This window comes from Pseudomonas sp. MIACH (assembly GCF_001269925.1).
GTDB lineage: Bacteria > Pseudomonadota > Gammaproteobacteria > Pseudomonadales > Pseudomonadaceae > Aquipseudomonas.
In genome coordinates, this window is sequence record NZ_LHVO01000058.1 from 172,357 (window position 1) to 230,027 (window position 57,671).

At 62.2% G+C, this 57,671-nt stretch carries 50 protein-coding genes and 1 pseudogene (2 of these 51 only partly in view); 18 read left to right on the forward strand and 33 right to left on the reverse strand.

Going from position 1 to position 57,671, the window contains the following annotated elements; genetic code table 11:
* The 3 genes from AD670_RS25130 to AD670_RS25140 all read left to right on the forward strand — a co-directional run.
* Window positions 1-264 carry the 3' portion of a LysR family transcriptional regulator gene (locus AD670_RS25130; RefSeq protein ID WP_053138695.1) on the forward strand. 600 nt of this gene lie to the left of the window's left edge, so only the last 264 of its 864 coding nucleotides appear in the window; the start codon falls outside the window, past its left edge; its stop codon occupies window positions 262-264.
* Between the two features lie 76 nt (window positions 265-340).
* On the forward strand, window positions 341-1,018 hold the full coding sequence (locus tag AD670_RS25135; protein ID WP_053138698.1) for a sterol desaturase family protein: 678 nt from the start codon (window positions 341-343) through the stop codon (window positions 1,016-1,018).
* Complete coding sequence (locus AD670_RS25140; RefSeq protein WP_053138702.1) at window positions 1,015-2,112, forward strand: SMP-30/gluconolactonase/LRE family protein; 1,098 nt, start codon at window positions 1,015-1,017, stop codon at window positions 2,110-2,112. Before AD670_RS25135 ends, AD670_RS25140 begins: the two co-directional genes overlap by 4 nt.
* A gap of 60 nt (window positions 2,113-2,172) precedes the next feature.
* On the opposite strand, the gene AD670_RS25145 is transcribed toward AD670_RS25140, so the two are convergent.
* The 6 genes from AD670_RS25145 to AD670_RS25170 form a co-directional block, all read right to left on the reverse strand.
* The gene (locus AD670_RS25145; protein WP_053138704.1) at window positions 2,173-3,684 is read right to left on the reverse strand and encodes a hypothetical protein; all 1,512 of its coding nucleotides are present in this window, start codon (window positions 3,682-3,684) and stop codon (window positions 2,173-2,175) included.
* 148 nt (window positions 3,685-3,832) lie between these two features.
* Entirely contained in the window at window positions 3,833-4,189 is a 357-nt protein-coding gene (locus AD670_RS25150; RefSeq protein ID WP_053138706.1) for a hypothetical protein, read from the reverse strand.
* 2 nt (window positions 4,190-4,191) lie between these two features.
* Window positions 4,192-5,187: a hypothetical protein gene (locus tag AD670_RS25155; RefSeq protein ID WP_053138708.1), complete on the reverse strand. Its 996-nt coding sequence runs from the start codon at window positions 5,185-5,187 to the stop codon at window positions 4,192-4,194.
* Window positions 5,188-5,324: 137 nt separating this feature from the next.
* Complete coding sequence (locus AD670_RS25160) at window positions 5,325-6,416, reverse strand: lipocalin-like domain-containing protein (protein ID WP_053138710.1); 1,092 nt, start codon at window positions 6,414-6,416, stop codon at window positions 5,325-5,327.
* Window positions 6,417-6,492: 76 nt separating this feature from the next.
* Window positions 6,493-8,955 (reverse strand): FtsX-like permease family protein, encoded by a 2,463-nt coding sequence (locus AD670_RS25165; protein ID WP_053138713.1) that lies wholly within the window; start codon window positions 8,953-8,955, stop codon window positions 6,493-6,495.
* On the reverse strand, window positions 8,952-9,611 hold the full coding sequence (locus tag AD670_RS25170) for an ABC transporter ATP-binding protein (RefSeq protein ID WP_053138716.1): 660 nt from the start codon (window positions 9,609-9,611) through the stop codon (window positions 8,952-8,954). Before AD670_RS25170 ends, AD670_RS25165 begins: the two co-directional genes overlap by 4 nt.
* A gap of 277 nt (window positions 9,612-9,888) precedes the next feature.
* Between AD670_RS25170 and AD670_RS25175 the strand changes: the two genes are divergently transcribed.
* From AD670_RS25175 to AD670_RS25185, 3 genes are all read left to right on the forward strand, one after another.
* Window positions 9,889-10,560, forward strand: a complete 672-nt coding sequence (locus AD670_RS25175) for a histidine phosphatase family protein (RefSeq protein ID WP_256243944.1) — start codon at window positions 9,889-9,891, stop codon at window positions 10,558-10,560.
* Between the two features lie 187 nt (window positions 10,561-10,747).
* The gene (arnT, locus tag AD670_RS25180) at window positions 10,748-12,403 is read left to right on the forward strand and encodes a lipid IV(A) 4-amino-4-deoxy-L-arabinosyltransferase (protein ID WP_053138722.1); all 1,656 of its coding nucleotides are present in this window, start codon (window positions 10,748-10,750) and stop codon (window positions 12,401-12,403) included.
* On the forward strand, window positions 12,403-13,923 hold the full coding sequence (locus AD670_RS25185) for a glycosyltransferase family 39 protein (RefSeq protein WP_053138725.1): 1,521 nt from the start codon (window positions 12,403-12,405) through the stop codon (window positions 13,921-13,923). The genes arnT and AD670_RS25185 overlap by 1 nt, the downstream gene beginning before the upstream one ends.
* A gap of 25 nt (window positions 13,924-13,948) precedes the next feature.
* Here the strand turns inward: AD670_RS25185 and AD670_RS25190 are convergent, their stop codons facing one another.
* Window positions 13,949-20,212, reverse strand: coding sequence for a non-ribosomal peptide synthetase (locus AD670_RS25190; protein ID WP_053138728.1), 6,264 nt, complete (start codon window positions 20,210-20,212; stop codon window positions 13,949-13,951).
* A gap of 491 nt (window positions 20,213-20,703) precedes the next feature.
* On the opposite strand from AD670_RS25190, the gene AD670_RS25195 reads away from it, so the two are divergent.
* Window positions 20,704-21,498 (forward strand): helix-turn-helix transcriptional regulator, encoded by a 795-nt coding sequence (locus AD670_RS25195; RefSeq protein WP_053138731.1) that lies wholly within the window; start codon window positions 20,704-20,706, stop codon window positions 21,496-21,498.
* Window positions 21,498-22,919 carry an AdeC/AdeK/OprM family multidrug efflux complex outer membrane factor gene (gene adeC, locus AD670_RS25200; RefSeq protein ID WP_053138883.1) on the forward strand — a complete coding sequence of 474 codons (1,422 nt, stop codon included), beginning with the start codon at window positions 21,498-21,500 and terminating at the stop codon, window positions 22,917-22,919. Before AD670_RS25195 ends, adeC begins: the two co-directional genes overlap by 1 nt.
* Window positions 22,920-23,266: 347 nt before the next feature.
* Here adeC and AD670_RS25205 read toward each other — a convergent pair whose 3' ends face one another.
* A complete protein-coding gene (locus AD670_RS25205) occupies window positions 23,267-24,199 on the reverse strand; it encodes a pyridoxamine 5'-phosphate oxidase family protein (protein WP_053138734.1) in 933 nt (310 codons plus the stop codon).
* A gap of 89 nt (window positions 24,200-24,288) precedes the next feature.
* The gene (locus AD670_RS25210; protein WP_053138884.1) at window positions 24,289-25,161 is read right to left on the reverse strand and encodes a LysR family transcriptional regulator; all 873 of its coding nucleotides are present in this window, start codon (window positions 25,159-25,161) and stop codon (window positions 24,289-24,291) included.
* Between the two features lie 135 nt (window positions 25,162-25,296).
* Here AD670_RS25210 and AD670_RS25215 point away from each other — a divergent pair, with 135 nt between their 5' ends.
* Window positions 25,297-26,070 (forward strand): glucose 1-dehydrogenase, encoded by a 774-nt coding sequence (locus tag AD670_RS25215; RefSeq protein WP_053138737.1) that lies wholly within the window; start codon window positions 25,297-25,299, stop codon window positions 26,068-26,070.
* Window positions 26,071-26,084: 14 nt separating this feature from the next.
* A complete protein-coding gene (locus tag AD670_RS25220) occupies window positions 26,085-27,137 on the forward strand; it encodes an L-idonate 5-dehydrogenase (protein ID WP_053138740.1) in 1,053 nt (350 codons plus the stop codon).
* Between the two features lie 3 nt (window positions 27,138-27,140).
* On the opposite strand, the gene AD670_RS25225 is transcribed toward AD670_RS25220, so the two are convergent.
* Genes AD670_RS25225 through AD670_RS31215 form a run of 4 tightly spaced genes read right to left on the reverse strand, consistent with a single transcriptional unit; the run spans window position 27,141 to window position 30,843 of the window.
* Entirely contained in the window at window positions 27,141-28,394 is a 1,254-nt protein-coding gene (locus AD670_RS25225) for an ATP-grasp domain-containing protein (RefSeq protein ID WP_053138743.1), read from the reverse strand.
* Window positions 28,391-29,272, reverse strand: coding sequence for an EamA family transporter (locus AD670_RS25230; protein ID WP_256243950.1), 882 nt, complete (start codon window positions 29,270-29,272; stop codon window positions 28,391-28,393). The genes AD670_RS25225 and AD670_RS25230 overlap by 4 nt, the downstream gene beginning before the upstream one ends.
* Window positions 29,273-29,330: 58 nt before the next feature.
* Window positions 29,331-29,897, reverse strand: coding sequence for a phosphoribosyltransferase family protein (locus tag AD670_RS25235; RefSeq protein WP_053138749.1), 567 nt, complete (start codon window positions 29,895-29,897; stop codon window positions 29,331-29,333).
* A complete protein-coding gene (locus tag AD670_RS31215) occupies window positions 29,884-30,843 on the reverse strand; it encodes a cysteine synthase family protein (protein ID WP_082341046.1) in 960 nt (319 codons plus the stop codon). The genes AD670_RS25235 and AD670_RS31215 overlap by 14 nt, the downstream gene beginning before the upstream one ends.
* 253 nt (window positions 30,844-31,096) lie before the next feature.
* Between AD670_RS31215 and AD670_RS31545 the strand changes: the two are divergent.
* Window positions 31,097-31,192: pseudogene (locus tag AD670_RS31545) on the forward strand (hypothetical protein); the annotation flags it as partial.
* Window positions 31,193-31,195: 3 nt separating this feature from the next.
* Here the strand turns inward: AD670_RS31545 and fetB are convergent.
* Both fetB and AD670_RS25245 read right to left on the reverse strand, forming a co-directional pair.
* Window positions 31,196-31,990, reverse strand: coding sequence for an iron export ABC transporter permease subunit FetB (fetB, locus tag AD670_RS25240; RefSeq protein WP_053138752.1), 795 nt, complete (start codon window positions 31,988-31,990; stop codon window positions 31,196-31,198).
* Window positions 31,987-32,664: an ATP-binding cassette domain-containing protein gene (locus tag AD670_RS25245; RefSeq protein WP_053138755.1), complete on the reverse strand. Its 678-nt coding sequence runs from the start codon at window positions 32,662-32,664 to the stop codon at window positions 31,987-31,989. The genes fetB and AD670_RS25245 overlap by 4 nt, the downstream gene beginning before the upstream one ends.
* Before the next feature lie 62 nt (window positions 32,665-32,726).
* On the opposite strand from AD670_RS25245, the gene AD670_RS31550 reads away from it, so the two are divergent.
* Complete coding sequence (locus tag AD670_RS31550; RefSeq protein ID WP_156338306.1) at window positions 32,727-32,870, forward strand: hypothetical protein; 144 nt, start codon at window positions 32,727-32,729, stop codon at window positions 32,868-32,870.
* A gap of 683 nt (window positions 32,871-33,553) precedes the next feature.
* Window positions 33,554-34,762, forward strand: a complete 1,209-nt coding sequence (locus AD670_RS25250) for a DUF1835 domain-containing protein (RefSeq protein WP_053138758.1) — start codon at window positions 33,554-33,556, stop codon at window positions 34,760-34,762.
* A gap of 54 nt (window positions 34,763-34,816) precedes the next feature.
* On the opposite strand, the gene AD670_RS25255 is transcribed toward AD670_RS25250, so the two are convergent.
* From AD670_RS25255 to nac, 12 genes are all read right to left on the reverse strand, one after another.
* Complete coding sequence (locus AD670_RS25255) at window positions 34,817-35,650, reverse strand: ABC transporter substrate-binding protein (RefSeq protein ID WP_053138760.1); 834 nt, start codon at window positions 35,648-35,650, stop codon at window positions 34,817-34,819.
* Window positions 35,651-35,709: 59 nt separating this feature from the next.
* On the reverse strand, window positions 35,710-36,438 hold the full coding sequence (locus AD670_RS25260; protein WP_169899070.1) for an amino acid ABC transporter ATP-binding protein: 729 nt from the start codon (window positions 36,436-36,438) through the stop codon (window positions 35,710-35,712).
* 23 nt (window positions 36,439-36,461) lie between these two features.
* Window positions 36,462-37,205, reverse strand: a complete 744-nt coding sequence (locus tag AD670_RS25265) for an amino acid ABC transporter permease (RefSeq protein WP_053138766.1) — start codon at window positions 37,203-37,205, stop codon at window positions 36,462-36,464.
* 6 nt (window positions 37,206-37,211) lie between these two features.
* Window positions 37,212-37,913 (reverse strand): amino acid ABC transporter permease, encoded by a 702-nt coding sequence (locus tag AD670_RS25270; RefSeq protein ID WP_053138769.1) that lies wholly within the window; start codon window positions 37,911-37,913, stop codon window positions 37,212-37,214.
* Window positions 37,914-38,022: 109 nt separating this feature from the next.
* On the reverse strand, window positions 38,023-38,775 hold the full coding sequence (locus AD670_RS25275; protein WP_053138772.1) for an SDR family oxidoreductase: 753 nt from the start codon (window positions 38,773-38,775) through the stop codon (window positions 38,023-38,025).
* A 93-nt stretch (window positions 38,776-38,868) separates the two neighbouring features.
* Window positions 38,869-39,642 (reverse strand): LamB/YcsF family protein, encoded by a 774-nt coding sequence (locus AD670_RS25280; RefSeq protein WP_053138774.1) that lies wholly within the window; start codon window positions 39,640-39,642, stop codon window positions 38,869-38,871.
* Window positions 39,639-40,031: an acetyl-CoA carboxylase gene (locus tag AD670_RS25285; protein WP_053138777.1), complete on the reverse strand. Its 393-nt coding sequence runs from the start codon at window positions 40,029-40,031 to the stop codon at window positions 39,639-39,641. Before AD670_RS25285 ends, AD670_RS25280 begins: the two co-directional genes overlap by 4 nt.
* A complete protein-coding gene (locus AD670_RS25290; protein WP_053138781.1) occupies window positions 40,028-41,002 on the reverse strand; it encodes a biotin-dependent carboxyltransferase family protein in 975 nt (324 codons plus the stop codon). Before AD670_RS25290 ends, AD670_RS25285 begins: the two co-directional genes overlap by 4 nt.
* Window positions 40,999-41,655: a 5-oxoprolinase subunit PxpB gene (gene pxpB, locus AD670_RS25295; protein ID WP_053138784.1), complete on the reverse strand. Its 657-nt coding sequence runs from the start codon at window positions 41,653-41,655 to the stop codon at window positions 40,999-41,001. The genes AD670_RS25290 and pxpB overlap by 4 nt, the downstream gene beginning before the upstream one ends.
* Window positions 41,652-43,004: an acetyl-CoA carboxylase biotin carboxylase subunit gene (gene accC, locus AD670_RS25300; protein ID WP_053138787.1), complete on the reverse strand. Its 1,353-nt coding sequence runs from the start codon at window positions 43,002-43,004 to the stop codon at window positions 41,652-41,654. Before accC ends, pxpB begins: the two co-directional genes overlap by 4 nt.
* 33 nt (window positions 43,005-43,037) lie before the next feature.
* Entirely contained in the window at window positions 43,038-43,451 is a 414-nt protein-coding gene (locus tag AD670_RS25305) for an acetyl-CoA carboxylase biotin carboxyl carrier protein subunit (protein ID WP_053138790.1), read from the reverse strand.
* 114 nt (window positions 43,452-43,565) lie between these two features.
* Window positions 43,566-44,471, reverse strand: coding sequence for a nitrogen assimilation transcriptional regulator NAC (gene nac / locus AD670_RS25310; RefSeq protein WP_053138887.1), 906 nt, complete (start codon window positions 44,469-44,471; stop codon window positions 43,566-43,568).
* A gap of 379 nt (window positions 44,472-44,850) precedes the next feature.
* On the opposite strand from nac, the gene AD670_RS25315 reads away from it, so the two are divergent.
* From AD670_RS25315 to AD670_RS25330, 4 genes are all read left to right on the forward strand, one after another.
* Entirely contained in the window at window positions 44,851-46,059 is a 1,209-nt protein-coding gene (locus AD670_RS25315; protein ID WP_053138793.1) for an aspartate transaminase, read from the forward strand.
* A gap of 9 nt (window positions 46,060-46,068) precedes the next feature.
* Entirely contained in the window at window positions 46,069-47,619 is a 1,551-nt protein-coding gene (locus AD670_RS25320; protein WP_053138795.1) for an MFS transporter, read from the forward strand.
* A 62-nt stretch (window positions 47,620-47,681) separates the two neighbouring features.
* The gene (locus AD670_RS25325; RefSeq protein ID WP_053138798.1) at window positions 47,682-49,013 is read left to right on the forward strand and encodes an OprD family porin; all 1,332 of its coding nucleotides are present in this window, start codon (window positions 47,682-47,684) and stop codon (window positions 49,011-49,013) included.
* Window positions 49,014-49,258: 245 nt separating this feature from the next.
* On the forward strand, window positions 49,259-50,089 hold the full coding sequence (locus AD670_RS25330) for a 5'-nucleotidase, lipoprotein e(P4) family (RefSeq protein ID WP_053138801.1): 831 nt from the start codon (window positions 49,259-49,261) through the stop codon (window positions 50,087-50,089).
* Window positions 50,090-50,096: 7 nt separating this feature from the next.
* Here AD670_RS25330 and AD670_RS25335 read toward each other — a convergent pair whose 3' ends face one another.
* From AD670_RS25335 to gabT, 6 genes are all read right to left on the reverse strand, one after another.
* Window positions 50,097-51,437, reverse strand: coding sequence for an OprD family porin (locus AD670_RS25335; protein ID WP_371263197.1), 1,341 nt, complete (start codon window positions 51,435-51,437; stop codon window positions 50,097-50,099).
* A gap of 69 nt (window positions 51,438-51,506) precedes the next feature.
* A complete protein-coding gene (locus tag AD670_RS25340; protein WP_053138807.1) occupies window positions 51,507-52,712 on the reverse strand; it encodes a DUF1624 domain-containing protein in 1,206 nt (401 codons plus the stop codon).
* A 28-nt stretch (window positions 52,713-52,740) separates the two neighbouring features.
* Window positions 52,741-53,511 carry a DUF4198 domain-containing protein gene (locus AD670_RS25345; RefSeq protein WP_256243947.1) on the reverse strand — a complete coding sequence of 257 codons (771 nt, stop codon included), beginning with the start codon at window positions 53,509-53,511 and terminating at the stop codon, window positions 52,741-52,743.
* A gap of 851 nt (window positions 53,512-54,362) precedes the next feature.
* Window positions 54,363-54,851 carry an Lrp/AsnC family transcriptional regulator gene (locus AD670_RS25355; protein WP_010449292.1) on the reverse strand — a complete coding sequence of 163 codons (489 nt, stop codon included), beginning with the start codon at window positions 54,849-54,851 and terminating at the stop codon, window positions 54,363-54,365.
* Between the two features lie 45 nt (window positions 54,852-54,896).
* Complete coding sequence (locus AD670_RS25360; protein WP_053138816.1) at window positions 54,897-55,541, reverse strand: 2-haloalkanoic acid dehalogenase; 645 nt, start codon at window positions 55,539-55,541, stop codon at window positions 54,897-54,899.
* Window positions 55,542-55,589: 48 nt separating this feature from the next.
* A complete protein-coding gene (gene gabT, locus AD670_RS25365) occupies window positions 55,590-56,882 on the reverse strand; it encodes a 4-aminobutyrate--2-oxoglutarate transaminase (protein ID WP_053138819.1) in 1,293 nt (430 codons plus the stop codon).
* A 193-nt stretch (window positions 56,883-57,075) separates the two neighbouring features.
* Between gabT and AD670_RS25370 the strand changes: the two genes are divergently transcribed.
* Window positions 57,076-57,671: the 5' portion of a glyoxylate/hydroxypyruvate reductase A gene (locus tag AD670_RS25370; protein WP_053138821.1), read on the forward strand. It continues 331 nt past the right edge of the window; 596 of the gene's 927 nt are visible here — the first part of the coding sequence; the start codon lies at window positions 57,076-57,078; the stop codon falls past the right edge of the window.

Consider the following 57,671-nt stretch of genomic DNA (forward strand, 5'->3'; position numbering starts at 1 on the left):
GTGAGTTTCAATCTGGGGCCGCTGGCGTTGCAGTACATTCTGGAGAACGGCGGCGCCGGGTATTTCCGCACGCGGGTGGTACAGAGCTACCTGGACAGCGGCGTAATGCAGCGCGTGCCCAAGGCCCCGGAGTTCAGCTTCCCGACGTTCCTGGTGTACTCGCGGGCGCGGGATTCGGCGGTGCTGCAACAGGCCCTGGCGTTGCTGCGCGAGGTGGTCAAGGCCGAAAGTGACTGGTCGCAACGCTGGGATCCGTTGATGTGAAACGCGCGGTTGACTAGCACAATCGCGAAGGCCGGCTAAGCTCAGTCACCACCCAAAAAGACTATGAGCCCCGACCATGCCCCACGCTACCGAGGCTTTTCGCGAGCGCTATCGCGCCACCGTCTCCCCGCGCTACAACCCCTGGCTCCATGCAGGTTTTGTGCTGGGTTACGGCATCGTCTGCATCACCCTGGCGTGGTCCTGTACCGCGCAGATCACTGTGCTGCAATGGCTGACCGTGCCGTTGACCCTGGTGTTCTTCAACCTCTGTATCTACCTCGTGCACCGCCACCTCGGCCACCACAAACACGCCTTGGCGCGCTTGTTCTATGCGCGCCACACCGGCGATCACCACAGCTTCTTCACCCCCGGCCACATGACCTACGACAGCCCACGGGACTGGCGCGTGATTCTCTTCCCGGCGTGGCTGATCGTGCTGCACAGCCTGGTCATCACCCTGCCCGCCTGGTGGTTGCTCCAGCAGATAAGCCCCAATGTCGCCGGTCTGTTCGCCGGGTGCATGATCCTCGGCTACCTGCTCTACGAGGTGTTCCACGCCTGCGAGCATTTGCCGGCCAACCACGCGGTGGCGCGCCTGCCGTGGATTCGCCAGATGCACCAACTGCATGCCCTGCATCACCGCCGCGAACTGATGCAGGAGCGCAATTTCAATATCGTCCTCCCGCTGATGGATTACCTGTTCGGCACCTTGCACTGGGAACCGAACCCCAACGACAACCAGGAATCGTCATGAGTACCCGTCGAAAAAAAATCCGTCATCTGCTGTTTGTGCTGCTGCTGGCGGTGATCGCTTTTCTGCTGCTGATGCCGACCAAGGTGCAACCGGTGAACTGGGCCCCGCCCACGGCACCTTCGATGAAGGAAGGGCCTTTTGCCGAAAACCAGCGGCTCAAGGGTGTGCAGAAAATCGGTGCCCAGGACATCGCCGGGCCAGAGGCCTTGCTGTTGGATGCCCAGGGTCTTCTGATCAGCGGGCTGCATGACGGGCGCATCATCCGCACTTCGCCCGACAGCCCTACCCTGGAAGTGCTGGCCAACACCGGAGGGCGACCACTGGGCATGGCGCTGCACCCGGACGGGCGCTTGATCATTGCCGACGGGGTCAAGGGCTTGCTCGCGTTGGATCCCCAGCGCCAACTCACCGTCCTGAGCACCGCCGCCAACGGCGTGGCCTTTGGCTTTACCAATGACGTGACAGTGGATGCCAGCGGACGCTATGCGTACTTCAGCGATGCCTCCAGCCGTTGGCGCTATGGCCAGGATGGCGAGGCGGTGATCGAGCACGGCGGCGATGGTCGCCTGCTGCGTTATGACTTGCGCAACGGCAGCACCGAGGTGCTGCTGGACCAACTGCAATTCGCCAACGGCGTGGCACTCGGCCCGGATGAAAACTACGTGCTGGTCAATGAGACCGGCGCCTATCGCATCAGCCGTTACTGGCTCAAGGGCGAGCGAGCGGGCAAACACGACCTGTTTATCGACAACCTGCCCGGCCTGCCGGACAACCTCAGTTTCAACGGCCAGGACCGCTTCTGGGTGGCGCTGTACTCACCACGCAACCCGCTGCTGGACAGCTTTGCCGGCTACCCATTACTGCGCAAGGTGATGGTGCGCGCACTGATGGTGGTGCCCAAGCCCATCGAGCGCAAAGCCTTTGTGCTGGGGCTGGATACCGAGGGCAAGGTCATCGCTAATTTGCAGGATGGCAGCGCGGGCAATTACTCGCCCATCACCACGGCCCGGGAGTATGGCGACTGGCTGTACCTGGGATCGCTGAAGAATACGAGCATGGCGCGCTTGCCGTTGAAGCTGGCGTTGGCGCAATAACGCAAAAAGGGCATACAGGCGCCTGGCCTGTATGCCCTGGGTACTACGGATCACTCATGTTCAGCTCTTGGTGCTGCTCAGCAAGGTCTGCTTGCACAGGTGACCGAAGCTGACGAACTCGGTGTTGTCACCACCGACGCCGATGCCCGGGTACTCCAGTACTTCCATGCGCCACACGCCGTAATTGAAGTCGGTACGCCAGGTGTTGTTGTAGCCCTGGGAGTAATCGACAAAGGTGGTCTGGAAATCACCGGAGCAGGTGCCTACGTTGATCGTGCCCGCCGCTTGGCCCGCACTGTCGGTCGCGGCCGAATACGCCTTGTAGACGATCTTGCCGGTGGCCGGGTCGATGTGCTGGTCGAGATAGACAATCGGGTGCAACCCCACCAGCGGTGCACCGGTGCTGTCCGACAGCCCCATGGTCCAGCTCAGGTTCCGATAGGCCTGGGTGGTCATGTAGCCGTAGCCCACGTTGGAAGCCGAGTACGGGATGCGCAACACGTTCGCCTCGCCCTTCACATCCGGGCTGTTGACCCGAGGGTTGGAACCAAACGACAGGTTGTACTTGCCCGTGGCGCTCCACGGCTCATTCGGGTGCTGGTTGGGCCGCACACGCACCTTGACCACGCCGCCGATACCCGGACTCGGGACCGAGGTCGACACGACGTTGGCGCCCACGGTGACCCACTGGGTACCGTCGAAACGCTCGAGGATCCACTTGTTGCGCGTGCTGCCACTGGACGTATCCGCCGTCAGCGCAATCCCGACACTCTGGCCACGGACTGCGGTGAAATCGAAATAATCGACGTCATCCAGGCTGTCGGCATTGCCGTTGATGTAGTTCAGCGTGTCCGGCAGTTGGAAGGCCGTGTCTGGGGTGTCATTGGGTTCAAAGGCATCGAGGTTGGTATCGACCGCAACACCGAACTGGAAGCTCGAACCCTGCACCGCCGCGTTGGCTTCCATGAACCAGTAGTAATCACCGGCAGGCACCACGCCGCCAAGGCTTTCATCGCCAGTGCCGGGGTTATTGGAGGTGCCCAGGGGCAACGGATTGCCCTGGCCGTCGTCCTGGAACAGCGACAACGACATGTCGGTGCCTGCCGTCTGGTTGACCAGCAAAACGTTGATCCGCGCCTTCTGCGGCAGGTTGAAGTGGTAGCACAGCAGGTCGCCGGTTTGCACCCCATTGATCGTATAGAGCGAGTTGACGTCAAGCGTCTGCTCACAGCCCTGGACCAGCGTCGCCTGCACGGCGGTCGCTTGCTGGGCGGTCGCTTTTTGTACCTGGGTTACCCTGGCCGGTGCGCTGTTGTCTTCCACCACCGAGTCGGCAATGGCCTTGACACCAACCACCGGCGCCTTCAGTTGGGCCCCCGACAGCAGTTGCTGCTTGAGGGCCGCCGTTGCCTTGTTGGCCTTGATCTTGGCACCGTTTTTCAACGCTTGCTTGACGGCGGGAGACGCCGCTTGCGCAGCCAGGTGAGGGTATTGCTCAGCGAGGGCAAAGGCCGAGACAAAGCAGGAGGCCGCCATGGCCGCGCCCAGCATAAAAGCTTTTTTCGATTTCATTTTTTATCCATCCATAGTTAAAAACTGAAGGTCAGGTGACATCCGGTCACCTGGGATGGAATGTAGGATAAGACTGGATGGATGTACAGTATTTTTTCAGGGAATGTGGCTTTAAGGAAAAATACGTGTAGGAAAAAGCTGGCTTCCTCTAGAGCCAAGTACCCCAAAAGCCCCAACTGACAGCCCAAAACATCACAAGCCGATAAGGCCATACGGCCCAACGCTTGAGGGCAAGGGGGATGGCGGCCAGCTCTACCTCGGTCACAAGACCGTCTTTCACGGAGCGTTTTGGTGTGCGAAGGATGTCAATCAACAGCGCCATGCGATTACCCCGATTGAGCTGCTGGTTTCGTTCCCAGCGTTGCCAATATTTACGAACCTCCGCGTTTTCACTGAAATAACTTTCCAGCTCGTCGAGCTTTGTACGCCCGGCATATAGCATCAGGCCCAAAACAACGAACGTTCCAATGATCATCACAAGGGTGTAGACGAAAAAAAACGACATCGTTAAGCGCCTTCTGGTTGAAATATCAAATCACCATCAATCTCTATGATCCTTCCGCCCAGGAACGCCCCAGCATCGCCGCCTTTACTGCCGCCTATATACCCTCCCGCAGCCCCACCGATAACTCCACAGGTAAGTGCGCCACTTCCCCTAGTCGCCACACCTAAAAAAATGGTGCATGCGCGACGAGTCAGTTCAGCGCCTAATCCCCCAGCTCCAGCCGCCCCCGCCACTCCCCCCACCAACCTCCCCGTCTCCACATACTTAGCCCTCCTCCACTGCGCCTCCCGCCCCGTCACACACGCCTCCTTGATCTCCAGCCCGGTCACGCCCACATCCAGCGCGATCCCCATGAAAGTCCCGTTTCCCAACCACTTGGACATCTGCGCAATCTCGCGCATGCGCTTTGCATACCCCGCGATCTCGCCTTTATGCAGATAGCTTTTGGTCGAAATCCCCAGCACCTTCTTCAACGACTCATTGCCCTGCAACCCCGTGCCGAACCGTGCCGCGCCTTGCAGTTGCAGATCCAAGCGCCGGAACAAGGCCTGGCGCTGTTTGATAAAGCCATCCCGGTCCAACGCACCGTCCTTCAAGCGCTGATGCAACCGCTCGATTTCCTCCAGGGTCTGCGCCACCTCATTGAGATGCCGCGACCAGGCCGATGTCGCACTGCCGATACCCATCGATCCGTAGGCCATGAAGCTCTGCAGCAAGTCATAGTTGCCGATCAACTCCCTGCCCGCCGAGGTATACATTTCCAGATTGCGCCGAACTGTTTCGCCATGGCGCATCAACCAGGCTTCCTCGCTCGAACAGCTCACGCTGTACGGATCGGGAATAATCACCAATTGACCCGGCGCGACCAGACCGGGGCGCAGGTGCCGGTTGAGCACATCAAAATGATCGGAGCGCTGCTGGCTCGGGGCGCCGCCCATGAGGCGGGATTTCAAATGGGTGTAGTCCGTTGTGCGGTCGTTGATATAGCTCTGCGCCATGCCCTACATCCGAGATGCAAAGAAGATGGCGTCGAAATATAAGCAAGCACCTACGCCCCGAACACAAGCGCAGGTGGGTCGAATTGCATTTGGGAAGTTGCCTACTTCACGAAGAAACAGCGCCTACAGAAACAACCCTAATAACCGGTCATCTCCAGGTAACCCACCCCACCGTCAAACCGCACCGGTCCTTCCCAGTACGGAATACTCAGGTTCATCCAGGCGTTCGGGTTGACAGCCTGGGTGGTGATATCCAGTTGCTTGCTGGGAATCTTCAGCGACCAGCGTGTGGGAATGTGGCGTCCGTCGATGACTGTTGTGTCCAGCGGTGCCAGTTGGATATCGGCGTTGTGCAGGGTCTGGGTGTGGCCTTCGCGGTTGATCCAGGTGCCGGTCAGGTAGGACGCGCCGTCGGTTTGCCGCACACGAAACAGCATCAACTGCTCGCCTCGGTCCAGGTGCAGGGAGAACCAGTCCCAACCGGTCTGGCTGGCGGTCAACGGTTGGCTGCTCCATTCGCGGTCGAGCCAGGCCGGGCCGCTGACTTGATACGTTGTGCCGTCGATGCTGACGCTGCCATTGGCGGTAAAAAACGGCTGGCTGTAGTAATACGACGCCTGGCCCTGGTCGGATTTTCGGCTGTAGCCGTTGTCGCCCTGCAGCACCAGCGGGCGGCTGGAGGTCAGGCGCAGGTCGTAGGCAAATTGCGCACCGTTGGCCTTGAGTTGCATGTCCGCCAACGCGCTCGCGGCACCGGGTTGGCTGGCAAAATTCCAGTCGTCGATCCAGGCGTTGAACGGCACTGCCTGCGCCCCGGCCTGGCCGACGCCGCCACGGGCGAAGCGTTCGGCGGCATAGTGGTGGGTGGCGGAGGTGACGGCGGCGTGGCCGAGCCATACGGTCGAGTCGTGCCAGCCCGCTTGCGTCGGCCCAGCCTTGAGGGCGTTGCGAAACAGCGTCCATTGCACGCCGAACACATTGCCTTGGGCGTCCTTGAGGTTGGCGGTGACGTACCACCACTCGATCCGAAAGCCATCGTGGGGGCCATGGTCCTCGGGAAAGCTGAAGACCTTGCCGGGCAGCACCTGGGCAAAGTCGGCCGCATCACTGCCCAGGCCGGCGAAGCTTTCCGGCGGCGCAGGTTGTTGGTCGCACGCGCCTAACAGCAAAAGAAGAAGCCCTGTAGGAGCGAGCTTGCTCGCGAAAAACGTCAACGATAACGCGGGCATTCCGGCTGCACGCGGCGCTCTTGGTTTTTTCGCGAGCAAGCTCGCTCCTACAGAGAGGACAGCCAGGAACAGAGGCTTAATCTTCATGGGCAAACGTCCTCAACAAATCCGCCGGACGGCTGCGGTACAGCTGCCACAGCGGCCAGGCCGACGCCAGCAACGTGGCCAACATCGCCAGCCCCAGCAATTGTGCGAGCTGCCACGGGAACACTTGCAACGGCAGGCGCCAGCCAAAGGCCTGCACGTTGATCACCGCGTCCAGGCACCACGCCAGCAACAGGCCCAGCGGCAACGCCAGCAGCAACGTGAGCACCGCCAGCAGCCAGGTTTGCCCCAGGTTCAGCAGCATCAGTTGCCGCCGCGTCACCCCCAACGCCCACAGCGGAGCAAGTTGGCCGAGGCGGCTCTGGCTCTGGGTCAGCAGGCTGATGAACAGCGCCACGCCGGCCACGCCCAAGGTCAGGCTATTGAGCGCGGCGGTGGCGGCGAAGGTGCGTTCGAATACCTGGCTCGACCAGCCCTTAAGTTGCTGTTGATCGACAATCCGACTGTCTTCCAGGGCAAAGGCGCGCTGCACTTCACCCACCAGCGGCGCCACGTTTTCCGGTAATACCCGCAGGTTGAAACGCGCCGGCGTCAGTGTCGGCCAGTGGACCAGCAGGTGCCGGGCGTTGACCAGCACATGGCCCTTGGGGTTGCCGTAATCGGCGTACACCCCCACCAAGGTGGGCGACCACACACCGTGCGGCGTGGGAATGCTCACCGTGTCACCCAGCTTCACGCCGAGCCGCCGCGCCAGTTGTTCGCTGAGCATCAGCGTCTCGCCTTGCTGCAACTGGTCCCACGGCGCGCTCACTGCTTCCAGCAACGGCCAGTGCTGGCGATAGGTAGGGTCGTCGACCACGCCAAACAGGTCCGCCGGCCAACCCTGCAATTGCACCGCGACCTGCCAGGTGGGCAACACGGTTTGCACCAACGGTTGCTGCGCCAGCCAGGCGCTGAGTTGCTCTGCCTGGGCCGGGTTTTGCGGGTTGAGGTACAGCTCGGCGGTGAGGCGTTGCTCCAGCCAGTTGTTGAAAGTGTGGCGAAAGCCCGAGGTCATGGAGCCTGCGCCGATATTCGCCGCCAGGGCCAACAGCAGCGCCATCAATGCCAGGCTCAGGGCCGGCAGTTGTTGACGGCAGTCGGCCAGAAACCATTGGCCCAGCACCGAACGGCTGCGCCCCAGCAACGCCTCCAACAGGCCATTGAGCAACACCGGCAAGCCCAGAGCAGCGCCGAGCAGCAAGGCCGCCATCAACACAAACCCGGCGGCCAGGCTGTCGCCCAGCCATAACGCCAACAACGCGATCAGCAAGGCCGTAGCCGCGACCCAGCCCTGACGCCGCAACCAACGTCCATGGGCCTCGTGCCAGGCCTGGGCGTTGGCCAGCGCCAGCAACGGCAGACGCGCCGCCCGCCACAGGCTGCTGGCGCCGGCAAGCAAGGCGCCGAGCAAACTCAAGCCCAACCCAGCCACCCACCACCCTGGGCTCAAGCTCAATTGGCCCGGCACCTCGGCGCCATACAAACCACGCAGGCTGGCGGCCACATCCGGCAGCAACAGGCTGGCCAGCAGGTAACCGCTGGCGACGCCGAGCACGCCCCCCAGTACCGACAAGGCACCCAGCTCCACCCCCAGGCCGAGGATCAGCATCCGCGCACTCACCCCGCAGGCGCGCAAGGTGCGCAACAGCCCGCGCCGCTGCTCCAGGGCCAGGCCGATGGCCGCGTGCACGATAAACAGCCCCACCACAAACGACAGGAAGCCCAGCGCATCAAGGTTCAGGTGAAAGCTCTCGGTCAACCGCGCAAGGTTATTCTCCTCGCCCTGCTTGAGCTGCAACCCGGCGGGCGGTGTGGGATGGCGCGCGGCGAAGGCCTTGTCCACCAGCAGGCGCGAGAGCTGACCGGGCATCTCCAGCAGCACCTGGGCAAAACCGATATCGGTGAGCAACAGGCCGGGCGCCATATCCGGCTGGACCTGCAACGGCGGCAGGCGCTGCCCGTTCAGCGTGAGCGGTTGCTGGCCTGCGCGCAGCCCCAGGGCCTGCAAGGTCTGCGGCGCGATCCAGGTACGCCCCGGCGGTTCAAAGAAGGCCAGCATCTGCGCCTGGCTCAAACGCTGCCCCGCCACCGCGCCGCTGCCGGGCAACGACAGCGGCTCAATGCCCATCAATTGCAGGCGCACGTCCTCATGCCCCTTGAGTTGCAGGCGCCCCTGTACCACCGGCGACACCGGCCAACCGGCGCGGCGCAGTTCGGCAAAGCGCGTTTGCGCGAAACTGGCAGCGTCCGGCGCACTCAGGCTGGCCTGGGGTTCGCCGCCGATCAATTGGCTGGCGCGCGCGTAGCTGTCGCGAGCCTGGCTGTTGAGGGCCTGCACCCCGGTCAGCAGCGCGGTGGCCAGCCATAGGCCGGTGAGCACGCTGAAGAACTGCACCGGATGCCGGCGCCAATGGCTGAGCAAAGCGCGCAAGGTCCAGTAAAACACCCTCACGTCGGCACGACCTTTCCATGATGCAGCACCACCTGCCGGTCCAGGCGCGCGGCGATGCGTGGGCTGTGGGTGACCATCAACAGACTGGTGGGGCTGTCGCGCAACAGGTCCAGCAACAGCTGCAACACCTCATCGCTGGTGGCTTCGTCGAGGTTGCCGGTGGGCTCGTCGGCCAACAGTAAACCTGGGCGCGAGGCCAGCGCCCGCCCCACCGCCACCCGTTGCTGCTGGCCGCCCGAGAGTTGTTCCGGGTAACGCTTGAGCAAGTCCCCCAGGCCCAGGCGCTCAACCAATTGCGCCTGCCACTGCGGATCAAAACGCCCCGCCAAGCGGGCCTGGAACGCCAGGTTGTCCTCGACGCGCAGGCTGCCGATCAGGTTGAACTGCTGGAACACCAGACCGATTTCGGTACGCCGCCAGTGCGCCAGGTGCGCCTCGCTCATCTGGTCGAGGCGCTGTTCGCCCACCTGGATACGGCCGCTGTCCACCCGATCGAGCCCGGCCACCAAGTGCAACAAGGTGCTCTTGCCACTGCCGGATTCGCCCATCAACGCCAGGCTGCTGCGCGCGGCCAGGTGCAAATCGACTCCCGCCAACACCGGCAACGGGCCCTGGGGGGTGGCGTAGCTTTTGAAGACACCTTGCACCTGCAGCATGGGAACACTCATCGGAGGGGTGGCTATCGAGAATAACGGCTGGGGATCGAGGCCACGCGAATTTTTCACATGCTTTTCACCGGCCACCGACCCACCGCACTTTAAATTGCCGGCCAAGCGTCACTCGTCGGCAACTTCTTAGTTGCCACCCCTGGCAACTTTTAACCGCAGCATGTTCAGCGAAAAGACAGCAGCCCTGTGACAGCCTTCTGCTCCACTACGGCTATTCGCCAACACGTTGCGCCTAACTAATACAAGATTGCCAACAGCGTCCAAGGTGAATGAAGTGGTTGACATTACCCTGATTAAACCACGCTCGCGCCGAGCCTTTTTCAAGCGCCTCAAACCGCTCTGGATCGGGCTTGCCGTGGTCACAGTGCTGCTCACTTGCGCGCTGTTCTGGCCGACCTCGCCACGGGACCTGGGCGTAGGCGATCGCCTGCTGACGTCCCAGGTGCTGCCGCTGTGGCGTGACGGCGACCTGATCGTGCTGGTGCGTCATGAGGAGCGCTGCGACCGTTCGAGCAACCCTTGCCTGGGCCCGGTGGAAGGCGTGACGATCAATGGCAGCCAGCACGCGGAAAACCTGGGAAAAGCCTTTAAATCATTGGGTATGGACGGCACCGACGTACTCTCCAGCCCGGCCATTCGCACCGCCCAGACCTCGCGCTTCATGTTCGGCAAAACCGAGATGACCGCCAGCGAACAAGCCGTCTGCGGCAAGGCCATGGGCGAAGAGTTACTCAGCCACAAACAGGTCGGACGCAACCTCGTCTTCGTCACCCACAGCGGTTGCATTGCCGACTTCGAAACCGCCCTGGGCTTCCCCCACGCCAAGTTTTCCGAGTACGGCAGCGCGCTGTTCGTGCAGGTGCTGGCCAACGGCAAGTTCAAGGCCCTGGGCATCATGAAAAACCAGGATTGGCCGGCCGCGCTCAAACAAATCTAAGCATTCCCTTCCCGCCACTACGGCTTATGTTCAGCAAAAAGACAGCCCTCTTCTGGCATGTTTAGTTGCGCCCTTTTATTAAGGTCGTTATGACTATTTCCCGTTATTCAGTGAACGCTGTGACGACTTTTGCCTTTACTTCATTAGTTGAAAAAACCACCACCAGACGTCAAGGAGCGACGTTGTCATGACCCGCTTTAAACCCCTGCCGGTGTTATTACTGGCCTTCGTCGCGTTTTATCTATTACCCCTGGGCCTGCATGGTTTGTGGATACCGGATGAAACCCGTTACGCCCAGATCAGCCAGGAGATGCTCCAAAGCGGCAACTGGGTGACACCGCACTTCATGGGTATCCGTTATTTCGAAAAACCGTCCGCCGGTTACTGGCTGATCGCCCTCGGCCAGGCGGTGTTTGGTCAGAACCTGTTCGGTGTACGCATCGCGTCGGCCCTGACCACCGGATTGAGCGTGCTGCTGGCGTACCTGATCGCCCGGCGCCTGTGGAACGACCCACGCAAGTCTTTCGCCTGCGCCCTGCTCTACCTGAGTTTTGGCCTGGTGGCCGGGCAAGCGGGGTACTCCAACCTCGATCCGCAATTCACCCTGTGGGTCAACCTGAGCCTGGTGGCGCTGTGGTTTGCCCTCGACAGCCGCACCCTGCGCAGCCGCCTGGGGGCCTGGGCCGTGTTGGGATTTGCCTGTGCCATGGGGTTCATGACCAAGGGTTTCCTGGCGTGGGCGCTGCCGGTGCTGATCGCCCTGCCCTATATGCTCTGGCAACGGCGACTGGGCGAGTTGCTGCGGTATGGCCCGCTGGCCATCGGCGTGGCCGTGCTGGTGTGCCTGCCCTGGGTGCTGGCGATCCACAACCAGGAACCGGACTTCTGGCGCTTCTTTTTCTGGAATGAGCACATCCGCCGCTTCAGCGCCGACGACGCCCAACACGTGCGGCCATGGTGGTTCTTCCTGCCGATCATGGCGGTGGCCTGCCTGCCGTGGAGCGGGTTGCTGCCCAACACCCTGCACCAGGCCTGGAAACAAAAACGCCAGCCGGCAATCGCCTTCCTGGCCCTGTGGTTGCTGCTGCCGCTGGGCTTGCTCAGCCTGAGCAACGGCAAACTGCCGACCTACATCATGCCGTGCCTGCTGCCCCTGGCGTTGCTGATGGGGCATACCTTGAGCGACCTGGTCAGCCAAGGCAAAACCCGTACTCTGCGCCTCAATGGCCTGTTCAACTTCGTCATCGGCATGGCCGCCATGATCAGCCTGATCTACCTGCAAATCGCCAGGCCGCTGTACAGCAACAGCCATGCAGAGATGTTCAGCCTGTCGCTGGCGTTTATCGTGCTGCTGGGCTGGATCCTCACCAACCTGTTGCAAAGCGTGCGCCCCCTGACGCTGTGGGCCATGCCGGCCCTGGGCATCGGCCTGCTGGTGGTGCTGCTGCCGTCGAGCATGCCGGCCTATATCGCTGATAACGAAATGCCCGACCAATTCGTGTTGGAGCATCTGGATGAGTTGCAGCACACCCATGCACTGCTGAGCAATGAACTGGGGAGCGCCAGCGCATTGTCCTGGCGCCTGCAACGCGCCGACGTGGCGCTGTATGACACCGAAGGCGAGTTGCGCTACGGCTTGCAATACGCCGGCTCGGTAAAACGCAAAGTGGAGCTGGAACAGGTTCAGGGCTGGCTCAAAGAGGCGCGCCAGCACGGCTCGGTCGGCGTGCTGCTGCGGGTCAACAGCACCAGTGAAATGCGCGAGGCCGGGCAATTGCCGCCCGGAGGTAAACGTTACTACAAGGGCTACCTCGAACTTATCCTCTACCCGCAGACGCCATGATGCCGGGTTATTTCAAGACCGAGCGCGGCGCCCTGCTGCTGTTGCTGGGCGTCTCGGCCCTGCTGCTGCTCACCGGCCTGGGCGCACGCGACCTGTGGGGCCCGGAAACCCGCTGGGCGAATATCGCCTTGCAGATGCTGCAGAGCGGTGACTATTTCGACCCGTACCTCAAGGGCGTGCCGTATTACGACAAACCCCTGCCCTCCTACTGGCTGATCACCGGCGCGGCCCACCTGATGGGGGGCCTTGGTCCCTGGTCGTTGCGCCTGCCGTCGGTGATCGGCGCGTGGTTGAGTGTGTGGCTGGTGTACCTGATCGGCGAACGCCTGTTCCGCAAGGGCACGGGGCTGATCGCAGGTTGGATGCTCGCCACCACGTTCTACTTCCTGTTCTGGGCTCGCGTGGCCACGGCGGATGTGCTCACCGTGTGCGGCGTGCTGGCAGCGGTCGCCTGGTATTGGCGCGGCCCCGACGACACACGGCTGTGGCGCTACACGGTGTTTTTCCTGCTGCTGGCCCTGACGTCGCTGTTGAAAGGCCTGATCGGCTTTGTGCTGCCCGGCCTGGTGCTGCTGCCGCACCTGCTCAGCGAGCAACGCTACAAGCGCCACCTCAACCTGCGCCTGGTGCTGGCCGTGCTGATCGCCGCAGCGGTGTATGCCGTGCCATTTGTGCTGTCGCACTACTACGGCGCACCGACCTATGGCGCGAGCGGCCTGGCGTTGGTGTTCCGGGAAAACGTGGTGCGGTTCTTCGACCCGTTCGACCATATGGGGCCGATCTACACCTACCTGATCTACCTGCCCGCCTACACCCTGCCCTGGACCCCGTGCTGGCTGCTCGGCCTATGGCTGGCGGTGCGGCACTGGCGCCATACCCCGCCGAATGTGCGCTGGCTGGTGTGGGGCCTGGGCCTATTGTTTGTGTTCTTCACCGCCAGCGGCAGCCGGCGCAGCTACTACGTGCTGCCGCTGGTGCCGTTTGCCCAGTTGCTGGCGGCGTGGTGGGTGAGTGAGCGCGTGTTGAAACAGCCCGCCAGCTGGCCGCGCTGGCAGAAGGGTTTGGGTATCGCGGCCGCACTCATGCTGTTGATCCTGGGCGTGGCCTATCCCTGGTCCAACAGCAATGGCGGCGTGACCCGCTTCGCCGACGATGTGCAAGCCCAAGCGCGCAAAACCGCGCCCTGGAATCAATGGCAAATGGTGCTGGTAGAGGTCGATAACAAACTGCCGATGTACCTGCAAAATGGCGGCAAGCCGTTCTACTACATCGCCGAAACCCAGGACTTCCCCCGCCAGGGCGACAGCGCCGCGCTGATGGCCTGGCTGGAAAAAACCAGCGGCCAGGCCTTCGACCCGCACCGTACGATCATCGTCGCGCAGTTTTCCAAGGATGATCCGACGCCGCTGGCCTATCTGGGTGCCGACCATCAGCGGATCACCACCCAGCCGGACAATGGCGAGCGGTTGTTTCACACGCGTGAAGAGGGCAGTGTGGCGTTTATCCCAGGGCCTGACTAAGGATCAGCATGGGCACGCGGCTTTTTCAGATCCGACGCCGACGACCAAGCTGCGGAATCACCGTCTGCGGCACGTCCACCCGTTGCACCTGCGCCACCGTGCGCACGGCCAGTTGGGCCAACGTCGGGTGGCTGAACACGCTGCGCGCGTCCACCTCAAGCCCGGCCTTGCGCATCCGTGCCACCAGGTTCACGGCCAGCAGGGAATGCCCGCCCAGTTCGAAGAAGTGGTCATGGCGCCCTACCCGTTCCAGCTTCAAGACCTCGGCCCAAATACCGGCCATCAATGTTTCCACTTCGCCGACCGGCGCTTCGTAGGCACGACTCACCACCGCCGCCAACCCCGGCTCCGGCAATGCCTTGCGGTCGAGTTTGCCGGCGGGGCTGAGGGGCAGCACCTCCAACTGCACGAAGGCTGCCGGCACCATGTATTCCGGCAACTGCTCCAGCACGTGAGTACGCAGGTCTTCCAGGCTCGGCGCCGGGCCGCGGAGGGTGAAGTACGCGAGCAGACGCTCATCGCGGATCAGCACCGCCACCTCACGCAACGCCGGATGCGCGAGCAGGCGCGATTCAATTTCGCCCAGCTCCAGGCGCACGCCGCGCAGTTTGACCTGAAAGTCGTTACGCCCCAGGAACTCCAGGTTGCCGTCGGGCAGATAACGCACCAGGTCGCCGGTACGGTACAGGCGATCACCGTCAACAAACGGGCTGTCGATAAAGCGCTCGGCCGTCATCTGTTGCAAGCCCAGATACCCACGGGCCACGCCGACACCGCCGATGTGCAACTGGCCGCTGACGCCCATGGGCACCGGCGCATCGTGTTCGTCCAGCACATACAGGCGCGTATTGTTGATCGCCCGGCCGATCGGCAGCTGCAAGGCGGGCACCGGCGCGCCCGGTTCCAGGGTCCAGGCGCTGCTGTCCACCGTGGCTTCGGTGGGGCCGTAGACGTTGTGCAGGCGCACCTTGGGCAAGCGCGCCTGCACGCCGCGGGCCAGGGCTTCGGTGAGTTCGCCGCCGCCGCACAGCACGTCGGTGAGGCTGGTGCACAGCGCGGACTCTGGCAGTTCGAGGAACTGCTGCAACATCGCCGGTACGAATTTGATCACGCTGATCTGCTGCTCGCGAATCACTTGCGCCAGGTAAGCCGGCTCGCGATGTCCATCAGGCCGTGCGAGAACCAGGCGCATACCGTTGACCAGCGGCCAGAACAGCTCCCAGACCGAGCCGTCGAAGCTGAACGGTGCCCGTTGCAACAGCGCACCGCCCTCGGCGTTGGGGCACAGTCGTGAGCCCCAGTGCATCAGGTTGCCCAGGCCGCGATGCTCGATCATCACGCCCTTGGGCGTGCCAGTGGAGCCGGAGGTGTACATCACATAGGCCAGGTTGGCGACGCTGAGCCCCGGCACCGATGGGTTGCCATCCGGCGCGTGGTGCCAGGCGCAGTGGTCAAAGTCGATCACCGGGATTGCCACTTCGCCCGGCAAGTCGCGGGTGGCCGCGTGCACCAACAGCGCGACGGGCTGGCTGTCGTGAAGCATGTACGCGAGGCGTTCGCGGGGGTAGCCGGGGTCCAACGGCACATAGGCGCCGCCGGCCTTGAGGATGGCCAGCAATCCCACCACCAGATCCAGGCCGCGCTCGACGCACAGCGCCACGCGCGCGTCCGGCTGCACGCCGCGCTCGCGCAGGTGGAAAGCGAGCTGGTTGGCGCGCGCGTTCAGCTCGCGATAGGTCAGTTGCAACGTGCCGGCCTGCACGGCTACACCATGGGGAATGCGCCGCGCCTGGGCTTCAAACAGGGCTTGGACGGTGAGGGTTGCGGGGTAGTCGGTTGCCGTGGCATTGAAGGTTTGCAGCAGGGTGTGCAGTTCCCTGGCAGGCAGCACCTGCACGTCACGCAACAGCATGTTCGGCGCGTCTTCCAGCGCATCCACCAGATTGACCAGGGTGGTTTCCAGGTAGTCCAACACCCGCTCGGCGCCGACCTTGCGCGGGACCTTGGCCTTGAGCTGAAAGGCGCTGGCGCTATCGTCCACGCTGATCATCAGCGGATAACTGAGGATGTCTTCGGCACTGACCAGGGCAATGCCCGGCACCAGGTTGAAGTCCCGCTCGGCATCGGTGTGCCGGTAGTTGAGCAGGCTGTTGAACAGCGGAGCCGCGCCGCTGCAACGTTGGGCCAAGGCCAGCGAAGCTTGCTCATGGGCGAGCAAGGCGCTGAGCCGCGCGTGGGTGTCGCGCAGCGCATCCACCACGTTGTGTCCGGCCAAATGCAGGCGCAACGGCAGGGTATTGATGAACATGCCCAGGGCGCGGTCGGCCCCCTCGCCCGCGTGCAAACGGCCGAGCAGGACGGTGCCGAATACCCCGTCATCGCGACCCGCCACACGGCTGAGGACCTGGGCCCAAGCCAGGTGAAACAGGCTGGCCGCACTGACGCCCAAGCCACGCGCCTGGGCACGCAAGCGCAGGTTGAGCGAAGCGTCCAGGCTGCGAGCGGCTTCTTCGGTGTCCGCACGGTTGGCCTGGCGCTCCTGCACGCCGAAGGCCAGGGTCGGTTCGTCGAGATCGCCCAACTGCTCGCGAAAGAACGCCTCGTGGGCGGCCTGGCGCGCCGGTGAACGAGACTGCGCCAGCGCATTTCGATAAGGCACCGGCGCCGGCAGTTGCGCCTGTTGGCCGAGCAGATGAGCGCGGATTTCCTGCATCAGAATCGTGGTCGACGTGGCGTCGTTCACCAGGTGATGAAAGCGCAGCCAGGCGACCCACCGCGTGGGCTCTTCGGCATATTCCAGCACCATCAACGGCGCCTGGCGCAAATCCAGCGGTGCTGCGCCCTCGCGCCAGGGTTGCACGGGCAGGCGTGCCTCGCGCCACACCACCTGCATCGGCTGCTCCAGCGCCTCCCAGGCCAGGCTGGTGCGCAGGATGTCGTGGCGGTCGATCACCTGTTGCAGGGCCTGGGCAAAGGCGTCCAGCTGCTCGCGCCGTTCAAAGCTGAACAGCGCCTCTTGCTGATACGGATCGTGGTCGTCGGTGAGGTGGTGGTAGAGCAAGCCTTCCTGCAACGGCGCCAGGGGGTAGATCTCCTGCACATTGGCCGCCCCTCCAGGAATGTCGGCAACGATGCGATCGATGCTGGCCTGATCCAGCTCGGCCAGGGCCAGCAGGTCCGGGGTGATATGACCGCATTGCGTCGGAACCCGATTGGCCGGCACGTCCACCTCGCTGCCCGTACTCACCGCCGCCAAGGCCGCCAACGTCGGCTGGCCGAACAGCACCTGCACATCCGCGTGCAAACCGGCCTGGCGCATGCGTTGCACCAGTTGCACCGCCAGCAGGGAGTGCCCGCCGAGTTCGAAGAAATGGTCGTGGCGCCCCACCTGCTGCACCTGCAACAGCTCGGCCCAGAGCTGCGCCAGGACGGTTTCCGCACCCGCTCGCGGCGCCTCGAACAGGCGAGTCACGAACGCCTCCTGGGTCGGCGCCGGCAGGGCCTTGCGGTCGAGCTTGCCGTTGGCGGTCAGGGGCCACGCCGGCAGTGGCATGAAGGCCGCTGGCAGCATGTAGTCGGGCAATGCGCTTTGCAGGTGCGCGCGCAGGGTGTCGATGGCCACGGCCTGGCGCGGAATAAACCAGGCGAGCAACTGCCCTTCACGAGACAGCACCACGGCTTCCTCAACGTCCGGGTGGGTGGTCAGGGCGGCTTCGATTTCGCCCAATTCGATGCGCACGCCACGGATTTTCACTTGGTCATCATTGCGGCCCAGGTATTCAAGATGGCCCGCGGGCAGCCAGCGCGCCAGGTCGCCGGTGCGGTACATGCGACCAGGCGCGAAGGGATCGTCGAGAAAGCGTTCGGCGCTCAGGTCCGGGCGGTTCAGGTAGCCGCGCGCCACGCCTTTGCCGCCGACGTACACCTCGCCCATCACCCCGATGGGCACCGGACGTTGCTGTGCATCCAACAGGTACACCGTGGCATTGGCGACGGGTGCGCCGATGTGCAAGGGCTGGCCCACGTCGACGCGGCCGGAGGTAGCCACCACCGTCGCCTCGGTTGGACCGTAGTTGTTGATCACCGTAAAGGTCTGCGCACGGGTGAAGCTGCGCAGGCGGTCGCCGCCGATCAGCAAGGTGTGCAGGGTCGGGTGTTGCAGGCCCTGGCTGAAGGCGTATTCGGCCACGGGGGTCGGCAGGAAACACACGTCCAACGGCTGCGCGCCCCACCAACCGAGCAGCGCATCAATATCCTCCGCGCCGTCATGGGCCGGCGGCAGGTGCAGGGTGGCGCCCACGCATAACGCCGGCCAGACTTCCCAGGCCATCGCGTCAAACCCAAACCCGGCGACGCTGGCGGTATGGCTGCCCGCATGCAGGTTGAAGGCCTGGCAGTGCCAGTCCACCAGGTTGGCGACGCTGTTGTGCTCGACCATCACGCCTTTGGGCAAACCGGTGGAGCCGGAGGTGTAAATCACGTAGGCGAGGTTCGACGGTTCGACCGTCACGCCGGGGTTGGTGCCAGACTGAACAGCCAGCCCGTCCAGCTCGATCACCGGTATCTGCAACGCCGGCAGGCGCGGCAACAAATCCCGCTGGGTCAACACCGCCACCGGCGCGCTGTCTTGCAGCAGATAGTTCACGCGCTCGGCGGGATGCGCCGGGTCGATCGGTACATAGCAGGCGCCGGACTTGAGAATCCCCAGCAGCCCTGCCAGGGTCTCCAGCCCGCGCCGGGCCAGGATCGCTACGCGATCATCCGGGCGCACCCCGTGCTCGATCAGTTGATGGGCCAGGGCATTGGCTTGCTGGTTGAGCTGGGCGTAAGTCAGTTGGCGCTGCTGGTAAATCGCGGCGACGGCATCCGGTGTGCGTGCGGCCTGGGCTTCGATCCGCGCGTGCAGGGTGTGCGGCTGCGCGTTGGCCTGGGCGGTGGCGTTCCACTGTTGCAGTTGGGCCTGCTCAGCCGGCGTGACCAGGGAAAACTCGCCGACCTGCAACCCGGTGTTATCCAGGCCCTGCTCCAGCAACCCGGTCAACCGCTGCGCCAACGCGCGCACTTCGTCGTGCTGGAAGTACGCCTCGTTGTACACACAATGCAGGCACGCGGTGCCCTGCTGACGGTTGCTGCGCAGGTGGATCGCCAGCGGCAGCGGTTCATGGTGATTGGACACCTTGATCGCGCGGGCCTGGGTGGCGCCGTAGCGCAATTCATGGTCGTCCTGCTCGAAGGATACCGACACGTCGAACAACTGGCCGCGATCCGCACGGTGCAAACCCAGTTCGCGGTTCATCTCACTCAAGGGGAACCGCTGGTGGCGCATATCCTGCTTGAGTTGGTCGCGCACCCCGCGCACCAGTGCACTGAACGGCAACGCCTCATCGAACTGCAAATGCACGGCGCTGACCTGGGCAAACTGGCCCACGGTGGCGCGAAACCGCGCGCTGGAGCGGTTCAGAATCGGCAGCCCCACTGCCCAATCCTGACGCTGGGCGGTGCGGGTGAAATACACATACAGCGCCGCCAGCAGCACATGAAATGCCGAGGCCTGGTAACGCTGCGCCAGTTGCTCCATGCGACTGAGCAAGGTGCTGGGAAAACCTTGCACCAGGCTGTTGCTGACGGCGTTGGCGGTGGGCCGGGGCGTGAACAGCGGCTCCGGCAGCACCGGGTACTTGTCCAGCCAGTAGGCGCGGTCACGAGCGAAGCGCGCCGAGGCGTGGTAGCGCTGGTCGGCGTCGATGAATTCAACATAGGACGGTGCCGGCGGCGCGGCTGGCCGGCCTTGTTCCAGCGCGGTGTACAGGTGCGCCAGGGATTGCAGCATCTGGCCAAAGCCCCAACCGTCGAGGATCACGTGATGGGCCTGGGTGCCGAGGCGGTAGTGGTTGTCGTCGAGCTTGACCAGGAAGAAGCGGAACAGCGGCGCGCCTTCCAACTGATAAGGCCGCGCCATGTGCGCCTGCATCAAGGCCAGGCTCGCGGCCTCGGGGTCGGGCAGCGCGCAGAAATCGTGCTGGTCCACTTGCGGCAACCCTGCAGGGACGAAGGTCTGTCGAGGCAAGCCGTTGTCGTCACTGTGCAACTGGGTGCGCAGCGCATCGTGCCTGGCCACCAACTGCTCGACGGCGCGCTGGATCAGCTCGGGCACCACCGGGCCTTCGAAGTCGACGTAACCGCCGATGTTATACAGCGGCGAATCGCCTGCCCGCAGTTGGTCGAGCCAGATGTCCTGTTGAGCGGCGGTGAGCGGGAAGCTGGCCGGCGGGCTTGGAAAATGCTGCATAAGATCCTTCTCATGGGTGTCAGGCACTGGCCGCGCTGGGAGCCCCATTACGGCGAAATTGCCGGATTTGAGCATGGGGGTCGGGGGCTGTCTGTCACCCTAAACCCGGACATCCAAATGGATGGATGCAGGTTGGCTGAAGGTTCACCGCTGAAACGATTAAAGCGCTGTAGGAAATTGGCTACATCTGCTCGCTGCGGGTTTGTCAGCAACCGCCTCGATATGGACTATTTTGTTTAATTATCAATGAGTTAATAAAAATTAAAGATGACTCATCGCTTTTCGTCCCGGTAATTTCCTCTCAGAAACGTCGAATTAATGACGTTGTTTTTATGGCAGGTTGTGTCCCACGTTTCCGCTACATACGTAGGATAAATCCCCTGGCCAAATGAAATCTTGAGTGCCGAGTCTCGTTCATGAAGAACGGATCGCCCCCCCCCAGAGGCCCAGGGAGTTCGTTGACGGTTTTCGACATCAAGGATGAGATGGCTATGAGTTTGAAACGCAGCATGGGTAACACGCCAGGCCCGAATTTCTACGCCGAAATGGGCGAGCTGATTGCACACAGCGGCCATGAGGACTTCGCCGCCCATATGTTGCACCTGGTCAGCAAATGGGTGCCGATCCACCTGGTCGACCTCAGTGAATGGACCCTCGACGAGCCGCGCGACCGCGTGCTCGATATCAAGCTGCTCGGCAGTGCCGGCCAGAAGCATGACTTGCTGCCACCCCTGGCCTTGCGGCCGCCGGATGACCACCCGCTGCTGCGGGAAATGCTCGGGATGCAAGACCCGCTGCTGATCCAGATGAACGCCAAACCCAATAGCGCCCACCCTCGAGGGACTTCGCACCAGTGCAACCTGGTGTCACGCCAGGGCAATCGGCGCTGTGTGATTTCATGCTACCGGCCGCCGACCCAGCGCGGTTTTTCCTTGGCCGAATTGTCGTTTCTCAAGTGCCTGTCGGACACCCTGTTGCCACTGATCGAACGCCACGCGCAACTGCTGCGCCAGGCACCGCATGCCGAGGCGGAGCCGGCCCAGACACTGCTTGAACAATCACGCTTGCAGCGCGAGTTCTACAAGCGCCTGTCCCTCGGCGACATCACCCTGTCGGCGCGCGAGCAGGAAGTGTGCCTCGGCCTGCTGACCGGCGGCACCGTGCCGCAAATCGCGGAAAAACTCAGCGTGAAAAACAGCTCCATCGAAACCTACCTCAAGCGCGCCGCCGCCAAGCTGGGCGTGAGTGGTCGGCATGGCCTGGCTAAATGGATGGTGGGCGCCTGATGAACACACGCACACTCACCAGCATCGGTATGGCCTGCATGCTCGGGGGCTGCTCGCTGATCCCCGAGTACCAGCGGCCCGAGGCGCCAATGCCGGCGCAATACCCAAAGGGCGGGGTCTACGGCCTGGCACAAGCCGGCAGCAGCAGCGACTCATCGGACTGGCAGCAGTTGTTCCACGATCCTGCGCTGCAACAGTTGATCCGCGATGCCCTGATCAATAACCGCGATCTGCGGGTGGCTGCGCTGAACGTCGAGGCGTTCCAGGCGCAGTACCGCATCCAGCGTGCCGACCTGTTTCCGGCGGTCTCGGCCACGGGTGCCGGCAAGCGCCAGAAGCTGCCGGGGGATGTCACCGGCACCGGTCAATCTGCGATCACGTCCAACTACTCCGCCACCTTGGGACTCAGCGCGTATGAGCTGGACCTGTTCGGCCGCGTGCGCAGCCTCAGCGAACAGGCAATGCTCACCTACCTCGCGACTGAAGAGGCACGACGCAGCGCGCAACTGAGCCTGGTAGCCAACGTCGCCAATGCCTACCTGACCTGGCGCGCCGACCAGGAACTGCTGGCCCTGGCCCAACAGACACTGGCCGCCAACGACCACAGCCTGCACCTGACCAGCCGCAGCAAAACCGCCGGTAAAGCTTCCGCACTGGACGTGGTGCAAGCACGCACCAGCGTCGAAAGCACCCGCGCCAGCGTGGCCCGCTACGCACGCCAGGTGGCCCAGGACCTCAACAACCTGGCCCTGCTGGTGGGCGCCCCGGTGGATCAAAGCCTGCCAGCGCGCCCATTGGCTGACGACCTGGTGGCGCGGCTACCGGCCGGCTTACCATCGGCCCTGTTGCAACGCCGCCCGGATATCCTCCAGGCCGAATATCAACTGCGCGCCGCCAACGCCAACATCGGCGCGGCGCGCGCGGCGTTTTTCCCGTCAGTCAGCCTCACCGCCAACGCCGGCAGCACCAGCACCGAACTGTCGGGGCTGTTCAAGGGAGGCTCGGGCACCTGGACCTTCCAGCCGCAAATCAATCTGCCGATCTTCAACGCCGGCAGCCTGCGCGCCAGCCTGGACTACGCCAAACTGCAAAAAGACATCAGCGTGGCCCAGTACGAAAAATCCATCCAGACCGCCTTCCAGGAAGTCGCCGACGGCCTGGCCGCCCGCCAGACTTTTACCGACCAGCTCAACGCACAACGGGACTTCGTCGCAGCCAACCAGGCGTATTACGACCTGGCCCAACACCGCTATCGCAGCGGGGTGGACAGCAACCTCACATTCCTTGATGCGCAGCGCTCGCTGTTCAGTGCGCAACAGGGGCTGATCGTGGACCGGCTGGCGCAGCTGGTGGCGGAGGTGAACCTGTATACGGCGCTGGGTGGGGCGTGGGCGCAAATGCCGGCGCTGGCATCGTGGTAGCCCGCCTGCTGCTTCTGTGGCGAATGAGGTGAGGCCCTTATCTCAGTGCAATCCGGGTTTTCATCGGACCGCTCTTACGCAACTTTCGGGTTGCGTCTGACGAACCTCGCCGCGAAGTCTTGACTCTTGCATAGACAATTTCAGGCGACCGCATTCTTGTGGCGAGCGGGCTTGTCCCGCGTTGGGCTGCGCAGCAGCGCCAAAACCAGGCGCAGAGGCGCGCCTGATAAACCGCATTCGTCTTGATCAGGGGCGCTTCGCACCCCAACGCGGGGCAAGCCCGCTCGCCACAGAGGCGGTGGGACCTCCCACACTGGATCTTCACCAGCCGAGTAAATACGCTGACGTTACCAACGTCCCATCGCCAGACTGAACGGCGAGAACTCCGCGAACTGCCAGCGCAAGGCCAACGCCGCCGGGCGGCGGACCACGTGTTCCACGGTCACCGTCCATAACCGCTGCGCGCCCTCGACGCGGGCGACTTCAGGCCCGTCGAGGATCAGCGCGGTTCGCCCGGCGATCTGCAGCACATCCCCCGAGTCAAAGTCGATAAACAACAGCCCCGCCACCGGGTTGGCCGCCAGGTTACCCAGGGTGTTGAAAAACAGGTTGCCGGCAAAGTCCGGGATGGTCAGCACGTCGCCCTCCACGCGCACAAAGCCGGTGTTGCCGCCTCGATGGGAGACGTCCACCGAGCGTTCACCGTCGACATCCACGTAGCTGGCGACGAAGAACGTGTCGGCGTTGCGGATCAGCGCTTGGGCGCAGGCGTCCAGGCCGTCCATACGCTCGACCTGAGTGCCGGGTTTACGTGCAACCCCATCGACCGGCCGCAGCTGGATGTATTTGGGGCAATTGCCGTAGCTCTGCACCACGTCGACCGATAAGCCATCGTGATCGAGCACGCCGACACGGCCGTTCATACGGTTACGACGCCGGGTGTTCAGGTCGATGCCGAGCAGGCCCACTGCGGCGCCCTTGTGCAAGGCCGCCCGCGCCGGGTCGCTGGCAGACGGCAGGCTGTCAATCTGCAAAGTATAAGGATCGGGAGAATGGGCAAACCCCGGCGCGCCTTCGACCATCGTCGCCCAAGGAATCCCCTGCTCATCCACCACACCGAGCATCAGGTACGGCAACAAGGGATAGAAATCCCGATGCTGCTCCGGCAGGTGATCGCGTATCACCTTGGGGCCGACCACCGCCATGCGCTCGGCCACGCCGACCGCTGCTTGTAACTGCCGTTCGCCGGCATGCCAGGGGGATTGTTCGATGGGGTTCATGGTGATCACCTCAAGTTGAATGCCCTGATGCGGCGCCGATCACTGGAATTAACAGGTTTTACAATCCAACATTTCACCGGGTGAAACAATCACTCGCCAAACAATTCGACGATCAGCGTAAACAGCGTGGTTTTCACTGCACTGTCCAACTCGGTCCAGGCCAATCCCGTGCTGGCCTGGAACGCTCCCAACGCCAACGGCCGCGACACGCAATTGGCCGGCAATGCCCGCGCGGCCTGCTGCGGCAAGACGCCGACGCCCAACCCGGCGCAGACCAGCGCGAGCATGGTGGTGAACTCGCCCAGTTCGGACGCGATCTGCAGGGGGATGCCGACAGCCTGGATAAATTCGTCGTAGAACCCCGGCGCATACCGCCGCGCGAGGATGTACACCGGCACATCGAGCAGGTCGCCGGGTTGGATCGAATCCCGTGCGGCCAATGGATGATCCATCGGCAAGGCCACGCAGAATGGCTCACGCAACACCACGCGGGTCTGCACCCCAGGATAGGCGGCGGGCAGACGCATCAAGCCGAAATCCAGGCGACCATTTTTCAACGCGGCGGCTTGATCGGGGCCGGGCATGTCCTTGAGTTCCAGCTCGATACGCGGGTAGCGCTGATGCACCGTGCGGATCAACTCGGGCAACAGTTGCGGCAATACCGACGACACAAAGCCCAGGCGCACCCGGCCGATTTCCCCCCGGTTGGAGGCTCGCGCCGCCTCCGCCGCCCGCGCGGCCTGGTGCAGGGTCGCCTGGGCTTCGGGCAGGAACACTCGACCGGCATCGGTCAAGGTCACCGAATGGCGATTGCGGTCCAGCAGGCGTACGCCCAGGCCACTTTCGAGCAGCTTGATCTGCATGCTCAGCGCCGGTTGCACAATCGACAACTGCGCCGCCGCCCGGCCGAAATGCAGCTCCTGGGCCAGTACCACAAAGGCGCGCAAGTGCTTGAGTTCCATCCAGCCTCCACGGTTATCACGGATATTGATCAGCCGATCATAAATGAACATTGGACCTTCGCCCTACACCGGAGTGAAGTTAAGCCCATCAGCCAAGGTTTTGATTATCACAAGCGCGCCCGGAGAAATATGCCCATGCAAAGCGTTCTAGACACCTTTCGCCTCGATGGCCGGCTGACACTGGTCACCGGCTCCAGTGCCGGTATCGGCCTGGCCATCGCCCGAGGCCTGGCCCAGGCCGGTGCACGGGTGGTGCTCAACGGGCGTAACCGCAGCACCTTGCGCGACGCCGCCGCCCTGCTGACCCTCGAAGGCCTGGAGGTGCACACCGAGGCGTTCGATGTGACCGACAGCGCGGCGATCCAGGCCGGCGTGGCCGCTATCGAGGAACGCCTCGGGCCCTTGGACATCCTGGTCAACAACGCCGGCATGCAGCGCCGTGGGCCGCTGGAAGACTACAGCGAGCAGCACTGGCGCGAACTGATCAGCACCAACCTCGACAGCGCCTTCCTGGTCGGCCAGGCCGTGGCGCGCGCGATGATCCCGCGCAAGCGGGGGCGCATCATCAATATCTGTTCGGTGCAAAGTGAATTGGGCCGCCCGGGCATCGCGCCGTATGCGGCGAGCAAGGGCGCGCTGAAGATGTTGACCAAGGGCATGGCCATCGACTGGGGCCCGCACGGGCTGACGGTCAACGGTATCGGCCCCGGCTACTTCAAGACCGAGTTGAACGCCAACCTGGTGGCCAACCCCGAATTCAGCGACTGGCTGGTGCAGCGCACGCCGAGCCGCCGCTGGGGCGACGTCGCCGAGTTGGCCGGTGCGGCGGTGTTCCTCGCCAGCGATGCCGCGAGTTTCGTCAACGGTCATATCCTCTATGTCGACGGTGGCATCACCGCGTCGCTGTAACCCTGGAGAACCTTATGCACGCCATTGTCTGCCACGCCTCAAAAGACCTGCGGGTCAGCCCCCAGGACGAACCCCACAGCCTGGGCCCCGAGCAACTGCGCGTGCGCATCGCCCGCGGCGGTATCTGCGGCTCGGACTTGCACTATTACCAGCACGGCGGCTTCGGCACTGTGCGCCTGCGCGAGCCGATGGTGCTCGGCCATGAAGTGTCGGCAGTGATCGACGCGGTGGGCTCGGACGCTGGCCGGTTCAGGGTCGGCCAGCGCATTGCCGTATCGCCGTCGCGTCCCTGCGGCGCTTGCCGCTATTGCCATCAAGGCCTGCCCAACCACTGCCTGGACATGCGTTTCTACGGCAGCGCGATGCCCTTCCCGCATATCCAGGGCGCGTTTCGCCAGAGCCTGGTGATCGAGACGCATCAGGCACATGTGCTGGCTGATCACGTCAGCCTCGCCGAAGGTGCATTGGCCGAGCCGTTGTCGGTGGGGTTGCATGCGATCCAACGGGCCGGCGCAGTGTTCGGCAAGCGTGTGCTGGTGACCGGTTGCGGTCCCATCGGCAACCTGCTGATCGGCAGCCTGCGCGCCGCCGGTGCCGCTGAAATCGTCGCGGTGGACCTGTCCGCCAGCGCCCTGGCCTGCGCGGAAAAAATGGGCGCCACGCGCACCCACAACATCGCCGACGGCATCGACGCGCTCAAGCGCTACACCGCCGAGAAGGGTTACTTCGAGGTGATGTTCGAAGTCTCCGGCAGCGCCCAGGCCCTGCGTAACGGCCTGGACTGCATCGCCCCGCGCGGCGTGCTGGTCACTGTCGGCTTGGGCGGCGAGGTGTCACTGCCGCTGAACCTGCTGGTCAGCCGCGAGATCGACCTGCGCGGCACCTTCCGCTTCCACAGCGAGTTTGCCCAGGCGGTGGACTTGCTCAATCGCCAGGTCATCGACGTGCGCCCGGTGATCTCCCACACGGTGCCGTTCGAGCAGGCGGTGCAGGCGTTTGAATTGGCGGCGGACAAGACTCAGGCGATGAAGGTGGTGCTGGATTTTGGCGTGGTGGACGTGGAGTAAGGCCTACCCGCTTTCGGTCAGATACCCCCCCTCGACCTCAAGTGCGCGAATCCTAAGGTAATCTGCGGCGATCACCTTAGGATCGACATGAACCAGATACACCGTCCCCGGTTGACTGAACACGTCCTGCGTCGCACCAATTTGTTGTCCATTCTCGACGTAGAAAACTGCATCGAAGAAAGACTCAAGTTTGAGCAGCTCTTTCAAAAATAGATCCTTATCGAAACAGCCATTTGAACGGTTGATCAGGCAGACATTATAGGTATGCTGCAACAGTGGAGAGTCGGCCTCCCTTGCCAGCAATTGTGCAAAAAACTCCGGCTCGGCGATGGATAAAGCCACAGCTTCAATCTGCCCCAGACCGGTGGTTTGCCTGGATACACCGGGACGCAGAATACCGTCGGTTCGCGCAGCAACTTCTACCAGTTTCGGCCCCTCTGCGGTGAACATGACTTCTGCATGACTGGGGCCGTTGCGAATACCCAGACACCGCACCACTGCCCGAGTGTAATCCACCAGCAGCGGGTAAACCGATGAGTCAGGTCCGATCAACTCATCGATGTCATAGAGTACGCCGCCCTCTTTTGTGCGCTGTTTTTGGTACCTCACGACCTCGGTAACGAGCTGTTGACCATTGAGTGAAACCATATTCACCACATATTCCGTCCCCGCCAGGTACTCCTGAATCAGCACCTGCGTATTAGGCAGGTTCAACTTATTCGTTGCTCCCAACAGCTTGCCCACCGCAGTCTCGCAGGCCTGCCTGTCCGCGCAGATAAACACACCGTCGGCGCCTGCGCTGTCGAGGGGTTTTACCACAAGAGGAAAGTGCCCATGGTCTTTGATCCAGCCGTCGGCCAACGCCCAACTGCCTGCAACGAACTGTCGGGGTGCGGGCAACTGAGCCTGGGCAACACATTGAATCATGTCGTACTTGTTTCGGCGGGCATTGGTCTTGTCGAAGTCATTACGATAGGGCAGTTGCAGTCGTTCGTTTAACAGGTCAGCCAGAAGCACACCGGTTTCGGCACCGGCGATGATGAAGTCAGGCTTGAAGCATTCGACGCCCGCCAAGGTAGTCGTCATAGAGCCATTGACAATCATCTGCTCATAAATCGAATGATCGAAGCCCTTGTAGTAGTAACTGTCCAAGGCTCCCGTTGACGCAACATGCATGAGCACACAACCCTTTTCACTCAACCGCTTCGCCACAAATTTTCCCGAAGAGAAACCATCAACCACGACCACTCTAATCATGTTGCCTCCTTCCTGATTGCATACATCGCCCGACCCGAAAGCAACAACACAATGACGCTGACCGCCACCACACTGGCCATGGAAAACTCCACTCTGGTATCCAGGTATTGGAGTAACAGTACAAAGACAGGAAGTGTCAGCAAAACCAGGGAGACATGGATGGGTGTGAGGTAGTAGATGGTTTTCTGAATCAGGTAAATCGGCAACAAATGCCCGATCACAACCAAGACCACCATCGGCAGAATCAATTCGCGGTCAAGCGAAAAACTCACCTCGGAAGCAGGAATTGCGATGACGCAGGCACCAATCATCGCCACGCTCCTGACAGCCAGTATTTCATGGACAGACCAATGGCGAGCGAACATCTCCTTGGAGAAAACCGTGTAAATGACGGTACCCAACGCGCAAACCATGACGCTGCCAATACCCAACAGTCGCTCCTCCACGGTAGTAGCGACCACACCGCTGTCACCGGCAAATGAATTGAACAACATGATCCCTACCGACGTGAGCACCAGACATGAAACCAGCGTATCTGCGAAGGCAACCTCAGCACCGCGTTTATTCAGCAGCGAGATAATCAAAGTGAAGGCTGGGCCGCATGCTACTGAGGCGACTCCGACCACTGCTGGCTCTAAATAACGCAACGCATAAAACAGGCCTCCCCAGTTGAGTAGAACTGCAATATTGACGACAAAGACAAATGGCCAACAGGATCTAAACTTTGAAACCAAAGAACCTGCATCGCGATACAGTGCGCACACGATAAAAAACACTGCCGACGTTGCAAAACAATAAAAAACAACGATCAGCGTATTGATCGATTGCGTGACATAAGCGACATACACATCGAATGCTGCACTAAGCAAGCAAAACACCAAGCCAATTATTACGCCCACCCTAAGCATATCTATCAACCGAAAAAAAAATACTGACCTATGAAATCACGTTCACACCTTCGTCTCTAACCACTATTTTCATAATGGTTTTCACATCAATACCCGTTTGTTCTTTAACCTTTTCAGCGCCATTATTCCCCACCTTTTCAACGGCACAAATAACGTCCACTAATTCGCCACCAGCACCTTTCACTGCATTGACCAGCGCAATCACTGCACCACCAGTACTCAACGTATCATCAATAATAGTTACGCGATCACCAGCATTAACACCATTAAGATACATATCTCCTTGAAAATACTCCGATTGCACATTAACCACCTGCTCATTGATATCCCCCAGACTGTAGGAATACCATCTAGCCATTGCCATAGGAATACCTGTAAGCAAAGAGACCGCCGTAGCAAGCGCAGCACCTTTATCTTCTTCAGTTACAATTTTTGAAACATTAAAATCCATGAGCCTAACAATTTTTTGAGCCACCTCCATTAATACCTCCGGCCTTAATGCCGGAATTTGATCAGTAAACTCGTTTACGGTAGTCAATGCTGTACCAGAGTTCACAACTCTGGCATTCCTATAAACCTCTTCAAGTAACATCATTCACCTCACTGTATTCTGGATAAACACCATCCCAGCGACTTGCGTACTTCCATGAACTATCAAAAAACAAGGTGACTATATTTTTTTTGTGGAATGCTCGTGCAAACTCATCGCAGACCAGCAAGTTCGCACCACAGGTCGGGCCAATTGGGATTTTTTCTTCGTCAATAAAGAGCTTCATTCGAGCCCATGCGTCTGAGCCTTCAATCACTCGGACCTCATCAACGAGTTCAGAGATTGTATTAGCTGACAAGACTCCGGCACCGAGCCCCATTAAATTATGAGGGCGATGTTCAAAAGCCAAGTGATGCCTTTCTGCAAACAATGGAGCAGAATTATTGACTTCAACCCCTACGGTTCTAATTTCGCTGTACTCTCGTTTCAAGACCTCAGCAATACCAGAAAACGTTCCACCCGTGCCTATCGAACAAACAAAAAAATCAGGAACTACGCCGTGTACCTTCAGGTCCCGTACTATTTCTTCACCACAGACTTTCCAACTTTGCCTGTTCAATAAATTGCTGGACTGATCCAGAAAATAACTTTCTCTCGCCGAGTTCTCCGCTTGATAACGTTTGGCTCGGAGTACGGCTTCTGATAAAAACCCTTCTCTTGGCGTTTCAACTATTTCAGCCCCATAAGAGCGTATTTGAACTTTCCGTTCCTCAGTCATACCTTCCGGCATAAAGATTTTCACCTTATAGCCTTTTAGCCTTCCGATCCACGCAAGTGCTGCCCCACCATTCCCGGTAGAACAATCTATCAAGGTCATGCCCGGCCAAATGACGCCGACCTCTTCCAATCGGCTAACAATATTTAGATAAGTCCTGTCCTTGTGACTTCCTGAGGGATTCAAAAACTCACACTTAGAAAAAACCTTATTTCCATTTATAGAGAGTGTTTTCAATTCTACCAGTGGCGTACTGCCAATATCTGCGAGCTCCATTCTGAAGCCCCCCTATCCTCGACATAGAATAATTGAACGCTAACAGATTACTTCCCAGACAAATAGCTAGCCGAACGGATAGGTAGTTTCAAGCTCGAAGTAGCGACCTGAGTGTAGGATTTTTCTGCAAACCATCCCTGCAATAACTAACGTATACAAAAAAACAATCAAGCACGCCCACCAGTGACTTGCAGTCTCTGTTTATCAGCGATCGGGCCGGTCGCGCGGTTTCTCAAATGGCGCGCAGTATCGCTTTAACATTGCCCGCAACAAGCTCGAGTGCAATCTCGAACCGTCGCGGCCGCACATCTTCGATGAAGATTCGATTGCTAAGGGTTGCAACACCTGAGGCTCAGACTCGCTCTTGCAAGCGCTCACGCAAAAACCGGTGGCTCCTGGAAAACAACCGCCGATAGGTCAACAACACCGCCCCCACCGTGCCCAACGCCGACGACGCGGCAATCAGGAACATGATCACGATCTGATACCGCACCGCGTCCACCGGGCTTTCCCCCGCCAGCACCTGGCCGGTCATCATGCCGGGCAGGCTGACGATGCCGACCACGGTCATCTGGTTCAGCGTCGGGATCATCCCCGCGCGTACCGCCTGGCGGATCGCTTCCTGCGCCGCCTCCCAGCGTGAGCCGCCGAGGGCCAGGATCATCTCGATGGTGTTGCGCCCCGAGGTCAGTTCCTGGGTCATGCGCTCAATCCCTAAGGACACACCGGTCAGGGTGTTGCCGAGGATCATGCCGAGGATCGGGATCGCGTACTGCGGCTCGTACCACGGATGGATGCGGATCACCGCAAACAAGCCCACTGCCGTCACCAGCCACGAACTGCCCCACACCGACAGGATGCTGTCGACCCTTTGCCCACGGTACGTGCGGCGCCCACGCCCCGCCGCCGACAGCCCGGCGATCAGGGTCATTGCGCACATCAACGGCAGTACCACATACCAGTAGGCGAACTCAAACACCCAGCCCAGCAGGTAACCGATGGCCAACAGTTGCACCACGGTACGCACCGCCGCCCACAGCAACTGGCGGCCCAGGCCCAGGCGCAGCAGCAGGGAGAGCGCACCGTTGATCAGAATCAGCGAAGCGGCGATGCCCATGTCCAGGGCGGTGAGGTTTTGATAGTTCATGGCTGGACCGCCTTGCTCAACACCCCGGCACTCATGTGCAAGTGGATGTCGCTCATGCGCCGCGCCTGATCGAGGTCATGGGACACCCAGATATAGGCGCGGGCGTTATCACCGGCAAACCAGGCGCTGATCAACGCTTCCACATCGCCGGATGAGGTGGGGTCGAGGGCGGCGGTGGGCTCGTCCAGCAGCAACACCTCGGGATTGAGTTGCAGGGTGCGGATCAGCGAGACCACCTGGGCCTCGCCACCCGACAGGTCCAACGCGTTCTTGGTCAAAAAATCCGCCGCCTTACCGGCATGCCCCAGCAAAGTGGTCACCGCTTCCGGGTCGAAGCGACGCTGGCGCAGGGTCTTGAGACTGAAGGGAAAACGCAGGTTGTCCTCCACCGTGCCTTCGAGCAGCGCCGGGCGTTGGGACAGGTAGCTGATATGGCTGCGGTAGTGCGGAATCTGCGCATCGACAATCGGCTGGCTATTCCACAGCACCTGCCCGCTGGTGGGGGCGTCCAGCAACGCCAATGCGCGCAGCAACACACTTTTGCCAGAGCCGGAGGAACCGGTGATCGACACCCGGTCGGCGCGGTTCAAGGTGAAACTCGTGGGTTGGAGCAACAGCACCTGGCGGCGCTCGTCCATGCGCGTGAGGGCGCGGGTTTCTATCAATGCGCTCATGGACGCGGTGTTCCTCTTAAAACCTGTTGGGCGCAATGGTGCGGCAGACGCGGGAAGTTTTCATGAAAAATTTCAAACTATTGCCACCACTGCCGGGCTTGATCGCCGCGCACCAGAAAATCCTGGATACCCGCAAGGATAAATACCCGCTGAACACCGTAATTCAAAATGTGAGGGTGTGCCCTCACTCCGGCCAGCGAGGTTAACGGGGCGCCTAAGATCCAAATCAAAAACAGAGCAACAGCCACGGCTCGCGATACGACTGAGGTTGTCTGCGCCGTCTACACTGCTGTGTAGCAGCCAACGGTAACCACGATGCGAAGCGAGCCGCTCTTGATCTTGCTTTAGATCTTGATCTCAGGCGCCCCGTTAAACCACGCTGGCCGGAATTCGATAGTGATTTGGGGGGTAAACCGGCAGGGATGCCGGTTTAGCCGCCCCGCGCCATGGATGGCGCGTGGCGGCGGCCCCCCACATCACTGTCGGATTACGGGCACACCGAGCCTAGGCGAGGTGCCGAGTGGTGGGGCGAAGCGTTTTTGGTTACTTTTGGCGCTCTTCCAAAAGTGACCCGCTGTAAGAGCGGAACCCTAAGTAGCCGTTACCGCAGCAACGGATATGTACCCGGTCCAATCCAAAAAAATGGTCGGCCCAGAGGCCGCCATCGGGAGCAAGCCCCCTCCCACACTTGACCCCATGCAAACCAAAAAAAGAGTACGGCTTCGATCCCAAGCCCGATTTGCAATCAAACGCCGCAGTGCCTATATTTCCCGCCTGGCGCTCTCTACGCCACCTTCCGCGGAAAGGGCTGCGCCCAAGACAGTGAAGCTCTACCTCATTTCTACGACTCCCAACCTTAAAGCGGAAAAGGTTTGTGCAAGGAGATCGTATGTCGCAACGCCCTGTATCCTCCAACACCGATGGCCGTCTCAACCTTGAGCAACAGCGCAAGCGCGCCAAGGAACTGTTGCGCCAGCTGAAAGCCCATGACCCCAGCGCCACCCTGTCCCAGGCTCAGTGGGAGATCGCCAAGCAACTGGGTTTCAGCAGTTGGCCCAAGCTCAAGGCCCATGTCGACGCCATTGACTTCGCCGCCCGCCATCCCGACTTTGCCGCCAGCGACGAAGCACGCACCACCCATTGGCGCTGCGGCAATGACATTGCCCATAGCCTTCAGATTGCCGGGTTCAAGGGCCAATTCCACATGCTGAGCGACCCGCTGTGCATGGGCCCGGTGCGCGACGTGCCCGCCGCAGAATTCCGCGCCCTGCGCAGCGCGTTCATCAGCCAGGCCTTTGCCATGCCCTTAGCGGACGTCACGCGCCGCGTCGACGATGAATACGCTCAGCTCCACACCTTGGCCAGTGCCGAGCACAGCGTGCTGTGGTGCGAGGCGGATGCCTATGACCAGTTGTTCCTGATCCGCGCACTGGCCGGCCTTGAACAGGCGCCGCCCAAGCTGGAGCTGATCGAGGTGGATCGCATTCCCGGCGTCGAGCGTTTTATCGGCATCGGCCAACTGGCGCCCGATGTATTGGCGTGGCTCTGGCCCCAGCGGCGGTTGATCGGTGACGATGCCGTGCAGTTGGCCAAACAGGCGTGGTCGGCCTATTGCGACAGCTCACCGACCCGGCTGGCCGAGCTTGCCCATGGCAAACACCCGGCCCTGCCCTTGCTGGCCCCGGCGCTGTTGCGTCAATTACAGGAGTTGCCGGGAACACGCGATGGCCTGTCGCTGACCGAACGCCTGGCCCTGACCTACCTCGCCGACGCCGGGCCGCTGCCATTTGGCCGTGTGTTCGCCGAGCTGATGGCGAGTCGCGACCCGCTGCCGTTCCTGGGGGACATGATGTTTCATGCGTTGTTGCGGCCGTTGATCGATGGCGAGCAGCCATTGCTGACGGAAACCGAGACGCATCTGGATTGGCCCCGCCGCCCGCTGTCGCTGACCCCCTTGGGCCATAGCGTGCTCAACGGACAGGCGTACTGGCTCGACCATGCCAGCCACGAACGCTGGGTGGGCGGAACGTGCATCAGGCCCGGCCAACCGCACTGGATGATTGATGAGGCCCTGCGCCCCCAGTACAGAACACCGTAAAAAAACAGCCCGCCGTGCATCACCCACGGCGGGCTTTTTTACAACCGCCAGCGCTTACGGCAACGGCTCGAACTTCAATGCGCTCAAGCTCTGCACCTTGTCCTCGCGGACCATCTTGTATTCGGTGTTCGGGCCGATCCAGCGGTCCCAGATCGCATCGATCTCCCCTGCCTTCTCCATCGTCATCAACGACTCGTTGACCTTGGCCAGAAACGCCGGCTCATCGCGGCGCATGCCGGCGCCGATCGGTTCGAGGGCCATCGGCTCCTTGGCCAAGGCCAGTTCGACACCACTGGCCTTGGCCTGGTTGACCAGTTTCAGCGCGGTCATGGTGTTGGTCACCAGGCCCACCACCTTGTTCTGTTGCAACGCCATGTAGGCCGAGCCGGTGTCCTGGAAGGTCACCGGGGTGGCCCCGGCAAGGCGGATAGACTGCTCGGAGGTGGAGCCCTTGGTGGAGCTGATGCGCTTGTCCTTGAAGAAGCTTTTCGGCTGGTCGGCATTCGCCGCGCGCACCACCAGGGTTTCCTTGGCGATGTAGTACGGGTCGCTGAACTGGATCTGTTCGGCGCGGGTCTTGGTGTAGGCCAGGTTGGCGAAGATCACGTCGACGCGGCCCATTTTCACTTCAGGAATCCGCGCTTCAACCGACAGCGGCTTGAGTTCCAGGGCCACGCCCATGGTCTTGGCCAGGGCCTTGCAAAGGTCCACATCCATGCCCACCAGCTCGCGGGTTTTCGGGTCCGGCGCGGAGAATGGCGGCACGTCGGCGTAGACGCCGCAGCTCAGGGACTGCTTGGCCATAATGTCGCTCAACTGGTCGGCCTGTGCGACGGCGATCGCCAATGGCCCCAATGCCAGTGCGGTAAACAGATGCTTCATACCCATGGGAAATCTCCAGAAAGTTGAACCAGCAAAAATGGCAGAGGGAGCAAAGCCGCCGCAGCTCAATGGGCCCGCAGGTCGGCGATAAAACGTTGCGCTCGCGGGTGCGAAGGCTGGGTGAAGAAGGCGTCGGGGCTGCTCTTTTCCAGAATCTGCCCCGCGTCCATAAACCAGATGGTGTCGGCCACTTCACGGGCGAAGTTCATCTCGTGGGTCACGCACATCATGGTCATGCCGTCCTTGGCCAGGCCCTTCATCACGCTCAGCACTTCACCGACCATTTCCGGGTCGAGGGCGCTGGTGGGCTCGTCGAACAGCATCACCGGCGGTTCCATCGCCAATGCCCGGGCAATCGCCACGCGCTGCTGCTGGCCGCCGGACAACTGCGCCGGGTAAGCACCGGCCTTATGGGCCAGGCCGACGCGGTCGAGCAATTCCATGGCCTTCTGTTTGGCAGCGGCGCCCTTGAGGTTGCGCAGCTTGTTCGGCGCCAGGGTGATGTTTTCCAGCACCGACAGGTGCGGGAACAGGTTGAAGCTCTGGAACACAAACCCCACGCGGCTGCGCAGGCGGTTGATCTGCGCGTCGGTGCCGTGCACGTCCTGCCCGTCGAACAGGATCTGGCCGGCCTGGATGTCTTCCAGGCGGTTGACCGTGCGGATCAGCGTCGACTTGCCAGAACCCGAGGGGCCGCACAGCACCACCACTTCACCGGGTTGCACCTCGGCGGTGATGTCGGTGAGCGCCTGGTACTCGCCGTACCATTTATTGATTTTCGAAAACATGATCATTGGATGCATGAGCGCAGCCCTCTTCAATTATCGGTGGTCAGCAACGGACCGCCCGCCACGGTTTGCCCGCCATCGCCCAGGCGCTTGCGGGCAATGCGTTGCTCCACCCAACCGGCCAGGCGGGTCAGGCCGAAACACAGCAGGTAGTAGATGATCGCCAGGATGAAAAACACCTGGAACGGCTTGGTCAGCAGCTGGTTATTGACCTGGTTGGCGGCGAAGGTCACTTCCTGCACGTTGATCACGTAGCCCAGGGAGGTTTCCTTGATGATCGAGATGAACTGGCTGATCAGGCTCGGCAGCGCGTTGTACAGCGCCTGGGGCAGGATCACCCAGACCGTGGTGCGCACATAGCCCAGGCCCAGGGCGCGGGACGCCTCGTACTGCCCGGCCGGCAGCGCCTGGATGCCGCCGCGAATGATTTCGCACAGGTAGGCGCTCTGGTAGATCACCAGGGTGCATAGCATGGTCATGAAGCCGGTGATGTTATGGCCGATCAGCAACGGCACCAGGAAGTAGGTCCAGAAGATCACCATCAGCAACGGGATGCCACGCAGCACGTAGACCCACACTGTCGCGACCCAGTACAACCCTTTCCACGGCGACACCCGCGCCAAGGCCAGCAGCAGGCCGAACGGGAACGCCAGCAGCAACGCCAGCGCCGCCAGGATCAGGGTACTCGCCAGGCCGCCCAACGGGCCGTGGGGGTATTGGCCGATCAGGAACAGCGTCCAGTTCTGCTGCACGATTGAAAACATATCGAACATCGCGGTCTACCTCGCCAGGGCTTTGCTGAAGTGGCGGGCGAGCAACGCCCCGGCCCCCATCAGCAGCAGTGAAAACACCAGGTAGAAAACCGTGGCCACCAGGTACGACTCAAAGGTGCGGAACGTGTAGTTCTCCACTTCGCGGCTGGCGTAGGTCAGTTCCATCACGCCGATCGCCATCGCCAGGCTGGTGTTCTTGAACAGCAGCACGGTGTGGTTGATCAGTGACGGCAGGCAATTGCGCACGCCCTGGGGCAGGATCACGTAGCGCATCGAACGCACGTAGCCCAGGCCCAGGGCCCTGGACGCTTCGGTCTGCCCGGTGGGAATGGCGCGCAGGCCGCTGCGCATGTCTTCACAGAAATACGCAGCCTGGCACAGGCCCAGGGCGATCACCGAGAACAGGTATTCAGTGTTGTGGTTGGCCAGCCACAGTTGCGTGGACTCGCCAAGCAGCGTCGGCACGCCGAAGTACCACAGCATCAGTTGCACCAGGGTCGGCACATTGCGGTGGTACGACACATACCCCGCCACCAGGCGGTCGGCCAGCTTGTTACCGGTCAGGCGCACCGTGACCAGTGTCAACGCCAGCAGCATCGCCAGCAGCCAGGCGAACAGCGCCAGCTGCAAGGTCATTTCGATGCCCTTGACGATCAGCTCGGCGTACTCGCCTTGCAGAATCGCGGCCAAATCGAAGTCTTGCTTCATGGTCAATCCCTATCGGCATTGGGCTAGGGCAGAAATCAAAATCACCCGGCGTGGCCGTGGCGGGATGCAGCGCTGACGGATCGATCCGTTCTTTTGCCGGGGCTCGGATTCAGCCCTGGTAGTCCTGGGGCCGCGCGGTGGAAAGCCCGCCCGGCACCTGCAAGGTCGGGGTGATTTCCATGTGCCCGATGTTGACCGCAATCGGCGCGGCAATCGCGAAGGCGATGGCATTGGCGATGTCCTCGGCCTGGGGCAATTCAAAGCCCTCGACGAAGCGCTTGTAGGTGGCTTCGGAATCGCCGTGCACGTGGGCAAAAATATCCGTGGCGACCCGACCCGGGCAGATCTCGGTGACCCGCACGCGCTTGCCGAACGCATCGATGCGCAACTGGCGCGAAAGCATGCTCACGGCGGCCTTGGTCGCGTGGTAGGTGGAGTTGCCGCCAAAGTTGTAGGCCGCCGCGATCGAACTGATGTTGATGATGTGCCCGCAGTCGCGCTCGACCATGCCCGGCAGCGCCAGCCGTGCCAGGTGCAGCACGGCGCGCAGGTTGACGTCGATCAGCAGGTCGATGCCGTCGGCGTCGGCCTTGAGCAGGGAACCGGGTTTGTCGACGCCGGCGTTGTTGACCAGGATGTCGAAGGTGTTTTCGGCGAACAATTGGGTCAACCCGGCAAGGTCGGTCACGTCGATGGCGTGGGCGATGCAGCCGGTCCTGGCCGCCAGTTCCTGCAACTTGTCGGCGCTGCGGGCCAGGGCATGCACCTGCACGCCCTCCTGGCACAGACGCTCGACAACGGCGGCGCCGATGCCGGAGGAAGCCCCGGTGACCAGCGCGGTTTTGTAGTCGGAAAATGGCATGGGGTGGTCCTTGTGCTACGGGTTATGGTTCGACTCTATCCAGCCTTCGGGCGCTGGACCAAGACGCAATGATTGTGTGGCGATAAGGCCTGCTTATGACGCGGCCAGCAGCTGGGAAATCGGCGTGATCCGGCCGCCCAGTTGCTCGATTTCGGCGCGAATGGTGCGCGCCAGTTCGACCGCGCCGGGGGTGTCGCCATGCAGCAGGATCGAATGGGCCGGCACTCGCAGCACCTTGCCGCTGAGGGAGGTCACGGTGCCCTCCTCCAGTAACTGCCGCACCCGGCGCAGCACCGCTGCCGGCTCCTTGATCACCGAACCGTCGACCTTGCGCGGCACCAGCAGGCAATCATCGTCATAGGCACGGTCGGCGAGAAACGTGGTGGCGACGCGCAGGCCGCACTTCTCGGCAGCGCCCTCGATAGCGCGGCTGCTGGAGGAGCTGATGATCAGCGTCGGGTCAAACGCCGCCACCGCCCGCACCAACGGCTCGGCCAACGCCGCATCGGCGGCGGCCATATTGCCCAGGGCGCCGTGGAAGCTCATGTGGGTCATGCGATGGCCGTTGACCGCCGCGATCCCGGCGAGCGCGCCGAGCTGGTAGATCACATGGGTGGCGAGCTCCTTGAGCTCGATGTTCATCTGCCGACGGCCAAAGCCCATCAGGTCCGGGAAGCCCACATGTGCCCCCAGGTCGATGCCACCAGCCTTGGCCAGGCGCACCGTGTTGTCCATGATCAGCGGGTCGCCGGCATGGAAACCGCAGGCGACATTGGCCGATGAAATCAGGCGCATCAGCGCTTCATCCTCGCCCATGCGCCACGGGCCGAAGCCTTCGCCCAAGTCGGCGTTCAAATCAATCTTCATGCGGGGTACTCCACACCAAGGAAGGCTTCGCCGTAGCCGACGGTGGTGCCGCACGGCACGCGCACATCGACGACCCGTGCGGCGCGGGGCGCGCGCAAGGGCAACAGCAACTCACCCACTTGCAGCAGCGCGACCAGTTGCCCGGCGCTGAGCTGATCGCCCACCGCCACGAACGGTTGATCCAGTTGGGGATGGGTCAGCAGCAAGCGCCCCAGGCCGGTGGCGCGCAGCACCTGGTCTTCAACCACGGCAACGGCAGGCGCCGCAACAGCAGCGGCCGAGGCACCGCGCTTGAGCGTCAAGTGCACACCGGGGCGGCTCATTTCGGCACCGGCCAGATGGTGCTCCTTGAGCCACAGCGCCAATTGGCGAATTTCCTCAAGGGTCATGCTTTCACTCCTTCACGGTGCAGTTCCAGCAGGCGGCTGACTTCACGCAGATACGCGCGATTGGTTTCCAGGGCCTCGACGGCCTCCAGGTAGCTGCACTCGATAAAGCGTACCTTGCCGCCGATGGGCGCCTGGCCCAGGCGCCAAAGGTCGGCCTCGATCACACTGCCGAACTTGGGGTAGCCGCCGCTGGGCTGGGCGTCACGCATCTGGATGATGGGCTGGCCGCCGTGGGGTACCTGGATCACCCCCGGCACGATGCCGTGGGAGCGAATTTCCATCGGGGCGATGGGCAGCAGCGGCTGGCCTTCCATCCGGTAGCCGTAGCGATTGCTCTGGGTGGTGATCTTCCATTCACCGGCCCAGAACGCTGCGCGGGAAGCCTCCTGGAAGCGCTCGTATTCGGCGGCGGGCAACACGCGCATGGCAGGCACCCCATCAACCTGCAACGGCAGCGCCAGGCTTGGCGCCAACACCCCAACATCCAGCGGCAACGGGCTGATACCGGGGCGCAGTGCCCCCAGCCGATCACCCTGTTGCAGGGCGCGGCCGTCGAGGCCGCCGAACTCGCCGCGCAATTGAGTGCTGCGTGAACCCAGCACCGACGGCACATCCACCCCGCCCGCCAAACACAGATAGGCACGGCTGCCAGACGTCGGATAGCCCAGGCTCAAGACCTGGCCTTCGCGGCCCTGGCACACCCAGTTCGGTGGCAAGGGCTGGGCGTCCAGGGTGGCGTCGCAAGCGGCGCCGGTCACCGCAAAGGCACAGTCCTGCAGCAGCCGTACCTCGAACGGGAACAGCGGTATTTCAATCGCGGCAGCGTCTTCGGGATTGCCCAGCAACAGGTTGCCCAGGGCCAGGGCCAGGTGGTCCATGGCGCCCGATGTGCCCACGCCATAACCCAGGCTGCCGAAGCGGCCGAAGTCCTGCACGGTGGCCAGGGCGGTGGCCGATAAAATCTCGATCATCGAATGATCCTCTCGATGCGCAAGCGCAGGAAATCACCCGGCCGCAAGATCGCGGGCGGGGTTTGGGCGGGGTCGAAAAACGCCATTTCAGTGCGGCCGATGGTGTTCCAGCCGCTGGGGCCGGCCGAGGCGGACACCCCGGTCTGCACCCCGCCGATGGACACCGAGCCCGCTCCGATATTCAGCACCGGCACCTGGCGCCGAGGCGTGGCCAGGCGCGGGTCCATGCCACCGAGGTAGCAATAACCGGGGTGGCTGCCCAGCGCGTACACCGGGTACAGCGGTTCGCAGTGCAGGTTGGCGATGGTCTCGATATCCAGTCCGGTGTGGGCAATCACATCCGCCATGTGCGGGCCGAACTCGCCGCCGTACACCACCGGCAATTCGACGATGCGCCCCTCCAGGGGCAGCGGCTGGCTCATCTCCCAGGCCTCCAGCAGGCGCTGGCACAGGCCGTTCAGTTCACGCGGCGGCGTGAGGAAGGTGAGCATCAGGTTGTTCATGCCGGGCACGGCTTCGTGGATCTCGGGCCATTCGCCGGCTTGCAGGGCCAGGCGCCAGATACGCTGCTGCGGGGCCAGGTCCAGTTCTCCCGGCGCCTCGAACAGCAAGGCGCTGGAGCCCAGCAGGCTGATGACAGGGGCGGTGTTCATGTCGGACTCCTTTGCTGCAACCAGCGCTCCAGGTGATGAATATCGACGCCGCCTTCGCAAAAGGCGGGGTCATCAAGAATGTCGCGGTGCAACGAAATGTTGGTGCTGATGCCCTCCACGACCATCTCGCTCAGCGCCAGGCGCATGCGCGCCATGGCTTCTTCACGCGTGGCGCCGTGGGTGATGACCTTGGCCACCATCGAGTCGTAGTACGGCGGCACGCGGTAGCCGGTGGTGACATGGGAATCGACCCGCACACCAAAGCCGCCGGGCACTTCCCAACGCTGGATCAGGCCGGGGGTCGGCATAAAGGTCAGCGGGTCCTCGGCGTTGATGCGGCACTCCAGGGAGTGGCCGTTCAGTTGAACGTCCTCCTGGCGCACGCTGAGCACTTCACCGCGGGCCATGCGCAGTTGCTGCTGGACGATGTCGATGCCGGTGGTCATCTCGGTGACCGGATGCTCCACTTGCAGACGCGTGTTCATCTCGATGAAGAAGAACTCGCCGTCCTCATACAGAAACTCGAAAGTGCCCACGCCGCGATAGCCGATGCGGCGGCAGGCCTCGGCGCAGCGTTCGCCGACCGTGGCGATCAGCGCGGGATCGATGCCCGGCGCCGGCGCTTCTTCCAGGACTTTCTGGTGGCGGCGTTGCAGGGAACAGTCGCGGCAGCCGAGCCAGATCGCATGGCCATGGGCATCACACAGCACCTGGATTTCCACGTGCCGGGGGTGGCCGAGGAATTTCTCGATATACAGTTCAGGGTTGCCGAACGCCAACCGCGCTTCTTCGCGAGTGAGACCGATGGCGGCCAACAACTCGGCCTCTGCCTGTACCACGCGCATGCCGCGACCGCCGCCGCCACCGGCGGCCTTGACGATCACCGGATAGCCGATTTCGGCGGCAATGGCGAGGATGCTCGCGTCGTCGCTCGGCATGCTCGAATCCGGCCCCGGCACGCACGGCACACCGGCTTCACGCATGGCGCGCTTGGCTGCCACCTTGTCGCCCATGGTGCGAATGCATGCGGCGCTCGGCCCGATAAAGGTCAACCCGGCCGCTTCGATGCGCTCGGCAAACCCGGCGTTTTCCGACAGGAACCCGTAACCGGGGTGGATCGCCTGGGCACCACTGACCTTGGCGGCAAACAGCAGCGCCGTCTGGTTCAAGTAGCTCAGGCCCGGTGCGGCCGGGCCGATGCACAGCGACTCATCGGCGTTTTGCACATACTGCGCATGACGGTCCGCTTCGGAGTGCACCGCCACAGTCTTGATGCCCAGGCCATGGCAGGCACGCTGAATGCGCAGGGCGATTTCGCCACGGTTGGCGATCAGCACTTTGTCGAACATTGAATTCACCTGAATAACGAATACGCGTGGGGGTCAACCGAGCCGGAACAGAGCCTGGCCCGCTTCGACTTCGACGCCGGCCTGGGCAAGAATCTCAACCAACTTGCCGGCAACCTTGGCCTTGACCGGATGGAACATCTTCATCGCCTCGATCACCGCCACGGTCTGGCCGGCTTCAATGGCTTGGCCCACGGTGACGAACGGCGCTTCACCGACGGCGGGCGTCAGGTGCAAGACGCCATAGAGGCTGGCCTTGATCTCCACGGCGGAGCTGGCCACGGGGGTTGCGGGTGTTGGCGCTGCGTTCACGGCCGGCGCGACGCTGGTGATCACCTGACCTGCCTGCTTGAACAGCCGCAGCGTGCTGTCGCCTTCGGTCAGGCTCAGCTCCAGCAGATCGGATTCGGCCAGCAAATCCATCAACCCCTTGATACGTGCTGAATCCATGTATGGCCCCTGCCTGTCGAGCGTGTCTTGAGTGGATGGGCCCAATCTACCGAGCCCCTCGAAAAGCGGCCAAGACGCTTTGGCTTTGGGGTGATAAGCCGACCTTATGACCGCTCAAATCAGGCTGCCACGCATCTTCGCCACCAGCTCCAGCAGGATCGCCTTGACCGCCTGGGCCGGCACCGACAACGGCAAATGCCCCGACAGGCACAGCGCCAGCGGCGCCTCCACCTCGGGTTCGACGATGCGGCACATGTGCACCGAAGTGGCCGCCACCATCACCCGCGCCGACGACTCCGGCAGGATGGTCGAGCCGAAATGTTCGGCCACGGCGGCGGTCAGCGTGGTCGAGGATTCAATTTCGGCCACCACCCGCGCACTCAGGCCGATGCGCAGAAAGGCTTCATCCACCAGCCGACGCATCACGTTGTAGGGGCGCGGCAGCAGCATGTCCATGTCGGCCAGTTCGGCCAGGGGCACTTCTTCACGTGTAGCAATCGCCGGGTCGGCACTCACCAGGTACAGCGGCTCGCGCAACAACGAGACAAAACTCAGGCCATGCACCTCGCGCCCGCCATACAGCACGGCCATATCCATGCGGCCGTTCATGATCAGCTCGCTCAAGGTGGTACCGAAGTTTTCATTGAGGTACAGCAGGATGCCAGGGTGGCGCTCACGCACGGTGCGCAGCAACGGCAATGACAACGCCGACGCAGCAGTGCCCGGCGCCAGCCCCACCGAAACCTGCCCGGACAACGCCTGGCCGGTGGCATTGATATCGCTCTGCGCCTGTTCACACTGGCGCAAAATAATCTGCGCATGGGCATACAACACCTTGCCCGCCTCGGTCGGCGTGACGCCACGCTTGGTGCGAATCAACAGCTGCTGTTGCAGCTCGGCTTCCAGGGTTGCCAGTTGTTGGCTCAACGCCGGTTGCGCCACATGCAGCACATCGGCAGCCTGGGTCATGCTGCCGATGTCGACCAGTTTCACGAAGTACTTCAGGCGGCGCAGGTTCAAAATGGCGATGCTCATGTAATGGACAAGTGATGCCTTAAATGTGGGAGGGGGCTTGCTCCCGATGAGGCAGTGTCAGTTGATGCATCTGTGACTGACATACTGCTATCGGGAGCAAGCCCCCTCCCACATTTGGTTTTGCGTACACCTGGCAGGTTTGCAAAAGACAGGCCATCGGTATAACCACCCATAAGGCTTTGCTATGGGTGCCCCTGATCCTCCATCCAAAGCACCCGCCCGGAGCAGCCAGGACTGGACGCACCACAACAGCGCAGCGCCAGCCATAAGCACTTCCTATCAAACCAGAACAAACTCATCTTATGGCGCCCTCCCCCACCCCTCGTACTGTGACCCCCGTCAACACCATCAACGAGGAACGCCCGTGACTGCCTCCCGCATCGCCGCCCGTGTGCAACGCATCAAACCATCGCCCAGCAGCGCCGCGTCCGACCGCGCCAACGAGCTGCGTCGCCAGGGCCAGTCCATCATCAACCTGGTGGTGGGCGAGCCGGATTTCGATACGCCACCCAATATTCGCCAGGCCGCCAGTGCCGCCATTGAGCGCGGTGAAACCCGCTACACCCAGAACGCCGGTACTCCGGAGCTGCGCCAGGCCATCGTCGACAAGCTGGCACGGGAAAACGCCCTGATCTACACCGCCCAGCAAGTGCTGGTGACCAGCGGCGCCAAGAGCGCGATCTTCAACGCCTTCGCCGCCACCCTCGGCGCCGGCGATGAGGTGCTGATCCCGGCGCCGTACTGGGTGTCGTACCCGGACATGGTGCTGGCCTGCGAAGGCGAGCCCGTGACCCTCGCCTGCCCTGAACACAACGGCTTCAAGCTGACCCCAGGCCAGCTGCGCGCGGCGATCACCCCGCGTACCCGCTGGCTGCTGCTCAACTCCCCCAGCAACCCCACCGGCGCCAGCTACAGCCACAGCGAATTGCGCGCCCTGGCCGATGTGCTGCTGGACTATCCGCATGTGCTGCTGATGACCGATGACATCTACGAGCACATCCGTTTCGACGGCCTGGACAACCCGCATATCCTCGCCATCGAGCCGGCCTTGAGCGAGCGCAGCCTGGTGGTCAACGGCGTGTCCAAGACCTACGCCATGACCGGCTGGCGCATCGGTTACGCCGCAGGCCCCACCGACCTGATCGGCGCCATGGCCACCCTGCAATCGCAGTCCACCAGCAACGCCTGCTCGATCAGCCAGGCGGCGGCGGTGGAAGCGCTCAACGGCGACCAGAGCTTCGTCCAGCAAAGCGTGCGGGTCTACCAGCAACGCCGCGACCGCTGCCTGGAGCTGCTCAATGCCATTCCCGGTCTCAGTTGCCGCAAGCCCGATGGTGCGTTCTACCTGTATGTGAATTGCGCTGGCCTGCTGGGTAAAACTACGCCCGAGGGCAAGGTGCTGCACACCGACAGCGACGTCGTGATGTACCTGCTGGAAAGCCAGGGTGTGGCAGTTGTGGCGGGCACGGCGTATGGCCTGGCGCCGTTTTTCCGCATGTCGATCGCTACCGCGATCACCACCCTCGACCAAGGCTGTGCACGCATCAAAGCCGCCGTCGCCGCGTTGCGCTGAGGGCCGACCATGACCGTGGCAGCCCACCCGCCCCTGAGTTTCCACCAGGCCTTGCTGGCCATGCTCGGCATCTCCCTGGTGCTGATGCTCTCGGCACTCGACCAGACGGTGATCGGCAACGCCTTGCCGAGCATCGTCGCCGAGCTCAATGGCTTTGGACTCTACGCGTGGGTTGCCACCGGCTACCTGTTGGCGTCCATCGTCACCATTCCGATTTTCGGACGGCTGGGGGATTACTACGGGCGCAAGCCGTTCGTGCTCGCCGCCACGTTGATTTTCACCCTGGCCTCCCTGGCCTGCGCCGTGGCCAATGACATGCTGGTGCTGGTGATCGGCCGCGCCTTACAAGGCGTGGGCGGCGGCATGCTGATCGGCACCGCGTTCGCCTGCATTCCCGAACTGTTTCCCGATACCCGTCAACGCCTGCGCTGGCAAATGCTCTTGAGTGCGCTGTTCAGCGTGGTCAATGCCATCGGCCCGGGCCTGGGGGGTTACCTGACCGGCGCCTTTGGCTGGCGCTCGGTGTTCTACCTCAACCTGCCCCTGGGGTGCCTGGCGCTGTTGATCGCCTGGCGCTTTCTGCCCTGGTACCGCCCGCAGCAGCGCAGCGGCATTCGCCTGGACTGGCCCGGCGCGCTATTGATCGCGCTGACCCTGGGCAGCCTGCAGCTATTTGTGGAGTGGCTGGGGCATTCGAGCCTGGCGTTGAGCGCCGCCCTGGGCCTGGGCTGCATGGCCGCGATCATCGCGCTGTGGCATTGGGAGCGGCGTTGCCCGCATGCGCTGTTGCCGGCGGCGCTGTTCAGTTTGCCGAGCCTGCGATTGTTGTTCGTACTGTCGGTGGCGGCCGGCGCGATCATGTTTTCGCTGCTGTTCTACCTGCCGCTGTTGCTGCAAGGCGCCTACGGCTACTCGCCCCAGGACGCCGGCCTGTTGATCACGCCGCTGGCGTTGAGCATCACCTTGGGGGCCATCGTCAACAGCCGCATCGTGACCCGTTTGCGCAACCCCAACCATTTGCCGCTGGCGGGCTTTGTCGCACTGCTGCTGGCGTGCCTGGGCCTGGCGGTGGTCGGGCGCGGGGCCGCGTTCAACCTGTTGCTCGGTTTGATCCTGCTGGCCGGCCTGGGGCTGGGATTTATCCTGCTCAACCTCACGGTCTTCACCCAGACCCTGGCCGAACGGCAGTTCCTGGGGATTGCCACGGCGCTCACCCAGTCCCTGCGCCTGGTCGGCGGGCTGCTCGGCACCGCAGGCATGGGGGTGCTGGTCAACCTGCTGTACAGCGCCAACGTGCAGCGGGTGTTTCTCGCGGCGAATCACGCCGAGGGCATTGCCGTGTATGCCGATCCGCAAACGCTGTTGCATGCCAACCTCGACGCCTCGCCCTGGCTGAACCTGGCCCGCGATGCCCTGGCGCAGTCCGTGGGCGTCGGCCTGTTGCTGTGCGCCGGGATCGGCGTGCTGGCGCTGTTCATCCTGTACCGCTTGCCGCCGGTGCGACTGCATGTCGTGCCGGCCACCGTTGCTCCTGAAAAACCTGCTCCTGAAAACAAATAGAAAACCTTCACTGCCGCTTTTGACTGCCCTCAAAAAACCAAACACACATGGGGATGACACCGATGGAGCTTTTCAATCGCGCACCGACAGTACTCGCCGGCCTTTGTGGCCTGCTGATCGCCCAACAGGGCTACGCCGCCGGCCTGGTGGAAGACAGCAAGCTCAACGTGCTGGCCCGCAACTTCTTCAGTAACGCCGACAACCGCAGCGGCGCGGCCGACCCCAACTACACCCAGGAATGGGGCCAGGGGTTTATCGCCAACTTCGAGTCGGGTTTCACCCAGGGCACGGTGGGCTTCGGCATCGACGCTATCGGCATGTTCGGTGTGCGCCTGGACTCCGGCAAGGGCCGTCACTACAACCCGCAAAGCACCGCGTTCAACGGCAATGTGTTCCCCACCGATCACGATGGTCGCGCGGTGGACGAGTTCGGCAGCCTGGGCCTGACCGCCAAGGCGCGCTTTGCCCGGACCGAGCTGAAATACGGGACCCTGGTGCCGATGCTGCCGGTGGTGATGTCCACCGACCGCATGCTGCAACAGACCTTCAACGGCGGACAGGTGCAGTCCAAGGACCTGGACCATTTCACCTTCACCCTCGGCCAATTGGAACACGTGAAAGGCCGTGGTTCGAGCAACCAGATGGGCATGTCGATCCCGGGCGCCAACAACGCGGTCAGCGGCGAGTTCGTCAACAAGTTCTACTACGGCGGTGTCGACTACAAACCCACCAAAGACCTGACGTTGCAGTACTACTACGGCAACCTGCAGGACTTCTACAAGCAGAACTTCCTGGGCCTCAAGTACGACTGGCAGATCGGCCCGGGCACCCTGCGCACCGACCTGCGCCACTTCGACAACCGCTCCGACGGCGCCAACGGCAACGACCCGGCGTTCTACACCTTCGGCTACTACGGCGACGGCGTGACCAAGGGCAAGGTCGACAGCCGTCTGAGCAGCGCCCTGTTCACCTACCTGGTCAACGGCCACACGATTGCCGCCGGCCTGCAACAGGTCAGCGGCGACAGCGATGCGGTGTGGCTGAACCAGGGTGACGGTTCTACGGCCTACTTCATGACCGAGTCGATGATCGGCAAATTCCAGCGCGCCGGGGAAACCACCTGGCAGGTGCGTTACGGCTATGACTTCGCCACGATCGGCGTGCCAGGCCTGAGCTTTATGGGCATGTACGAAAGCGGCTCGAACATCCGCACGCCAACGGGTGACAAGAGCGAGTGGGAACGCAACCTGACCGTGAGCTATGTGTTCCAGCAAGGCCCGCTGAAGAACCTGAGCATCGCCTTGCGCCACGCCTCATTGCGCACCGAAGTGACCACCCAGCGTGACAGCGATGAGCATCGGGTGATCATCAGTTACCCGTTGAGCATCTTGTAAGCCGATCAAATGTGGGAGGGGGCCTGCCCCCTCCCACAGTTTGATTGGCTTTATGGCTGGCTGATGTGTTCCAGGGTGTAGCGCAGCGATGCCGGCAACATCGAGCTGGCGATGAGGCCGATGCTAGATGATAAGTTTCACAATCAAGTCAATTTCGCATCCGGAAAAAGTTTCGCAATGTGGTGAATCAACGCCGGATTAGGCTAAGGTGCGGCCCACGCGCCCTTTCCCTGCGAGACCTCTGCATGCGACCCCTGATCTTCGCCAGCCTGTGCCTGCTGGCAGGCTGCCAACAAACGCCGCCGGCCAACGACCAGCTCGACGCCGTACTCTGGACCCAGACCTCCATCGAACACGAGTTGATCTATCGCCAGGTCTTCGCCCATGCCACCCGCCAGCTCGACGTGGCGCTGGCCGATCCCAGCTGGGACGCGCTGCCCTTCCCTCCCCGCAACCTGAGCGGCCTGCCACCGGCGGTGGTGGTGGATATTGACGAAACCCTGCTGGACAACGTGCCGCTCAATGCCCGCGACGTGATCAATAACCAGGTGTATGGCTACGACCGCTGGAACACCTGGGTCGACCAGGCCAAGGCCCAGGCCCTCCCCGGTGCCGTGGCGTTCCTGCAAGCGGCGCAACAAAAAGGCATCACGGTTTACTACCTGACTAACCGCGAACACAGCCAGGTCGCGGCCACTGTGGCCAACCTGCGCCTGCGCGGTTTTCCGGTGCAGAGCAATCAACAGGTGCTCGCTGCCAGCACGCCTACCGGGCACTGCGAAAGCGCCGGCTACGGCAAGAACTGCCGCCGCCAATGGGTCGCCAGCCATGCTCGCGTGCTGTTGATGGCCGGTGATTCCCTGGGGGATTTCGTCCAGGCCGAACGCAACACCCTCGAGGCCCAGCGCAAGGCCGTCGAACCCTATGTGAACTGGCTCGGGCAGCGCTGGTTTTTGCTGCCCAACCCGACTTACGGCAACTGGTACAGCGCGCCCTATGGGGATGATGAAAAGCTGCCGTTCGCGCAGAAACGCCAGCTCAAGCAGCAGGCGTTGCAGTTGCAGTTGCAGGAGTAACGCCAACCTAGTGCAAGCGCCCGCCCAACGGGTACTCGACCGCCAGGCGGATCTGGTTGGCATCCAGTTCCGCCTGCGCCGCATTGCCCCGGTGCACGGCGTGGCGCAAGGTAAAGGCGAGGTTTTTCGCGACACCGGACTGCACCACGTAGCGTGCTTGCAGGTCACGTTCCCAATGCTTGCCCCCTTCACCGTAGCCGAGCCATTGGTAGCCGCCGCGAGGATCCATGTGGCGACCGTCGATGCCACTGCCGCGTACATACAACGCCGCCAGGCTCAGGCCTGGCATGCCATGGGCCGCCAGGTCCAGGTCATAGCGCGCCTGCCACGAGGCCTCCCGTGGGGCGTTGAAGTCGGACAGCGCCACGGCGTTGCTCAGGTAAATCGCCCCGCGCGTCACGTAGTCGAACGGCGTGTCGCCACTGACTTTCTGATAACCCACGCCCACACTGTGAGCACCGAACCGATAGGTCGAGAGCAGGCTCCATGTGGTGTTATCGATGCGCCCGGACAACGCCTTGCCGGTGTCCTGGGTGCGATACAGGTTCAGGTCAACGGTCAGTGCCTGGCCGGGAAACAGCGGCCGGGTGTAGACCGCCCCCAGGTAATGCTGGCGCCAGGTGTCTTCATAGACAGCGCTGAACACGCTGGCGCTCAGCCCCTTGATTGCCGTATTGCGCACGCCCACCAAGTCAAAGCGATCGCCTTGCTTGCCATTGGAATAGTTGACGACAAACCCTCGGTCATGACTGCTGGCGTTGCGGTCGGTGCTCTCATTGAAGTGCCCCGCGAACAGGGTGGTGGCCGGCAACTCGCGGCTGGTCAACCACCATCCCGTTGCGGTTTCGGGCAGCAAGCGGCTGTCGGACGAGGCAAACACCGGGGTTTTCACCCGCTGCTCGCCGTAGCGCAATTCGGTCGAGGAAAAGCGCAGTTTGGCAACCGCACCACCGCGGCTGAACTGGTCCTTGGGGTGACCCTCATTGTCCACCGCCAATAGCCGGGCCTTCCCGGCACGCCCACCGCCACTGTCCAGTTGCCAGGCGGAATAAACGTGCGCATCCAGGCCAAAACCCAGGGTGCCGGTGGTGAAACCCGAGGCGTAGTCAGCCATCAGGCCATAGGCCCATTCTTCCGCCAGGTCGCTGCGCTGGGATCGCGGTTTGTAGGCGTTGCGTGCGCCGTTGCTGAGGGCGCCATGCTGGTAGTCGCGGCGATCGTAGACACTGCGGTTGAGCAGGTTCCACTGGCCGTCCTCGATAAAGCCTTTGGCGGTGTCTTGTTCGGCGGCGAAGGCGAGCAGGCTCTGCCCTCCCAATGCCAATAGCAGGGTGCGGGTCGATAGCATCTTCACGGTTTGACTCCAGAACGTGTCAGGCAAAGGTGTTCCGCAGGGCGCAGAACACCGTTGGTTCCGTCAGAGGTATTTGAGAATCGCGATGTCGCGACGACGCTGTTTGAGGCCGGCGAACCAGCGCGTCGGGAAGAACAGCAACACCCCGAGTATCACGCTCCACAACCACACCATCGGCAGGTCGTCGAAACCGTAGTAGGTGCCCTGGTTCGCGCCCCAGATCGCCAGCGCGACCAGGTACATGGCCTTGAGCACGTAGAGGTGCAGCAAGTAGAAAAACATCGGCGCCCCACCGTAGATCGCCAGGGTCGCGGTAGCCCAACGGGCCTGCCATTTCTCGAACAGCGCCAACAGCAGCAGCGACAGGCCCAGGGTCGGCATCAGGAACATCAGCGACGGCGGGTATTTCTTCGCGCTCATGAAGCTCATGAAGGTGCGCAATGCATCACCGGTCTGCACCCAGGGTTTCTCGCCATACACGTTGAGGTAGCGGATAAACACAAACGCGACCAGCAGGCCTGCGCCCAGCCTGACCAGGCGGGAGATACGCTCGGCCGACGGCATCGCCTTGCCAAACCACGGGCCGATGCCCCAGCCCAGCAGGATCACACCGATCCACGGCAATATCGGGTACGTCGTGCGGGCGCGGGTGAATTCGGTAATGTCGATAAACACCCGCTGATGCAGGATCGACCAAGGCACGAAGAACGGCGACTCCGGCCCGACGGTCACGCCATCGAGCAGGTTATGCCCGGCGACAATCACCACCCCCAGCACGATCAGCCAGGCGCGTTTGAAGTGCAGCAAACCGGCAAGCACGATCATGCACAGGCCGATACACCAGATCACTTGCAGCCATAACGTCTTGGGTGGGAACTCGGCATTCCAGGCAAAGCACACGAAGGTGATTTCCAGGAACACCAGGAACAGCCCGCGCTTGAGCAAAAACACCGAGGTTTCGCGGGCGCTGTGTTTCTGACTGTAGAGCCAGGCCGACAAGCCCGTCAGGAAGATAAACGCCGGGGCGCAGATCTCGCTGAGCATACGGGTGAAATACAGGTCCGGGGTGACACTCAAGGCATCGATCGGGTCGGTGACCTGCCGGTGCAGCAAGAAGGTTTCGCGCACATGGTCGATGAGCATCAACAGCATCACAAAACCACGCAGCGCATCGATAGCCAGCATGCGCGTGGCCGCCGTGACGTTCGTGCGGGCAAGCGTCGGCGCAACAGTGCCTGCCTGACCGGCCAATCCTGAAGAAAGGGTCATATCAATCACTCATGAAGGAGGCAATGAATCAGGCTGACTTTTTCAGCCTGGCGACTTCCGATGCCGGCAGTTGCGACGGCGCGCGAGGTAACGGCGCCTGGCCTTGCTGGCGGTGGAACGACAACGTCGAACTGAAGCGTTTGACGTCAAACCGCTCGGGCTTGCCCGCCGGATCAAGACGCTCGCCAGGGCTGTTGTCCTGGTACTCGACGGCCACCACGTAAGTGCCCTGCCAGGGCAGCTCGAAGCTGACGTTGCCGGCGGCATCGCTGCGCTGCTTGAAGACTTCCCCGGAGGCGGTTTCCAGCACGACCTCCTGGCCCGTCAGCGGCTTGCCCGCGTAGAACACCCGGAACTGCGCACGGCCCGCATCGGCAACGCCGGTGGGGACGATATCCAGGGTCAGCTCCGGGCTACGGGCCCGCAGGTCACCGACCCAACGCGTGGCCGGGGTCCAAGCGGCTTTCAAGGTCTTGGCACCTTCATGCACATCGAACATCGGATAGTGCAGGTCTTGCGCCAGCAACGAATCCTCGTGACCGGGCTGCTCCGCCAACAGGAACGCCTGGCGCTGCAGGCTCAGCTGCAGCGGTGCCGACCGGTCGGCCATCGACCAGGCCTGGAGCTGCCTGAACCGGTCCATTCCCCCCGGCGTGACCTCCAGCACGTTCTTGTCATACTCCCCGTAGTACAAGGCCAATGGCTGGCCGGGAAGTTGTTCGTACCAAATCTGATGCGCCTCACTGGCGGTTGCCAACATGAACGCCCCATAACCCAACAGTGCTTTTGCGTTGCTCATTCGCATTTTTTTCGCTCCGATTGGTGGTGTTCAACCCAAGACTGTCGCGGCTGGAAAACACCGTACAACCCTGCGCTCCCTCACTCTGCAAGCATTACAACGCAGGCCCTTTTGCGGTATGCGCCGAATTGCGCCCACGGATCGGCGCAGACCACTGTTTAAGGGCCCGAAAAAGTGTTTTATGCGGGTTGCGTCGAGATGAGGCGTTTAGCCAAGACTACGAGTGAGCGTGTCCAATTGAGGTGCAAAAGCAGTGAGCTTTGATCGTTCCCACGCCCTGCGCAAAGCTGTGTACCTGATGTACCGAGGTGCCTGCATCGCAGGCAAGCCAGCTCCCACATTTGAACCGGTTCACCCCCTAAAGCGGGGTCCGCTGAAAGACCGCCATCAGGGACATAGCTATCTACAACGTAGTAGCCGCCAACAGTAACCACGATGCGAAGCGAGCCGCCCTTGATCTTGCTTTTGATCTTGCTTTTGATCTTGATCTTGATCTTGATCTTGATCTCAGGCGCCCCGTTAACCACGCTGGCCGGAATTCGATAGTGATTTGGGGGGTAAACCGGCAGGGATGCCGGTTTAGCCGCCCCGCGCCATGGATGGCGCGTGGCGGCGGCCCCCCAAATCACTGTCGGATTACGGGCACACCGAGCCTGGGCGAGGTGCCGAGTGGTGGGGCGAAGGCCTTTTGCTTACTTTTGGGCCTCTCCAAAAGTGAGTCGCTGTAAGAGCGAAACCATAAGTGGCCGTGACCGCAGCAACGGATATGTACCCGGTCCAATCCAAAAAAATGGTCGGCCCAGAGGCCGCCATCGGGAGCAAGCCCCCTCCCACAGGAAAGCGAGCGTGTGTCAGTGCCGCAGCAACTTACGCAACGGCACACCATCCTTGAGCACCGGCGACTTGATCACGATATAGCTGAAGTACTTGGAGATACCGATGTTCTTATCCAGCAGGCTCTCAACCACTTCCTGATAGTGCTGGATGCTGCGGGTCATGAAACGCACCAGATAGTCGTAGCCACCACTGATCAGGTGACACTCAAGCACTTCATCCACCAGGCGGATATTCGATTCGAATTTGGCGAAGTCTTCACGCTTGTGGTCGCTGAGGGTGATCTCGGTAAACACCGTGACCGAGTCGGTGATCTTGGCCAGGTTCAAGTGCGCCTTGTAGCTGGAAATATACCCGGCCGACTCCAGCCGCTTGACCCGTTGCAGGCACGGGCTGGCGGACAGGCCCACGGCGTCGGCGAGGCTGACATTGGTCATCCGGCCGTCTTTTTGCAATTCAACCAGAATACTGATGTCGATCCGGTCCAGCTTGACTTGCCCTTCCATTGCGTACCTCTTGACTGCCGTTTGTAAGACAATCTTCTAGCAAAATCAGCGCCGTAAAGACAGCTGATGCTGCGCCACCAGATCCGCCATGCTGTTGATGCAGTAATCCGCCGCGCAAGGCGAAGGCTGCCGCGCCCGGTGGCGGCCGATCAAACAGCGGTCCAGCGCCGCGTGTGCGCCGACCGACGGTCGCGTCACATGCAGCACCGGTTGCAACTGCTCGCCCTGCTCCGTGAGCCATTGCGGGTCTTCGGCCAGGGAAATGAAATCTTCCGGTGCAATCCCCAATCGCTCGCACAACACCCCGCGATCCTCGGCATCGCGGTCGCCACGCACCAGCAGCCGGTAGAACTTGCGCAGGTACAGCATCGCCCCCGGCGCATCCTCGAACAACGACCAATTGCCCGCCGAACGGGCAAAGCTCATGCCCTCCTCCCAACTGGCGTGCAATCCCCAAGCCTCCGCCAGTTGGCGATGGGCAAAACACAACACGCCACTGAAGCCCAGCTCGGCGAAACGCGGATAGAGCTGGGCAACCTGCGAATTGAATTCCGCCAGCACCTGCTCCTTGATCGGCTGCCCGCCACGGCTGTCGAGCAGCGGCTGCAACGCTGTCCACACCCCGGAATCGCGATCCACCAGCACTTCATCGCAATCGATCAGCAACGCTCGATAATCTGTCAGTCCCATGTGGGGTCAAGCCTCCAATGCCGCAGTTGGCCCGTAGCGGGCACAGCCTCAGTTCAAGACCCGTGCCAAGGCGCCGTCGAGGATTTTCAGCGCTTCGTCGACCTGGGCTTCGGTGGTCACCAACGGCGCGAGGAAGCGCAGCACATTGCGATGCACCCCGCATTTGATCACCAGCAAACCACCCGCCCGAGCTGCATCGATCAGCCGTTGGTTGAGGTCGGCATCCGGGGTGCGGGCCGGGTCATCCTTGATCAACTCCATCGCCAACATAAAGCCGGTGCCGCGCACATCGCCGATGCGCGAGTAGCGCGCCTGCAAACCGAGCAAACCCTGGCGCAGGCGCTCGCCCAGTACTTGGCTGCGCGCCAGCAACTGCTCCTGCTCGAACGCATCGATCACCGCCAGCGCCGCCGCACAGGCCAGCGCATTACCGCCGTAGGTGCCGCCCAGCCCGCCGGGCAGTGGTGCATCCATGATGTGCGCCTTGCCGACTACGCCGGACAACGGCAAGCCGCCGGCCAGGCTCTTGGCCACGGTGACCAGGTCGGGCTGGATGCCCGCGTGCTGGAAACCGAACCAGGTGCCGGTGCGACCGAAGCCGGTCTGAATTTCGTCGAGAATCAACACGATGCCATGCTTGTCGGCCAACGCTCGCAGCGCCTGGAGAAACTCAGGGGGTGCGGTGAGGAAACCACCGTCGCCCTGCACCGGTTCGATGATGATCGCAGCCACCCGCTCCGGCGCTACCTGGGTCGCGAACAATTCATCCAGGGCTTTGAGCGCGATGTCGCTGGTCACGCCGCGATAAGCATTCGGGTACGGGGTGTGGAACACCTCCGGTGCAAACGGCCCGAAGTTCTGCTTGTAGGGTTGGCTCATGCCGGTGAGCGTGGTGCCCAGCAACGTGCGCCCGTGGAAACCGCCACGAAAGGCAATGACCGCCGAGCGATTGGTATGGGCGCGGGCGATCTTCACCGCATTTTCCACTGCCTCGGCGCCGGAGGTGAAGAACGCGGCTTTGTACGCGTCCTGGCCGCCGATCATTTCACACAGGCGCTGGGCCAGGTCGAGGTAAGGCTGATAGGCAACCACTTGGAAGCAGGCATGGGAGACCTTCTGCAACTGGGCCTGCACGGCGGCGACCACCTTGGGGTGGTTGTGACCGATGTTGAGCACGCCAATACCGCCGACGAAGTCCAGGTAACGCTTGCCATCCACGTCCCACAACTCGGCGCCCTGGGCACGGTCGATCACCAGCGGGTGCGCGGTCACCAGGCCACGGGGCACGAACTGCTCGCGCTGACGGAGCAAATGAGGGGTTTCGTCGACTTTGCTATTCATGGCATTTCCCATCGTGAGTCCGGCAACCGGAAGGTGGTTGCGATGCTGTCCAGAGTACGACCTGCGGGCAACGAACTACGCCGAACTTGCCCCATGAGAAATTCGGATCAACTGTTTTCGCCCCGCGTTTCAACAGATCCTGCGCCGGGCTTGGGGGATGATGATCGCTACCTTTATCCAGCAGGAAATGCCCATGGCCTTGCTCTACAAAGCTGACCCGGTGCGCGGCCAACACTGGCAGGCACTGTTCGCCCAACACGCACCGGACATCGAATGGCGCGCCTGGCCCGACATCGGCAACCCCGCCGAGGTCGACTACCTGGCCGCCTGGCAGGCGCCGGACGATCTGGCGCACGTGCTGCCCAACCTGAAGGTGTTGTTTGCGTTGTCGGCCGGTGTCGATCAACTGGACCTGGACCGTTTGCCTGCGGGCCTGCCGGTGGTGCGCCTGCTGGATCCGGGCATCACCCGCGGCATGTGCGAATACGCCAGTTGGGCGGTGCTCAGCCTGCACCGCGACATGCTGCGTTACCGTCAGCAGCAGGTTGCGCGCTGTTGGCAGGCGCATCTGTTGCAGCCGGCTGCGAACCGGCGCGTGGGGGTGATGGGCCTGGGAGCCCAGGCCCAGCAGATTCTGGCGACCTTGGCACCGCTGGGCTTTGCCCTGTCCGCCTGGGCGCGCAGTGCGCACCAGGTGCCGGGGGTGGAGTGTTATGCGGGGGAAGCACAACTGCCGGCGTTTCTGAGCCAGTGCGATATTTTGCTGTGCGTGTTGCCGTTGACGGAGCA

Excerpts from the sequence above, each read along its gene's own strand:
- AD670_RS25135 (WP_053138698.1), top strand. The coding sequence starts at position 341 with ATGCCCCACGCTACCGAGGCTTTTCGCGAGCGCTATCGCGCCACCGTC.
- AD670_RS25140 (WP_053138702.1), top strand. The coding sequence starts at position 1,015 with ATGAGTACCCGTCGAAAAAAAATCCGTCATCTGCTGTTTGTGCTGCTG.
- AD670_RS25145 (WP_053138704.1), bottom strand. The coding sequence starts at position 3,684 with ATGAAATCGAAAAAAGCTTTTATGCTGGGCGCGGCCATGGCGGCCTCC.
- AD670_RS25150 (WP_053138706.1), bottom strand. The coding sequence starts at position 4,189 with ATGTCGTTTTTTTTCGTCTACACCCTTGTGATGATCATTGGAACGTTC.
- AD670_RS25155 (WP_053138708.1), bottom strand. The coding sequence starts at position 5,187 with ATGGCGCAGAGCTATATCAACGACCGCACAACGGACTACACCCATTTG.
- AD670_RS25160 (WP_053138710.1), bottom strand. The coding sequence starts at position 6,416 with ATGCCCGCGTTATCGTTGACGTTTTTCGCGAGCAAGCTCGCTCCTACA.
- AD670_RS25170 (WP_053138716.1), bottom strand. The coding sequence starts at position 9,611 with ATGCTGCAGGTGCAAGGTGTCTTCAAAAGCTACGCCACCCCCCAGGGC.
- arnT (WP_053138722.1), top strand. The coding sequence starts at position 10,748 with ATGACCCGCTTTAAACCCCTGCCGGTGTTATTACTGGCCTTCGTCGCG.
- AD670_RS25185 (WP_053138725.1), top strand. The coding sequence starts at position 12,403 with ATGCCGGGTTATTTCAAGACCGAGCGCGGCGCCCTGCTGCTGTTGCTG.
- AD670_RS25190 (WP_053138728.1), bottom strand. The coding sequence starts at position 20,212 with ATGCAGCATTTTCCAAGCCCGCCGGCCAGCTTCCCGCTCACCGCCGCT.
- AD670_RS25195 (WP_053138731.1), top strand. The coding sequence starts at position 20,704 with ATGAGTTTGAAACGCAGCATGGGTAACACGCCAGGCCCGAATTTCTAC.
- adeC (WP_053138883.1), top strand. The coding sequence starts at position 21,498 with ATGAACACACGCACACTCACCAGCATCGGTATGGCCTGCATGCTCGGG.
- AD670_RS25205 (WP_053138734.1), bottom strand. The coding sequence starts at position 24,199 with ATGAACCCCATCGAACAATCCCCCTGGCATGCCGGCGAACGGCAGTTA.
- AD670_RS25210 (WP_053138884.1), bottom strand. The coding sequence starts at position 25,161 with ATGGAACTCAAGCACTTGCGCGCCTTTGTGGTACTGGCCCAGGAGCTG.
- AD670_RS25215 (WP_053138737.1), top strand. The coding sequence starts at position 25,297 with ATGCAAAGCGTTCTAGACACCTTTCGCCTCGATGGCCGGCTGACACTG.
- AD670_RS25220 (WP_053138740.1), top strand. The coding sequence starts at position 26,085 with ATGCACGCCATTGTCTGCCACGCCTCAAAAGACCTGCGGGTCAGCCCC.
- AD670_RS25225 (WP_053138743.1), bottom strand. The coding sequence starts at position 28,394 with ATGATTAGAGTGGTCGTGGTTGATGGTTTCTCTTCGGGAAAATTTGTG.
- AD670_RS25235 (WP_053138749.1), bottom strand. The coding sequence starts at position 29,897 with ATGATGTTACTTGAAGAGGTTTATAGGAATGCCAGAGTTGTGAACTCT.
- AD670_RS31215 (WP_082341046.1), bottom strand. The coding sequence starts at position 30,843 with ATGGAGCTCGCAGATATTGGCAGTACGCCACTGGTAGAATTGAAAACA.
- fetB (WP_053138752.1), bottom strand. The coding sequence starts at position 31,990 with ATGAACTATCAAAACCTCACCGCCCTGGACATGGGCATCGCCGCTTCG.
- AD670_RS25245 (WP_053138755.1), bottom strand. The coding sequence starts at position 32,664 with ATGAGCGCATTGATAGAAACCCGCGCCCTCACGCGCATGGACGAGCGC.
- AD670_RS31550 (WP_156338306.1), top strand. The coding sequence starts at position 32,727 with ATGAAAAATTTCAAACTATTGCCACCACTGCCGGGCTTGATCGCCGCG.
- AD670_RS25250 (WP_053138758.1), top strand. The coding sequence starts at position 33,554 with ATGTCGCAACGCCCTGTATCCTCCAACACCGATGGCCGTCTCAACCTT.
- AD670_RS25255 (WP_053138760.1), bottom strand. The coding sequence starts at position 35,650 with ATGGGTATGAAGCATCTGTTTACCGCACTGGCATTGGGGCCATTGGCG.
- AD670_RS25260 (WP_169899070.1), bottom strand. The coding sequence starts at position 36,438 with ATGATCATGTTTTCGAAAATCAATAAATGGTACGGCGAGTACCAGGCG.
- AD670_RS25265 (WP_053138766.1), bottom strand. The coding sequence starts at position 37,205 with ATGTTCGATATGTTTTCAATCGTGCAGCAGAACTGGACGCTGTTCCTG.
- AD670_RS25270 (WP_053138769.1), bottom strand. The coding sequence starts at position 37,913 with ATGAAGCAAGACTTCGATTTGGCCGCGATTCTGCAAGGCGAGTACGCC.
- AD670_RS25275 (WP_053138772.1), bottom strand. The coding sequence starts at position 38,775 with ATGCCATTTTCCGACTACAAAACCGCGCTGGTCACCGGGGCTTCCTCC.
- AD670_RS25280 (WP_053138774.1), bottom strand. The coding sequence starts at position 39,642 with ATGAAGATTGATTTGAACGCCGACTTGGGCGAAGGCTTCGGCCCGTGG.
- AD670_RS25285 (WP_053138777.1), bottom strand. The coding sequence starts at position 40,031 with ATGACCCTTGAGGAAATTCGCCAATTGGCGCTGTGGCTCAAGGAGCAC.
- AD670_RS25290 (WP_053138781.1), bottom strand. The coding sequence starts at position 41,002 with ATGATCGAGATTTTATCGGCCACCGCCCTGGCCACCGTGCAGGACTTC.
- pxpB (WP_053138784.1), bottom strand. The coding sequence starts at position 41,655 with ATGAACACCGCCCCTGTCATCAGCCTGCTGGGCTCCAGCGCCTTGCTG.
- accC (WP_053138787.1), bottom strand. The coding sequence starts at position 43,004 with ATGTTCGACAAAGTGCTGATCGCCAACCGTGGCGAAATCGCCCTGCGC.
- AD670_RS25305 (WP_053138790.1), bottom strand. The coding sequence starts at position 43,451 with ATGGATTCAGCACGTATCAAGGGGTTGATGGATTTGCTGGCCGAATCC.
- AD670_RS25320 (WP_053138795.1), top strand. The coding sequence starts at position 46,069 with ATGACCGTGGCAGCCCACCCGCCCCTGAGTTTCCACCAGGCCTTGCTG.
- AD670_RS25325 (WP_053138798.1), top strand. The coding sequence starts at position 47,682 with ATGGAGCTTTTCAATCGCGCACCGACAGTACTCGCCGGCCTTTGTGGC.
- AD670_RS25330 (WP_053138801.1), top strand. The coding sequence starts at position 49,259 with ATGCGACCCCTGATCTTCGCCAGCCTGTGCCTGCTGGCAGGCTGCCAA.
- AD670_RS25335 (WP_371263197.1), bottom strand. The coding sequence starts at position 51,437 with ATGCTATCGACCCGCACCCTGCTATTGGCATTGGGAGGGCAGAGCCTG.
- AD670_RS25340 (WP_053138807.1), bottom strand. The coding sequence starts at position 52,712 with ATGACCCTTTCTTCAGGATTGGCCGGTCAGGCAGGCACTGTTGCGCCG.
- AD670_RS25345 (WP_256243947.1), bottom strand. The coding sequence starts at position 53,511 with ATGAGCAACGCAAAAGCACTGTTGGGTTATGGGGCGTTCATGTTGGCA.
- AD670_RS25355 (WP_010449292.1), bottom strand. The coding sequence starts at position 54,851 with ATGGAAGGGCAAGTCAAGCTGGACCGGATCGACATCAGTATTCTGGTT.
- AD670_RS25360 (WP_053138816.1), bottom strand. The coding sequence starts at position 55,541 with ATGGGACTGACAGATTATCGAGCGTTGCTGATCGATTGCGATGAAGTG.
- gabT (WP_053138819.1), bottom strand. The coding sequence starts at position 56,882 with ATGAATAGCAAAGTCGACGAAACCCCTCATTTGCTCCGTCAGCGCGAG.